Here is a 57,671-nt window from a genome sequence, read left to right on the forward strand (position 1 = left end):
GCCATATGTGTGGCCTCCTTTCTGAGAAATAATTTCCCAGATTCAATTCAACCACAAATGACGTATCAAAGTAAATCCCATTTTAAATCCCACTGTGGCACTTACTTTGGGAATTTACACGCTACAAAAAATTTATTCTTCTTAAGAAAAAGGCCTTGACATTTTCCGCAATCCATGGTAAATTATTAAACGTCAGTTTTTTAGTGCCCAGATAGCTCAGTCGGTAGAGCAGAGGACTGAAAATCCTCGTGTCGGCGGTTCGATTCCACCTTTGGGCATTATGGGCCGCTAGCTCAGTCGGTAGAGCACTGGACTTTTAATCCAGGTGTCTCGAGTTCGAACCTCGAGCGGCTCATGAATGACAAAATCCGTTTGAATCATGGTGATGTTTCAGACGGATTTTTTCTATGCGAAGAGGCGGAGGCGTACATATGCGGATACGATATCTCAAAAATACAGATGAGATCCTTGGCAATTCATCGGTGGTTGTTCATGATGCAGAGACGCTGAAGGGGCAATGGAAGGAGTACTTTCGGGGAGACAGGACGCCCGATTATCCAAAGGCCCTTTACTTAGAGTTTGGCTGCGGAAAAGGAAAGTTTCTGCGCCAGATGGCACAGAGGTACCCTGAGAATGCGTACATTGGCGTCGAGAAGATTTCCACCATTTTAGCGAGGGCGGCCATGGGAGCGGATGTGGAAGATTACCCCAACCTTCGGCTTATGCGGGCAGACGTTCTGGAATTAGACCACGTTTTCGCCCCGGGAGAGGCAGATGGAATCTTTTTGAATTTCAGCGACCCTTGGCCAAAAGAACGGCACAGCAAGCGGCGGCTGACATCCTCCCGCTTTCTGGCGCTGTACGAGCGGCTATTAAAGCCGGAGGGAGAGCTGGAGTTCAAGACGGACAATGACGCGCTCTTTGAATTTTCCATAGAGAGTCTGCGGCAGAACGGATGGGAAATCCTTTACGCCGTCGAGGACCTGCACAGCACCCCCTTGGGCCAGGACAACAGTATGACGGAGTATGAGGAAGCCTTTGCAGCCGCAGGAAAGGCCATCCACAAATTGTGTGCTAGAAAAAAGCCAACCTCCATTTTATAGGGAAAGTTTATTTTGAAAATTCCGTCAGGATACACATGACGATGAAGATGACAACGGCAAAATAGTACGGTTTCATGCTGCCGCGGAGCGCAGAAATAGGGGGGGCCTCTACGGGAGAGGGGGACAGAGGATCCTTGCGAAAGGCGGGAATATTGTCCTCTCGTTTTCCGTGGAGGAGTCCTAGCCGGCCGTTTAGGGAAAAGATTCCGCGCAGACATGCCAACGCCAAGGGTAAAGTGATAACGGTGAGGAATACCGATGATAGGACGGACGCCGAGTTCTGGGAAGTGGATACGCTGACGGAGAGGGACGATTGGAGATGGGCCGTAAAGTAGGCTAAGGTTACCTGCACGCCATTAATAATAAAATGGGCCAGCACCGATGCCCAGATGGAGTCAGCGCCGATTACCAGGAGAGAACAGAGAAATCCGAACACGAAGGCGTACACAAATTGCTGCATATTCATGTGCAGCATGCCAAAGTATAGGCCGTTTAGAAGGGCCGCCGTGTAGAGATTCACTCCGCGGTAGCCGGACAAAAAGATACCGCGGCAGGTAATTTCCTCGAAGAGGGCTGGGAAGACAGCCATCGTCAGAAGCAAAATCAAGTATGGAGTCTGTAATGTCGTGCTGAGAGAGTCATCCAAAAAATTATGAAAAGCTAAGCTGGACAGATAGGAGAGAAACATTAGAAACGGCTGAATCAAGAGAGAAAAAGCGATGATCAATAGAATTTGCCTGCAACGGATCGGGTGAAGTCTAAGGGTATGGCGGACCGGCTGCTTTGTATACTGGAAATAAAATAGGATGGGGACGCCAAAGAGCAAGATATACCGCAGAAGGCTGACAAGGGTGCTGTCAATAGAGAAAGGGAGCAGACTGAGGATAAAGGATAAGGCAAAGCTTCCCAAAATAAAAATGATCATGATCCAGAGAGCAAATGTATTTGCCCTATGTACAGATTTCATAAAATCCTCCATTCTGGCGCGGCAGCGCCAATTGATCCCGTGCGGCGCAGCCAAATCTGCGTCCAGCGATCAATTCTAATCTATCATAACAAATTAAATGGAAAAAAGCAATCAAAATTGACAATACCTTGAATGTTCCATTGCTTTTGTGATATAATATTCGTAAAGAGCAGCTTAAAATGCCGGAGGCCATTGACAGTTGAGAATGAGTCCATTGGGATGATAAAGGAGGAATGTAATATGGCACTTGCTTTTAATGATTCTAATTTTCAAGATGAGGTTTTGAATTCGGAGATTCCTGTGTTGGTAGATTTCTACGCGGATTGGTGTGGCCCCTGCAAAATGATGAGCCCTGTCGTAGACGAGCTGAGCAGAGAGTATGAAGGGCGGCTCAAAGTCGGAAAGGTAAACGTAGATGAGAATACAAACGTGGCGCAACAGTACCGGGTCATGAGCATACCTACCATATTGCTGATCAAGAATGGACAGGTAGTCGACCAAGTGGTGGGAGCAGTCCCCAAAGCCCAGCTGACGGGCAAGATCGACAGCATTTTATAGCCACCCAGGCAGACGACAGTAAAAGGCCCAGCCACACATACCCAGAGTGTGGCTGGGCCAGCGATTTTCATTCCCTCTCGCGCTGTTCACTCTGTTCCCGTAACAACCGTTCCTGCTCCAAGGCATCTAGATCGTTCGAGGATTGGATGCCTTTTTTGTGGAGCCTCGACAATATAAACCGGTTGACGAGAGTATACAGAACCGTAAAGATTGGAACGCCCAGCAGCATCCCCACAACACCGAACATCCCGCCGCCGATGATCACGGCAAAGATAATCCAGAAGGGCTTTAAGCCTAAGGAGCCGCCGAGTATAGCTGGCCCCAGGACATTGCCGTCGAACTGTTGCAAGATCACGATCATGACGGCAAACCCGATGGCCGCCATAGGCGATGTCATAAAGATGATAAGGGCTGAAGGAATGGCGCCGATAAAGGGGCCAAAGTACGGGATCATATTGGTGATTCCCACAATAAAACTGATTAATTCAGCGTAGGGCATACGGAAAATACGCATGAAGATAAAGCAGAGGAGGCCGATGATGAGAGAGTCAACCGCTTTTCCGATGAAGAAACGGCGAAAGATCTCCATGGATTCGCTGGAGATGCTGATGATTCGCTGTGCAGCACTTTTTTTGAAGATGGCGTAGGTCATGCGCTTCAGAGAGCGGATGGCGCTCTCCCGGTTGTAAATCAGATAGATGGAGATGATGACGCCGACGACAAAATTGATGAATCCGTTGGCAAACCGAAAGGCAACTTGATAAAGCAGGGGCACGAAGTTTCGGATCATGTCCTGTACAACGTTCAGCGCCGTGGACAACTGCGTCGTGGCATAGTTAGCAATGTCTTCTGCCTTGATATAACTGCTGAGGGGCGTAGAATCCCAGTTTTCCGCGGTTTCTTTGATCCATTTGACGAGGTCGGTCACGGAGTTGGACAGCAATACAAACAAACTATTGATGCTCGCGCCCAGCTGCGGAATTACATAGACAAGGATTAGGACGAGAAGACCGAAAATGACGATATAGGTGATGGTCATGGACAGGACGCGAAACAGCCCTCGATGAGTCTTATTGGACTGTACAAATCTGGCGGGAAGGCGAAGCTTCTTCTGTCGTTTCAGCCAAGCGAGGAGTTTTGCGAATCCAGTTTCCAAAAGTCGGACGGCTGGCGTCAGGAAGAAGGTGATGGCCAGCCCGATGATAAATGGACTTAACAACTTCAAAATAGTGCCAGCATAGTTTGTGGCCGCGTGGGTTTCGTGTACAAACTTATTGAAAATGATCGCAAAGGCGATACAGATCAAAACTAAAATAAACAATGGCAGATAGCGCAGGCTTTTACGCCTGAATTCCTGCTTATTCATGTATGCCTCCGTTCTGCCGCCACATGGGCAATCTCATCTCAGAACCATGTGCGGCGTTTGCGCTCCGTATTCCGTTCTTCCTGGACATGTTTGTACAGTTTCATCTTTTCATAGGTTTTGATGAATTTGCGGATCATCTCGCTAATCTCGTCTGCCTGATCCGCCGGTACCTTTAGCATGTAAAAAGTCTGTTTAAAAATTTCACCCTGCTCTTTCTTGATGGTAAGGACGATAAAGGTCTTTTTCTTTTTCTTTTGAATGCCGGTGGTGATAATCTGGCTCCAGGGCAAAAATTTATTGCTGTTGTAAACAAAGATCCCTTTATCGCTCATTGTCCAGAGAGCGGTGGAGTAGGGAAAGAAAGCAAAAAATGCCAGTCCGACGCATAGGCACAAGGGCAAGCTGATCTCGGGGAAGAGAACCAGGCCCCCCAGAACCACCACATCATAGACGATGGCGGCGATCATAGCTAGGAGCAGCACGCCTGCCACGATGCGGCCGGCCAAAATCCACTTGCTATGTTCCTGAAAAACAAATAGTGCGTCTTTCTTCTGCGTTTTGTATTCCATCTTGGCCGCCACATTGCGCAGCGTCATGAAGAGAAAGAGAAAGAAGGCAATCAGGTTAAGCCACATGGCGACTATCCCTCCATCCCCAGATCCGTCAATTCCACAGCGGGCTCCTCCGGCACGCCCGGAAGCGGCGGGAGCTCCTCCTTGTCAGTGCCGAGTTTGGCCAAAAGAGCGTCCAGGTGATCAAAAATCTCCACCATATCCGTACAGCGAACAGCGACCAGATACTGCTGCAAGATCCGGTTATAATCCTGTTGGAATGCGATCAACTTTTGCCGGAGAGCAGTCGCCTTTTGCTTCACGTCCTCCAGCTCAGCAGCGGCGTCCTGTTTCAACTTCTCCGCCTCGTCGTTGGCGGTCTTAATGACGGTGGCGGCCGTCAGCTGCGCATCCACCACGGCTTTCGTGATGGCATTTTCCTTTTTCTGATAGTCTGCCAGCTGTTGATCTTTTTTGCTGAGCGTCGCTTCGAGTTCACGGATGTATTGTTCGACCTCGGCGGGGTCGAGCCCTCGCCGCACGGTAGTAAATGATTTCATGGATGGAACCTCCTTCAAGTCAGTGTGTTCTACAGTGAAACTAGCCTATACGGATATTATATCATACAAAGGGAGAGATTTTAATAGACTTTTTGTAAATTTCATAAATTTTCTCTCTATAACTTGAAATACGGGGAAAAAACAGATACAATAAGGATATTCTACGAAAGGGGCGGGCAGGAAGATATGGAACAGGATAATTTCTCAAGATGGCGCAATAAAAAAGTAATGGTGTCGGGCAAAAAACGCACGGCCCTTGGGAGAATGGAGATCTTCCTGCCTCGCGGGGGACAGCCGGGGCGTTGTTATTACTCTGATGAGACGGAGCACGGGCTGGGGCCGGGACCGGTCCGCTTAAGCTTTGCTTTCGGGGATGCGTTTGCCTACCAAAATGGTCCTCTGGAATCGGAACAGCTGTTGTTTGGATCGCTGAATGTGTTTGAAGAATCAGAGTATATACCGGGCATGCCGCCGGTGGATATCGGCGCGATTTTGTTCCAGGACAGGGGAACCTTTAAGGTGGGAATCCGGCTGGCCTCGTCCATCCCACAAAAGCAGATCGTCATATACTGGTGGGCGGAGACACTGGAGGAGCTAGAGCCGGAGGAAAAGGACACGCCAACGGAGGCGGCCACAGAAGAGTTTTTCATTGAGAATGCGCCTAAATTTTTGCGCAAAGGTATGAAATATCAGTTTCAGTGTGCACTGCCAAAGGGGTATGATGGTCCTGTGCACTGGAAAGTGCTGGGGCAGGGCGGCGGCTCCATCGACCACAACGGGATGTATACGGCGCCAAATGTGCAGGGGGTGTTTCAGATTGAGGCATCGCTGGACGATCAGGAGAAGAAGACGACGGTGTATATCATGATTAAAGAATGAAGGGGGCGGCGGTTTGGTACGGTATTTTTCCGCCATTGGTATGAGCGATTACGTGGACCAGCGCAAGCTCGATGTATTCGTTCGCAACGTTTTGCAGGAACAGTCGAACCCCATATACCGGTATCGCGAACCAGGAACGGATACCGTCTATGTGGAAGTGAAAAAATATATGGGGGATTTCGCAGTCGCCCTTAGGGGAAAGAAAGAGGAGGATGGAAAGGTGAATATGAGCGTCATCCTTCCGACGGTTCAGGAGAGAACCTATTCCGTCCTGCTGGATTGGGAGATTGAGATGGATGACCCTCTTATAGCGTTTCTAATCGGGGAGGAAGAGGGGACAGGCGCCCAGCTTGAGATTTCACTTTTGGATTTGGTTGAGTGCTTGATGGAAAAGCCAGCAGACGCAGGGGATTCCCTTATTGCCGCCTTTTATGCCCTCTCAACCGAGGGAAAAATCCTGCTCAATGTGGAGAGATCCCAGGAGGACGAGGAGGCGTACCGAAGCGAGGAGGAATGGCGCCGGCAGATGTTGAAGCGGGCGCGGGAAGGGGACGAGGAGGCTCTCGAAGAGCTAAAGGCAGATTCCCTCGCCATGGAGGAGGATATCCTTGAACGCCTGGAGGAGGAGGACATCTACAGCATTCTGGAGGGCATCTTCCTGCCGGCCAGCGAGGAGCTGCTAGGAGTCTATACCATCATGGGAACGATCCTTGAAAGCGAAAAGGTCTTGAATCCTTATACGGAGGAATGGGTGTATCGGCTGCTGCTGAACGTGATGGGGTTGAATCTCACGCTCTTCATCAATCCCAAAGATTTAGTTGGCGAGCCGCTTCAGGGAATGCGGTTCCTGGGCACAGGTCTACTGCAGGGGGCGGTCAGCTGGGGCCTAACCCAATTTCGGCAGAAGGCGCAAGATATGTTCTCAGAGGATTCCAATGAATAACGAGACAACATTGCGGATTAAGTTTGCAATCTTACAGGTTGCCTATTGGTGCGCTTACGCATCCTTTACCTCATTTGCGACGTCCCTGCTGCTATATGGGGGAACCCCTGTCACCATCATCGGAACGGCCGTGGCCTTTCAGACCGGCGGCGCGTTTTTAGGGCAGATGGTCCTGAGCGTCCTGTGTGACCGGCGGAAAACCAATAAGTGGATTTTTGTCATCGCAAGCGCTGTGACAATGCTTGCGTATGGCCTTGTGTATACCTTTCGGACGACCTCATGGGTGATTCTGTGTTTTGCCCTGCTAGGCTTTGTTCAGCAGCCGTCTACGTCGGTGCTGGATACCTGGATTCTGAAGCGCTGTCAGAATCCGAACCAAGTGTATGGACCCATCCGGTCGACTGGCTCCTTTGCCTTTGCCCTCTTTACTGGCGTGTATGGAGGAATTCTGAACAGCCGGGGGTATGGAATCATGCCTGCGGTGGCGGGCATCTTTTTAGCGCTGGCGGTGACAGTGGCCTGTATCACACCTGATGCCCCGAGGGAAAGCTATCAAACGCGACAAAAAAAGGAGGGGCCGAGTGGAAAGGAAAGTATCCAGATGCTCCTCCGAAATCGGGCTGTCCTTTTTTTGCTGGCGACAGTCTTTTTGGTAGGCATTGGAATCACCTGTCTGATCAATCTGATGCCAGTGATTTTAGAATCCGTGGGAGGCAACGTGTCCCATCAGGGAATCGCACTCCTGGTCAGCGCCATGCTTGAGGTGCCGTTTTTATTCCTCTCGGTGAAGATGACACGCCTCGATCCCATCAAGCGGATTTTGCTCTCCACACTGATCGCCAGCCTGTCAATGATAGGGATTCATTTAGCCAGGGCGAGCTGGATGGTGATCGTCTGTGCAGGTCTTCGGGGAGCGCATTATGGACTCTTTCTGCCGAGTATGCGCCAGGCATTTTATGATTGCTCCCCGGCGGAATTGCAGACGACAACCCAGAGTGCCGGCGATGCGCTGTACAGCTGCCTGGCCGGTGTCATCGGCAATAATGGGGCAAGCCTGCTCATCGCGGCCAGAGGGGTTCCCTTTATGGGGCTGTGCATGGCGGGATTTGAAATCGTGGCGGCGGCGCTGATCGGAATCTATCTGTGGTGCAAGCGGCGGAGCTTTCGGAGGTAATCCCTAAAGTCTACCTACATAAAATTTTGCTTTGCAGCGTGCCCGTCGGGAAGTTTTCGTTGCCATATGATACATCAGTTCGGAATTTGGAAGTTGTAGTCACGCCCTATTCCCGATACTCATCTCGAATGAAGGGCGTATCAATTTTTGTGTCAAGTAGAAGCCCATATTTTTTTGGATGCCGGTATGCGTTGCCGTGTACTTCGGTTTCACGGTAATTGCGAAGCTGATCCAAATCGAGTTCAGCAACATAAATTCCTTCTTTTCCATCCCCTTGCAAAATGCAAGTATCCCGGGAACCGTCCAATCCGGGAATGTAAGCCACACCGTCAAAAACGCTTGAGCCGCCATTACAGTCCGGGACAGTTTCGGGATAGTTGCAGGTGGCAATCGCTACCATATTTTCATAAGCTCTGGCGCGAAGTTGGGAAAGACGGTTTATTTCCATAGGGCAGGCATTGGGAACGAGGATAAGTTCTGCGCCTTTAAGCATTAGAACTCTTGCACTTTCAGGAAATTCTCTGTCAAAACAAATCATTGCACCGACGGTTACTTCGCCGCAGGCTGTATCGAGGGTCGTGACATAAAAATCATCACCGGGCGTTAAATTTCGCTCTACATCAAAGTCACAGGTGTGAACCTTTGCATAGGTCAATTTTTTTTCTCCAAATCTGTCGAAAAGAATGAGTGAATTGCGGGGACCTTTTTCATACGTTTCAAGCAAAGTCATGCCGATGGCCATACGGAGCTCTTTGGCGAGATTCCCAAATGCTGTGCTAAAATCACTGTCGGCAGGAATGGCTTCCGCTTTCCATTGGTCAACAGGTCGATGGTAGATATTGTATCCGTTGCTCCACATTTCGGGAAATAATGCAATATCAGCACCCATCTCCTTCGCTTTTTTGCAATACGCAATCCCTTTTTCAAGATTTCCGTTTAAAGTATCGCGAGGTGCAATCTGTAACAGGGCTATTTTTAGCAAATTCATTATTTCGTATCCTTTCTCCGACGGCGTGCTCTATTCTAACACGGTGAAGATTGCGCCCAGGATGACTTGCAGACTGTCATACTCCATGGTCGTGCTCGTCACCTCGGATTGATCGAAGACGCGGTCCTGCCATATGCCCCGGATTCGATTCTTAATCTGTTTCTTCTCCGGCACGGAGTAGTATTGCTTCAAGATGTGGCAGCGCATCATCAACGCTGCCAAGACCAAGATGTCGTCTGTGACAGGGGCGTTCGCCGTAAGCTCCTTTTTTATGGCGCTGATTTTGCTTGAGAGAAAATCGGCGTCCGCCACATAGACCTGATTTTCATTCACACACAGCAGCTTACGCCTCTGTAAATCCCGGACTACGCAGTCCATGATCTCGGTGACGGCGGAGGAGGAAGCGGCGCTGTTGTGGAAAGAATTGATCCAGTGCTGCAAAGAGCGCGGGCGTATGGAGGCGCTGACTCGCTTATAAATTGAGTTTTGATACTCCGGCAAGTCGATCCCAGGCCGTTTGACCATAACTTGGTTTTTGCGATTGATGTCAAAAATGCCGTTGATGAACAATTCAAAAAAGATGGATAGGATGACGCAGTTAGGCTTCACTCCAAACGATAAACTCGTGTTGTCGGTCTTTTGCCGGTCCAGCAGTATTAGGGCGAATGCCTGCGTTAGCGATGCATCCATATAAAAATCACTCCTTTTCTGGTTAAATGAAAAAAACGGACATAATCGAATGCTTTTATTATACTACATATATGGAAAAAGATTTGTGAATTTTTCATGAATTTTGAAGTCGCTTGTACTCCCGGGGGGAAAGGCCCGTAGTTTTTTTGAATAAGCGGCTAAAATACAGAGGATTGTCATATCCCACCATGGCAGCGATCTCGCTGATATTGTAGGAGGAGGCGCTAAGCAGCTCCCGCGCCTTGATCATGCGAGTCCGGATAATATACTGCTGAGGGGAGAGACCGGTGTACTGCTTAAAGATCCGGATAAACCAGCAGATACTCATATTTAAATTTTGTGCATATTGGGCAATGCTGATATGGGAGCTGTAGTCCTCGTGGATCGCCGCCATAGCCTGCTGGATCTGGAGATTGCGGCGGCTGTCCTGCAAAAGATTGCGGGACATGAGGGAGAGCAGCTCCTGGGCCAGAAGATTCGCCATCTCCACGTAGTTCAGCTCACAGAGCTGGAGCTCCCGGATGATCCGGTGAAATAAGGTCTGGTAATCGCTCTGGCAGGAGACATGGAAATGATATCCTTGGTCCAGCTTCCAATCGCGGAGCAGAGTTTCCACCTGAGTTCCTGAGAAGTGTAGCCAAAATACTTCCGGATGATCCGACGCCATATAGACATAGTCCTGGGATTGCCTTGGATGATAGAGCACTGCGTCGCCCTGGGTCGCTTTATGTTCGCCGTCAGGAAGCTGAAAATAAGCCACCCCGTCGGCCACATATAACAATTGATAATCATGGCGGCCGCTGGGGCGGAATGTGTGCGATACCTCATCCCCGACTAATTTGTAGCGGCCGCAGCTGTAGACAGAGAAGGGGTGCTCCAGGTCCACCTGATCAAAAGAATCTGGATAGTAATAGCCGGAGGACTGCTCCATGTTCCGTCACCTTTCCTTTGTGCAAGACGAGATTTCTTTCATTGTATAGGATCCGCGCTTGTTTGTCCAGCCATATTGAGAAGGAGTGTATCATTTTGTGCATGTTTACGACAAAAGAAGGAATGGAAGAAATGGTGGAAGTCTAGTATAATGGACTTACTTGGGTTAACCGAGATATGATTGTGAAGGAGGCAATGCAAACGATGGAAAAATATTATGAGAATCCAGCGATTTTACATGTGGGGACCATGGACAATCGCGCTTACTATATTCCCTTTGCCAGCCGCAAAGCGGCATTGGAGGGCAATGGGGACCAATCAGAGCGCAGACTGCTTTTGAGCGGAACATGGCAGTTTCGGTATTACAGTTCCGTCTTGGATGTTCCGGAGACGTTTTGGCTCCAGGACGGCCTATGCCAGGATGTGATCCCCGTGCCCTCTGTATGGCAGAACTATGGATATGACCGTCACCAGTATACGAATGTGAATTATCCGTTTCCCTATGATCCGCCCTATGTGCCTCTGGAAAATCCTTGCGGCGTGTATCGCAGGAATTTTTGCCTGGATAAACAGGAGTCCATGCGGTACTATTTAAATTATGAGGGTGTGGATTCCTGTTTTTATGTGTGGATCAACGGTTCCTTTGTGGGCTACAGCCAGGTGAGCCACTCGACAAGCGAATTTGATATCACCGACTTTGTAAAACAAGGGGAAAACGTCATTGTCACTGCGGTGTTGAAGTGGTGCGACGGCAGTTACCTGGAAGACCAGGATAAACTGCGGATGTCGGGAATTTTCCGGGATGTCTATATTCTGGTGCGACCCTCTCATCATATCCGAGATTTTTTCCTTCACACAGATCTGGATGCGGAATATAGGAATGCCGTGATCAGAGCGGATCTGTCCTATTTCGATACGCCGGTTCCGGTGAGGGCGACGCTCCTCGACCCCATGGGCTGTGTCATCGGTGAGACGGCAGTGGAGGGCGATACCGTCTCCTTCTCCGTGGAGGGGGCGATGCTCTGGAATGCGGAGAATCCAGTGCAGTATACGCTTCTGTTGGAGAGCGAGGGGGAGACCATTGCGCAGAAAGTTGGCGTGCGGAAATTGGAGATTCGCCATCAAAATTGCATCTGTCTCAATGGACAGCCCATTAAGTTTCGTGGCGTGAACCGCCATGACAGCGACCCTGTCACAGGATACACCATCAGCCGGGAGCAGGCATTGAAGGATCTGGCGCTGATGAAACAGCACAATATCAACGCCATTCGGACTAGCCACTATCCCAACGCACCGTGGTTCCCGCAGCTTTGCTCGGAATATGGATTTTACATGATCGCGGAATCCGACCAGGAATCCCACGGTTCAGTGTCTTTGATCGGGGGAGATTTTGAGGACAACTACTGTGCTCTGGCCCGCGATCCGCGGTTTATGAGCGCAATATTGGACCGCGTGCAGCGCAATGTCATGCGTGATAAAAACTGTGCGGCTGTGTTGATCTGGTCTCTTGGCAACGAATCGGGCTACGGAGAGAATATGGAAAATGCCGGTCGCTGGGTGAAGTCCTATGATCCGGACCGCCTCGTCCACTATGAGGGGTACCACCCGCAGGCGAAGGACCACGTGAATGACTGCTCTATGTTGGACGTATACAGCAGAATGTATCCCGCCTGCGCGGATTTGGAAAAAGAACTGCGGGATGGAATGGATAAACCGTACATCCTCTGCGAGTATATCCATGCCATGGGAAATGGGCCTGGAGATGCGGAGGATTACCAGCGCTTGATCGACCAGTATGACGGCTTCGCGGGAGGTTTTGTCTGGGAATGGTGCGACCACAGTGTGTACATGGGGAAGACAGAGGATGGCAAAAGGAAATATTTCTATGGGGGAGACTTCGGAGAATTCCCCCACGACGGCAATTTCTGCATGGACGGTTTGGTATTTCCAGACCGCACTCCCCACAATGGACTGAAAGAATATAAAAATGTCATTCGCCCAATCCGCGCCCGACTGTTGGAGGATGGATGGATCGAATTTGAGAACAAGCTGGATTTTACACGGCTTGAGGAGTACGCGCAGATCGCCTACACGGTGACGAGGGATGGAGTCCCTGTCAGTGAGGGAATTTTCGACGGAGTTGAAGCCGCACCCCACGGGAAGGCCAAAGTGCTTTTCGACCCTAAGGTGAGCGGCGGCGGAACCTGGTACTTAAATCTCACCTATCGGGCTGCGAAGGCATGGCCTTTCTGCGGTGCGGGCCATGAGCTGGGATTTGACCAGTTGTTGCTGGCGGACGAACCGGTGGCGGTGGAGGCTTTGAAGGGGTCCGCGGCTATGGCGGTTGCGGAGACGAAACGGCAGATTATCGTTGCCACCCCCACATTCCGGTATATCTTTGACAAAGTGGCGGGCCAGTTTTCTGCCCTTGTCTTTCAGAATCAGGCTTTGATCTCGAAACCGGTGGAGTTCAATATCTGGAGAGCGCCGACAGACAATGACCGCACTGTGCGCCAAGAGTGGGAGCGGGCTGGCTATGACCGGGCGACGGTGAGAGTCTACGAGACCGAAGCGCGGGTGGAGGACGGGCTGGCTGTGATTGAGTGCCATTTATCCCTGGCACCCCTTGTTCTGCAAAAGATTCTGGATATCCGTATGCGGTGCGTCATCGATGGCGAGGGGCGTGTGGAGATGTCGATGCATTGTCAGAAGGAGATGGCCATGCCGTACCTTCCGAGATTCGGCGTCCGCCTGTTCTTGCCAAAGGGCATGGATACAGCGAAGTATTTGGGTTACGGCCCTCTGGAGAGTTATGTGGATAAGCATCGCGCTTCCTACTGGGGATGTTTTACCACCACCGCGGCGCAGAATCACGTAGACTATATCAAGCCTCAGGAAAATGGAAGCCATTGGGGGTGTGCATCTGTTGAAGTCTGGGATGGAAGCGGTGCAGGATTTAAGGCGGTATCCTCGAAGCCCATCAGCTTTTCCATTTCACCCTATACGCAGGAAGAGCTGACGCAAAAGGCGCATAACTTTGAGTTGGAGGAAGATGAGAATACAGTGTTGTGTCTGGATTATGGGGTCAGCGGCATCGGCTCCAACAGCTGTGGGCCGCGTCTCATGGAGCAGTATCAGTTAAACGAAGAGACCTTTGCTTTCACACTGCGCCTCATCCCCCGGGATCTGTAGTTGCAGTTTTTCAGACCTTTACAGCGGCCAGGAACGGCCGCTTTTTTTTCGCCTGAACGGCCGCAAATTTTTTGCGATAAGAGATTGCAAGGTTTATACGTCGACATATCCTAGAGAATATGGTACACTAATTTTATCTAGAGGAAAGGAAATGTGGGGCATGGCTTCGAACCAAACTGATTTTTCTGTGGGGAGTGTCAGCCGACGGATTTTAGAGCTGGCGCTTCCCATGACGGCGGCGCAGATTATCAATTTGCTGTACAATATGGTAGACCGAATGTATATAGGGAGGATTCCCGGGACGGGAACCTTAGCGTTGACAGGGCTGGGGTTATGTTTCCCGGTGATTTCCATCGTATCTGCCTTTGCCAACCTATTTGGTATGGGTGGCGCCCCGCTGTGCTCCATTGCGCGCGGCAAGGGAAATGTCCAGGAAGCAGAGAAGATCATGGGGACATCCTTTGCGATGCTGCTTTTGTCGGGGGCGGTGCTGACGATTGTTGGAATCGCAGTGCATAAACCGATCCTCTATGCATTTGGGGCTAGCGATGCCACCTACCCCTATGCCGGCGCGTATTGTGTCATCTATTTGGCTGGCACGATCTTTGTTATGATCAGTCTTGGGATGAATAGTTTTATCAACAGTCAAGGGTTTGGGAGGATCGGAATGATGACCGTTCTCCTGGGGGCGGTTCTCAACATTGCGCTCGACCCTGTCTTTATCTTCATATTGGACATGGGAGTCCGTGGGGCGGCGCTCGCAACGGTTCTGTCCCAATTGGTGTCGGCACTTTGGGTGTTCCATTTTTTGACCGGCAAAAAAGCAATTCTTCATCTCCGCTGGGGAAAGGGACAGATTGAATGGCGGCGGCTCAAGGAGATCGTGACACTGGGGCTTTCCGGCTTTGTAATGTCCATTACCAATAGCGCCACACAGATTGTTTGCAATGCAAGTCTTCAAAAATACGGAGGGGATCTGTATGTCGGGGTGATGACCATTATCAATTCTGTCCGCGAGATTCTGACCATGCCGGTGACAGGGCTCACCAATGGGGCTACGCCTGTTTTAGGTTATAATTATGGCGCCAAGGAATATGGCCGTGTGAAAAAGGCGATTCGATTTGTCTCCATCGGTTGTATCCTCTATACAGTGGCAGCGTGGCTTCTGTTGATCTGTTTTCCTAAACTTTTTATCCAAATCTTTAACGATGATTCGCAGATGATAGCGGCCAGCGTGCCAGCGATCAAGCTCTATTTTTTCGGCTTCTTTATGATGGCGCTGCAGTTTGCGGGGCAGAGTGTCTTCGTCGCCCTGGGCAAGGCAAAGCTGGCCGTCTTCTTCTCCATCTTTCGCAAGGTGATCATAGTGATCCCCCTCACCCTTATTCTGCCGAATCTTTTTGGACTGGGGACCGATGGCGTCTTTTTGGCAGAGCCGATTTCCAATTTTATCGGCGGAGCGGCCAGCTTTATCACGATGTTGTGCGTTGTCTGGCCAGAGTTGAAGACGGAAAGGCCGGGATAAAAAAGCCATTTTTCACCGCTAAGGGGGGGAAGGATTCAGCGACAGACAACCTGTGGAATTGTCCCCTGGGTATGCAACAATAAAGGAGAGTGGAGAACAAATGTTGTTTTCAAGAAAGGATTTGCGCAAGCTTATCATACCGCTGGTGATTGAGCAGATTTTGGCGGTTACCATCGGTATGGCCGACACGGTTATGGTATCCTCGGTGGGGGAGGCGGCGGTGTCCGGTATCTCGCTGGTGGATACCATCAATGTATTGCTCATCAATATCTTCTCGGCCTTAGCGACCGGCGGCGCTGTGGTGGCGGCCCAGTATATGGGCCGAAAGGACCATGACAACGCCAACACAGCGGCGAAGCAACTGATTCTGTCCACGACGGCGGTTTCCTTTCTCATCATGGCAGTTTCCCTTTTGCTCAAAAAACCGCTTCTGCGCTTGATCTTCGGCTCCATCGAGCCGGATGTCATGAGCAATGCACAGATCTATTTTCTCCTGTCTGCGCTGTCCTATCCATTTTTAGCAGCGTACAATTCAGGCGCCGCCTTATTCCGGTCCATGGGGAATTCCAAAGTCTCCATGTTCACGTCCCTTATCATGAATCTCGTCAATGTCTGTGGCAACGCCGTCCTGATATACATCTTCAACATGGGCGTCGCGGGTGCGGGCATCGCATCGCTGGCATCCCGCGCTCTGGGCGCGATCGTGATGCTTCTGTTGCTTCGCAATCGAAACAACCCGATCTCTGTGCGGCAGCTACATAGAATTCGTTTCCAGCCAGCCATGATCAAGAATATTATGCGAATCGGTGTGCCCAACGGGTTAGAAAATAGCATGTTTCAGATCGGCAAAATTCTGACTTCCAGCCTCATCGCTTCATTCGGAACCGTGGCGATTGCGGCCAATGCGGTGGCCAATACGGTGGCCTCCATGGAATGTATCCCGGGAAGCGCCATTGGACTCGGAATGGTGACCGTGGTGGGCCAATGTGTGGGGGCTGGAGAGTATGAGCAGGCCAAAAAATACACGCAGAAACTGATGCTGCTGACCTATATAACCATGGCCATTTTAAACATCGGAGTTCTGCTTGCGCGACAGCCGATTGTTGAATTCTATCATCTCTCGCCGCAGACCATGGAACTGGCCCGATGGCTATTAGTCTATCATAGCCTTTTGTGTATGATCATCTGGCCTCTATCCTTTACCTTGCCCAACGCCCTTCGGGCGGCCAACGATGTGAGGTTTCCCATGGCCATCTCCATCATCTCCATGTGGGTTTGCCGCATCGGCATGAGCTATCTTCTGGGACAAGGTTTCAACATGGGAGTCAAGGGAGTGTGGATTGCCATGACGTGTGATTGGCTTGTCCGGGCATCCATCTTTGCGTGGCGGTTTCTCAGCGGAAGGTGGAAAAATAAAAAGGGAGTATAAAAGGACAGTCGATTATCGAGAATTTCGAGCTTGGATCTGATAGTCCCGGGGAGGGGAACCGACGTATTTTTTAAAGATCCGGCTGAAATACAGGGGGTTGTTATAGCCTACCACTGCCGCCACTTCCGAGATATTCAGGGTGCTATCCGCCAGCAGTTCCTGGGCCTTTTGCAGGCGGAGAAGAGTCTGGTACGCATGGGGGGAGCTGCCGGTCAAGGCGGTGAACTGCCGGATAAAATGGTATTTACTCATTTGGCAGAGGGCCGCGCAGTCCTCCAGCGGGATCGCGGACTGATAGTGGTCGTGGATATAGTCTACAGCCGGAGCCACCCGTTCCAGTGGATCCTCTGGCCCTTCGGCAAGCCGCTGTTTTCTTCCCAGGAGGGCGATTAGCTCCGCCAGGAGAGCGGCGCACATCAGCTGGTATCCGTCGGGCTGACGCTGGATCTCCCGCATGACGCGGCGAAAGAGTTCCAAGACGGCGGCATCCACGCCCACGGAGATGACAGATCCTTGCAAGCCCGCGGCCTGGAGCAACTGCCCGGCCCCAACGCCGGTGAAGTGAATCCAGAAAGCTTCATGGGGGCAATCTGTGCGGTACTCGTAGATCTGGGGTTCCCCGGGGAGGTAGAGGACGATATTGCCAGCGTCTACCTGCCGGAAACAGCCGCCCAGGTGATAAAATCCGCTGCCTTTGGACAAATAGATAATTTGATAGTCCTTCCTTCCGGCCGGCCGGCGGATGGCCAAGCTATCACCATTCCCGCCCTGGAAGCCGCAATTGTTGACCCACAGGAATTCTTTTGAGACACCATCTGTATTGTATGTGGTTCCGTCGATGAGATACATGGCGAACCTCCTGCATTTTCTGCCTTTAGTATACTGCCATGACCACAAAAATTCAAGACAAACCGCAATTTTGTGCATGAAAAAGGCAACAATGGGCATTGGAAAAGGGAGGGCCGCCCGATATAATGGGAGACAAAAAGGAGGTACGAGAGAGTGAATAAATTTGCTTTCATTGGGGCAGGGAGCTTTATCTTTACCCGCAACCTAGTGCGGGATCTGTTGACCTTCCCGGCCTTTCAGGACTGTGAACTGGCGCTGATGGATATTAATCCAGAGCGGTTGGACAAGATCACCCAGGTGGTCAAGAAAATCGTCAAGGCCATGAACGTCCCCGCGAAGATTGTGCCCACCCTCAGCCGAGCGGAGGCACTGGAGGGGGCAGACGGCGTGGTCTGCACTGTATTTAATGGGGATATCGACATCTGGCGCTATGACATTGAGGTGCCAAAGGAGTTCGGCGTGGATATCAACGTGGGGGACACCCGCAGCATTTCCGGTATTTTTCGGGCAATCCGGAACATCCCGCTGATGCTGGACATCTGCCGTGATATTGAGAAGTATTGCCCCAAGGCAGTGTTCCTCAACTACACCAACCCCATGGCGATGCTCTGCAAAGCCATGCAGACCTACTCAAAGGTGGAAGTCACCGGCCTGTGCCACAGCGTCCAGGGGACGGCTGCGATGCTGGCCGAATGGATCGGCGCGCCGGAGGAGGAGATCACCTACCTCTGCGCAGGCGTCAACCATCAAGCCTTCTATCTCAAGTTCCAGTGGAACGGAGAGGACGCCTACCCGCGCCTGCGGAAGGTTTTGGAGAATTCGGAATACTATCAGAAGGAAATCGTCCGCAACGAGATGTTTACGCATTTAGACTACTATGTGACCGAGTCCAGTGGGCACAACTCGGAATACAACCAGTGGTTTCGCAAACGCCCGGATCTAATAGAGAAGTACTGTACCCACGGCACCAACTGGAACCCCGGCGAGTACGCCTTCTCTCTGAATTTTCGCCTGGAGCGAGAAAAAACCTGGCGTGACGATTTTAATAAGTGGATACGGGAGGAAGAAGTGGATACCAAGCGAAGTAACGAGTATGCTGCCAATATCTTCAACGCTCGGATTGGCGACGGCGTCCCCTTTCTATTCAATGGCAATGTGCTGAATCATGGGGCTATCTCGAATCTGCCCTATGAAGCCTGTGTCGAGGTGCCTGTGGTGGCCTCCCGGCAAGGAATCCAGACAACAACCGTAGGAGCGCTGCCCGCCCATCTGGCAATTCTGGTCAACACCACTGCTTCCCTGGAGAACTTAGTGGTGGAAGCCGCCATGGAGGGGGATAGGCGGAAGGTGTTTCAGGCTGTCTGCATGGACCCATTAACTTCCGCTGTCTGCAGTTTGCAGGAAATAAAGGAGATGACGGACCGGCTATTTGAGATTAACAGAGACTACTTGCCAGATTTTAAGTGGTAAATGGATTTAAACCATATCCTGTAAATCCTGATAAATTTGTATGTGAATCTTTTCATCCTGGGCGATGCGTATGAGGATTGCGGATACATGTTCATCCTGTACGCTCTCCGCCTGGGACATATAGGTGTCGAATGCGGTCTGCTCCATGAATGCGTTATAGGAGAGGATTTTTCTCACATCCTTTGTATAATTGATCATATTGCCGTTCCATGCGGACCGATACACGTTTGGCCGCGCCTGGCAGCGGGGATCGCCGCCTAACAGGGACACAAGCTGACCGAAAATGTCCAGGTGATGCATCTCCACTTTGGCAATTCGCTTTAATATAGCGGCAATATCCGGGTGGAGGGCACTTAAAATCCAATCTTGGTACATGTATTGATAGATAGCGGTCATCTCCCCCTGTGGACCTGACAGATTTTGTGATATCAAAAGGGCGTGCTGAGGATTCTGACAGTCCACGGTTATGGCGGGGTAGGGGGCGGAGGATGCCACCGCCGGTCCTGAGTTGAGAGAAGTATGCATCGGTAGATACCCTCTTTCATTTTTTATCCAATATATGACGGGTGGGATTCGTTTATGCCGGAGGAATACGTCTCCGACTGAAAGGGTTGAATTGCTGTGCCTGCAAAAAGTTCGCGAAGGCGAACTTTTTTTGAATGGCGGAATCCGACCGCCATTTTGCAATTTCCGTTCTTGTTTATAAAAGTTAATGAATATGTCTTGCAATCTATAAATGGGGAAGCTATAATGTGCGTGTAAAAATGAGAGAGATACAATCCTCTATTTTGCGGTTGTCGGTTGGATCCGCCGGTGACCGCGGTATGGGGAAAGCCGGCGTGCTGATCATGGCAAAACGAGTCATGCAAACATACATAAAAAGGAGTGCAGTTGATGATCAAATTAGGCGTTAACACTGTATTGTTCAAGGCCTTTTCCTTCCGGGAAGCGGCGCAGGCCATCAAGCTGGCGGGATACGATGGACTGGAGATATCGGCGATTCAAGGGATGTGCGAGCATCTGAACCTGGACGACTGGAAGGCGCAGAAGGCAGACCTTTTGGATGTGATGGCGGAGGTGGGACTCACCTTTTTGTCCACAGAGGTAGCATCCCTCGACAAAGAACGGCTGAAAAAGGCATTTGAGGCCTGCGCGGAAATTGGAATTCCCGTCATCAATGTAGGTCCAGGAGGAAAATCCGGCGACGAGGAGACATTGAGAGCCAGCGTGGAGACGCTGGCGGACTTGGCCGCAATGGCAGAGACCTACGGTGTAACCTTATGTGTGAAAGCCCATGTGGGCGCCGCCATCTACAATACCCCCACCACACTCCGCGCCATGGACGCCATCACCAGTCCAGCGTTTGGAATCGATATGGACCCCAGCCATATCTACCGTGCGGGAGAGCTACCCGAAATGGCGCTTCCCGCGGTCTTATCCCGGGTTAAGCATGTTCACATTCGGGATTGTAAGGGTGCGGGGCCGTCACCCGGAGTTCCCAGCTTACAGGCATGTGGCCGTGGAGATATCAATCTATTTGAGTATTTCAAGGCTATGGTGGATGGCCATTACGATGGTCCTGTCTGTCTGGAAGTAATTGGACCGGAGTTGACAATGGTGGAGGCTTCCACCATTGCGGCGGAAAGTTATGGATACATGAACGCCTGTCTGAAACAATTGCAGGCGCGAGGTTAAAACAGGAGGCGATTAGTCATGAATAAAAAACCAAATCTTGTATTGTTTGGAATCGACAGCTTACGGGCAGACCATATGAGTCTGTATGGATACAAGCATCAGACGACCCCCAATATCACAAAATATGCTCAGGATGCGTTGGTATTCAACCACTGCTATAGCCCTCATATTCCGACTACATCCGGCTACTCCTCCATGCTGACAGGGATGGACTGCTTTGGCACCAATGTGGTTGCCCTGCGGCACAAAGGGCAGATCGCGGAGCCGGTGAGCACGCTGGCGGAGGTCCTGCGGGACAATGGATACAACACTACATGCGTGGGATTTGAGGGGAATCCCGCAGCCAGAGGCTTTGATACATACATTAATTTTGAGGGGTGGGGCGCAGAGCAAGGGGATGGACGCGCCCATAAGGCGGAAAATCTCAACGAGGTATCCATTCCGGAGCTCTGCCGGCTGGCGGAGGCGGAGAAGCCCTTCTTTCTCTTTATGCGCCATATGGATCCACATTCGCCCTATCTGCCGCCGGCTCCCTTCCAGCATATGTTTTATCAGGCGGACGCTTTTGACAAAAATAACCATTCTCTGGATTGTGTGTATAACTTTAAACCTTTCTGCGACTACTTTTACACTTGGTTTCCGGAAGGCTGTACGGATAAGGATTACATTATTGCACAGTATGATGGGGCTATTGCGTACATGGATGCCTGCATCCAGGTGATGTTGGAGAAGCTGAGGACACTTGGCATCGAGGATGATACTATTGTTGTATTCGTATCGGATCACGGGGAAACTCTGTACGATCACGACTGCTATTTTGACCATCACGGGCTGTATGACTGCACACTCACAGTTCCGCTGATCATCCGGTATGGCAGGAAGATCAAAAAAGGCTGCCGTTTTGACAACACCTGCTATTTGAAGGATGTAATGCCCACACTTCTGTCCCTGATGGAGATTGAGACGGAGGTGCAATATGACGGGCGCAACCTGCTCCCGTTGATGGAGGGGCAGCCGGTTAAGGAGGAGCCAGAGTTTTATATCACGGAATGCACCTGGGAGCGCAAGCATGGGTGGCGTACGCCCGAGTGGAAGTTGATTGTAGCCTTAGAGCCAGATTTCCATTTTCGTGAGATGTTGGAACTCTATAATCTGGTGGAAGATCCGGAGGAGTACCACAATGTGGCAGATGAAAACCCGGAAGTGGTGCAATGCCTGAAGGCTAGGATGGAGGCATTCATTGCGAAGCGGGAGAAAGAAGTGGGACGTGACAATCCTATGTATACGAATCTAGATTGGCACGGTTTGGGGGGAGGCCCTTTCAAATCCTCCGAGGAGGCATACAATCGGCTTCATATTGGAGACCCGGAGACAGCCCGCAAGATCCAGGCGCGGCTGGCGGAAAATTAGGCTAGAGGGTGAGTCTTATGCAGAGAGCCTGTGTTATTGGCATGGGTCCTATCGGCAATAACCATGCCACCGTATACGCGTCCCTACCCAATGCGGAATTGGTTGGGGTCTGCGACCGGCAGCCGGACCGCGCGGATGCGGCTGCCAAGAAATATGGCGTGCCGGCGTTTTACAGCGCCCAGGAGATGCTGGACGCCTTGAAGCCTGATATTTGTAGCGTGGCGACAGGCGGCTACGAGTATTCCAGTGACCACTTTGAGCCGACGATTCAAGCTTTGGAAGCGGGAGCTCATGTGCTGTGCGAGAAGCCCATTTCCAATGATCTGGGGAATGCGCGAAAGATGGTGGACACGGCAAAGCGGCTAAAGCGATGCTTTGGGATCGACCTAAATCATCGCTTTACGCCGGCGGCCAGGACGGCGAAACAGTGGCAGAGGGATGGCAAGATTGGCGATCTACTCTTCGTCAATATGGCATTGTGGATCGGCAAATTTATGCCGCTGGATTCGGTATATTATCACTTAAAGGCGCTCAATCCCCATAGCGTGGATATTATGCGGTATTTCTGCGGCGATGTGGAGGAAGTCCACTGTTACGCCATGAAAGCGCCGGGACGGGATATCTGGTCTACGGCCTCCATCAATATGCGGTTTGAGAATGGGGCGGTGGGCCATTTGACTAGCTCCTATGACATCGAGAGAGGGCATCCCATGGAGCGCTGCGAGGTCGCGGGAACAAAAGGCCGGCTAGTTTTTGAGGATATGTGGCGGGAGGCGACGCTCTATCCGGCCGGTAATCTGATCAAGGAAGTCTATACCAACCCGGTTTTTGGAGGATTCCGTGAATTTTTTGATACGTTTGCGGACCGGATCGCCACCTTTGTCAATCAGGTGGACGCAGGGTGCCGCCCTGATGAGATTGATGGATCCGGGGAGGATGGATATCGCGCCAGCCAGGTCATCCATGCGGCCATTGAATCTCTCAAGACAGGGATGCCCGTCCAAGTCAAATCGATCACCCAATAATTCTCCGCAGAAAGGAATGGGAGCCTATGCGGGATACGCCGTTGACCATCATGTCCATGATGGGCGAGGAGGTGATTCCCATCACCGTGACGACGAATTTGCACCATGGAAAGGGCTCGATGCACAGCCATACATTTTTTGAGTTTGTGTATATCGATCACGGATTTGCACTCCATACCTGTAATAAAGTCACCTCCATTGTATCGGAGGGAGACTGGTTTTTGATTCGGCCCAATGAACCGCACAATTACATCAGTGCGTATAATACACTGCTGTACAACTGTTTATTTGAGGCGGAAGCGCTGCAGGATAGCATGGATATGTTCCTATCTCTTCCCGGAATGGAGGAAGTGTTGCTTAGCCAGTCCCCCTTCGAGAAGTTGAACTTAGATTATACCCAGCGACTCAAGCTCAAGACTTGTCTGAACAAGATGATGGCGGAAAGGCAGGAGCGAAAACTGGGGTGGGAGTTGAAGCTGAAAAGCCTGCTGGAGGACTTTCTCGTCTTTTACGCGCGGGTCTATCATGAGTCCAGCAACATTTTGCCGGAGAACAACGCAAATTTTTCTAAGATCTATAATGTACTGAAATATGTGGAAGAGCATTGTACGGCCAATATGACCGTCAAGGACATGGCGCAGGTGGCACAGCTATCCCCGGATTATATGGCGAAGCTCTTTAAGGCTTCCATGGGACTGACGCCAGCGGAGTATGCCCGGAATTTTCGAATCGCCAAATCCATGGAGCTCTTGGAAAACACGGACCGGCCGGTGGCACAAATTGCGGCAGAACTGGGTTTTTCCGACAGTTCCGTATTTTCAAGACTTTTTAAGCAGGTAGCCGGCATCTCGCCGACGGCCTTCAAACGAATATCCGACGAAGAAAGAGCAAAGGAGAATTGATATGGCATTAAAAGTAGCAGTCGTTGGTATGGGCGGCATCGGAAATACCCATGCCGATTGTTATCAGAAGGATGAATTGGCAGAGCTCATCGCCGTATGCGATGTCAAGAAGGATAAGGCAGACGCAGCAGCGGAAAAATTCGGCGTGCCTGCATATTATAGCCTAAAGGAAATGCTGGCAGCCCACCCGGAGATTGAATCCGTCTCGGTGACCACCTCCGGCTATGAAAATGGGAGCTGGCACTACGTGCCCGCGATGGAGGCTCTCGATGCGGGAAAGCACGTTCTTGTGGAAAAGCCGATTTCCAATGATGTGCGGGAAGCGCGGGAGATGGTTCGCTTTGCGGCGGAGAAGGACCTATACCTTGGCTGTAATCTAAATCACTATTTCACAACGCCCGCCTATGAGGCCGATGCACTGATTCAAGAGGGTAAGATCGGAGAACCTGTGTATATTCTGCATAAGATGGGATTTGACGGGAGTTCCGCCACCTATGGCGGCGTATCCAGCCCTCGTTGGCAGAGGCCATACTCCCATGTAAAGGCGTTCTTGGCGCATCCTTTCTCCGTTATGCGGCATTATGGCGGCAATATCACCCACGTTCAGTGCTTTATGGATAAGCCAGGTGTCCGCAAAGAGGCAGATGATCTCATGTTTTCAATCAATGGGGTGCATGTCCGCTTTGAGAATGGCAGCATGGGCTACTTGCTTTCCCAGAGAGGGGACGCGCGTTTTGGCCTTGGCGGCTGGTGGAGCTTTGAGATGGCGGGGACGAAGGGCACGTTCTGCATTGAGAACTGTGTTGAGAAATTGACCTATTGGCCGGGCAAAGAAAAAGATCAGGACCTACAGGATCCTATCGTGACCAACACCGGCATTACAGACTTTGGTTCTACATTTCCGACCCGTATCCACGCATACCTAGAAGATGTACTCAATGGGGTTCCCAAGGAACACTTACGTGCCTCAGGACGCGATGCCCTGGCAACGCTGGAGTATACCTTTGCGGCCATTCGCTCCTTCGAGGAGGGCGGCGCACTTGTGATCCCAGAAGCGCTCCCGAATTTGCACGGGGATCCCTCCTATGTGTGGTAAAAGGCCAAATCTTCTATTTATCATGGCGGATCAGCTCCGCTATGACGCTCTAGGGTGTGCGGGACGGTTTTCGATATCAACTCCGAATCTTGACCGTCTGGCCTCGGAGGGGGCTTTCTTTTCCAAGGCCTATACCCCGATTCCTGTGTGCGCTCCGGCCCGGCAATCCTTGCTGTCAGGCCGCAGCGCGGATAGTTTTGGTGCGCTGTGGAATTATGATTTTATTCCGACCAACACGGTCCGGGGAAACGATCCATCCTGGCTCCATGCGCTGGCGGAGAGGGGGTATCGGACCTCCCTGGTGGGGCAGTGGCACGCTTCCTCTGAGGAAGCGCCCGCGGCCTTTGGGTACGAGACGTATAGTCCCTTCAAAGAATACGAGGAGTATATCCGCAAGACCTACCCCCATATCCGATATTCAGGCGGCTGGATGGGAGAGGCAAATCCTATTCCTTTAGAGGATTCCCGGACCCACTATATGGCCAGGCGAGCCATGGAGCGATTGGATGAATACGCCGCGGCGGGTGATCCGTTTCTGCTCATGTGGGATTTTGCGGACCCCCATCTTCCCTGCCGGCCAAGCGAACCCTTTGCCTCCATGTATACTGGCTCGGATATAGAGCCATGGGACAGCTTTGGCGATCCTATGGACAATAAACCGTATATCCAACGGCAGCAGCTGGTGAACTGGGATCTGACACAGACCTCCCGGGAGGCATACGTGGATTGTATGGCCCGGTATTATGGCATGGTGAGCCAACTTGACGACTCCATAGGCCGGGTTCTCACCCATCTGGAGGAGCTGGGACTGGCACAGAATACGCTGGTCATCTTTACCTCAGATCATGGGGATACCTGCGGCGGACATGGCATGTTAGACAAACATTATATCCTGTATGAGGATGTGGTACACATTCCACTAATCATGCGGCTGCCCGGCGTCATTCCTAAAGGAACCCGAGTCCAGCGCTGTGTTTCGAACTGCCTGGATTTGCCGCCGACGATTGAGGAAATCATGGAACTGTCGCCTTCTGGAGCCCGTCACGGGCTATCCCTTCTGCCGCTGCTAGCCGGGGAGGATCAGCCAGCCAGGCCGAATTATACTATCTTTACCTCCAACGGCCAGCAGTTTGGGCTGTTCACTCAGCGGGGGATTACGGATGGCCGCTGGAAATATATCTGGAATCTAACGGATATCGATGAATTCTATGACTTGGAGGCGGATCCGGGAGAATTCCACAATCTGATGGCGTATCCAATGGAACTGGATACAGAACTTCTGGCCAGCATGCGAAAAAATCTGTACACCGCTTTGATACGGCAGGGCGATCCTTTTGCCAAATCGCCCTGGTTAAAAAAGCAGCTGGTCGAAGGCAAGAAACTATAAGGAGACGTAGAAGACAATGAAAAAGTTCGTATCGATGGGATTAGTGCTTGTGTTGCTCTTATCCTGCGGGGCAGCTGTGACAGGCTGCCAAAAGGAGAATGAGGTAAGCGCCCCGGCTAACGGAGAGAGTACTTCTGGAGAAAAAGACAAAACCTTGACTTTGGTGCGCCTTGGCAATGATCAAGGGGAAGGGGAGTATTGGAAAGCGCTCATTACAAAGTTTGAGGACGCCAATCCAGGTGTAAAAATTCAGTATGACGAGGCGGCTATAGGGGATGCCATGGACACGAAGCTGAATACCATGTTCAGCTCTGGGATGGGGCCGGACCTAATCGGGAACGGCATATTATCAGTTCCCAACCGCGTGGAGATGGGGCATTACCAGCCGATTACAGACTACTTTAATGCCTGGGATGAAAAGGATGACATCATGCCGAGCGTTTTGGCGAACGGAACGTACAAGGACGAAATATACGGGATCGCCTATTCCACCACGCCTTTTATCTTTGCCTATCGAAAGGATCTCTTTGAAAAGGCTGGTTTAGACCCAGAGGCGCCGCCGAAGACATGGGATGAGTTAAAGGAGTACGCCTACAAACTTACGGAAAAAGAGGGGGATACAATCACCACGGCCGGATTTGCGTTTCCCATGAGTTCCGGAAACTTTGTCGAGTATGATGTCTTTGTATTCGGAAATGGCGGTATGTTTTATGACAGTGATGGGAATCCCACCCTGGATACACCTGAGAAAGCGGAGGCGTTTACCTTCCTGAAGAGTTTCATTGATGATGTCAATATCCCGTACAACAGCAATGAAACCCACCCGTTTATCAGTGGAAATGCCGCTATGACGTTGATCAATAATGTGGCACTGGCGCCTATTTTGGCGGATGAGCAGTATGAGGGAAAAGTTGGCATTGCATTCCCTCCGTACAACACAGCAAAAAAAACTTTCTGCGGTTGTAACATGCTGTTTGTGGGGCGCGATTGTAAAGAGAAGGAGACGGCCTTTGATTTTATCAAGATGGCGCTCAGCAAGGAGGAAGTGATGAAGCGGGCGGAGGATCTTGCCATCCCGGTGACTCGAACCTCCTGTGTCCAGGACTTTATTACGCTAGATCCTATGAATGCCGTGCGCGCTGAATGTGTAGAAAATGGAATTGGGATGCCAAGAACAACCTGGGCGCCTATGTTCCAAAAAGTTCGCAACGATATGGTACAAAAGGTGCTGTACTCCAAGGAGTCTCCGGAAGAGGCCCTGGCCAACGCGGCAAAGCAGTTGGATGAGGAGATTGCCGCTGCGGCGAAGTAGGAATTGTCAATAATCCTAGAGAAAGAGGTGCCGGGCATGCCAAAAGGGCCCAAGGGAACACGCATTTTTACAAGGGGCGATCGGGAGGCGTACGCGATGATCGCTCCCTTTTTCTTATTCTTTATCGTTTTTGTATTGATTCCTATAGGAGTCAATATTGTCAATAGTTTTACAAATTATAATTTGGACACAAAGAAATGGGTCGGACTTCGAAATTATGCGAGGCTTTTTCAAGATGCGTATTTTTTGCGGTCCTTGCGGAATACAGCGGTATATGCCATATTCAGCGTGATTCCATTGGTGATCATCGGATTTGTGGCGGCGATGGTAGTGAAACGGCAAACCCGCGCTATGTTTGCGGCCCGAGCGCTGTTGATGTTTCCCTATGTGTCGTCCATGGTGGCCGTTTCTATGGTATGGCTCTATCTTTTGGAACCCACCAACGGCATATTGAACAAATTGTTGGGGGCAATGGGTATCCCCGGAAAAAAGTGGCTGTTTGATGAGAATCTGGCGCTCCCCTGTCTTATTGTGGTTAATATATGGAAAAATATCGGATACGTCATGATTATTTTTCTTGCAGGGTTGGCAGCAATACCCAAGGAACTGTACGAGGCCGGTCGTGTGGATGGCGCCGGCGACTTTCGAATGCTGTTCTCTATCACGATTCCCTGTGTCCGGCCTGTGACGGTTTTTGTTGTGACGACTATGTGCATCGAGGCATTTAAAACTTTCGACCAGGTCAACATCATGACAAATGGGGGACCCTTGAACTCCACGACTACAGTCGTGCATCAAATCTATGTCCGGGCCTTTACAGAGTTCCAGATGGGCTACGCATCGGCAATGTCGGTGATGCTGCTGATTCTTGTTTTTTTGATTACATGCGTTAACTTGCGTATGGGAAGCGGAGGGGAAGTAGAATGAAGCCTTCCATTGGTCTACGTGCACTTAGCACGGCAGTGCTTCTATTTTTTGTTTTTGTGACGGGCTTTCCTTTTTTGATCATGGTATCGGTCTCGCTTCAATCCATGAGCCAGGTGTACTCACGGGAGCTGATTTTATTTCCTTCCAATCCCCAGTTCATCAACTATAAAACGGCCATGTCCAACGGCAACTGGGCGCGGTATTTGTGGAATAGTCTGTATGTTACGGGAATGGCGACGATTTTGAGCTTGTTTATTAATGCGCTGACGGGCTATACTTTTGCCAGGATGCGCTTTAAAGGGCGGCGTTTCCTTTTCTTTCTTCTGCTTATTGGAATGATGATTCCGCCTCAGGTCACAATGGTGCCCTTGTTCAGTATGATGCGACACTTTCCCCTGGCGGGGGGAAATACCATTTTTGGACAGGGAGGCACGGGCTTAGTCAATACATATACGGGCTTGATTCTGCCCTATATCGCTGGGTCTTTTGGTGTCTTCCTGTGCCGGCAGTTTTATGTGTCTTTTCCACGAGAGCTAGACGAGGCGGCGACCATTGATGGCTGCTCTCGCTTTGGAACCTTTGTGCGCGTATACCTGCCCTTATCAGGATCGATTTTGGCGTCGCTGACGATCCTTAAGGTGACGGGAATGTGGAACGAGTATACGTGGCCGCTGATTATGACCGTCGCGAGTTCGGATCGGGTTAAGACGGTGCAGATTGCGCTGACCAGTTTTCGAAACGAAGGGGAAATTTTTTGGAATCAGTTAATGGCGGCCACGCTCGTGGTAACAGCGGTGGTGGGAGTGATCTTTCTATGCCTACAAAAATATTTTGTGGCCGGGATTATGGCTGGCGGTGTGAAGGAGTAGGGAGAAAATTGAAATTCATCTATCTTTAGAAGCGAAGGGGAAAGACTGCCGCTAAAAATGAAAGACGAAAGGGCAATGCGAAGGAAAGAGAAAAGTGAGAGGCGAATCGGGTGACACGGGAAAGACAGCCGCTAAAAATGCCGGCGTCAAGGCGAAAGACGAAAGGGGAATGCGAGGGAAAGGAGAAAAGTGAGAGGTGAATCGAGTGAAAGGGGAAAGACAGCCGCTAAAAATGCCGGCGTCAAGGCGAAAGTCAAAAGGGCAATGCGGTGAACCGGGTGACAAGTGAAAGACAGCCGCTAAAAATGCCGGCGTCAAGACGAAAGACGAAAGGGCAATGTGAAGGAAAGAGAAAAGTGAGAGGCGAATCGGGTGGCAAGAGAAAGACAGCCGCTAAAAATGTTGGCGTCAAGGAGAAAGTCGAAAGGGCAATGTGAAGGAAAGAGAAAAGTGAGAGGTGAACCGGGTGACAAGAGAAAGACAGCCGCTAAAAATGTTAGCGTCAAGACGAAAGACGAAAGGGGAATGCGAAGGAAAGAGAAAAGTGAGAGGCGAATCGGGTGACACGGGAAAGACTGCCGCTAAAAATGTTAGCGTCAAGGAGAAAGTCGAAAGGGCAATGTGAAGGAAAGGAGAAAAGTGAGAGGTGAACCGGGTGACAAGAGAAAGACAGCCGCTAAAAATGCCGGCGTCAAGGTGAAAGACGAAAGGGCAATGCGAGGGAAAGGAGAAAAGTGAGAGGCGAATCGAGTGAAAGGGGAAAGACAGCCGCTAAAAATGCCGGCGTCAAGGTGAAAGACGAAAGGGCAATGCGAAGGAAAGGAGAAAAGTGAGAGGCGAATCGGGTGACAAGGGAAAGACAGCCGCTAAAAATGCCGGCGTCAAGGCGAAAGTCGAAAGGGCAATGCGAGGGAAAGGAGAAAAGTGAGAGGCGAATCGGGTGGCAAGGGAAAGACAGCCGCTAAAAATGTTAGCGTCAAGGAGAAAGTCGAAAGGGCAATGTGAAGGAAAGAGAAAAGTGAGAGGCGAATCGAGTGAAAGGGGAAAGACAGCCGCTAAAAATGCCGGCGTCAAGGTGAAAGACGAAAGGGGAATGCGAGGGAAAGGAGAAAAGTGAGAGGCGAATCGAGTGAAAGGGGAAAGACAGCCGCTAAAAATGCCGGCGTCAAGGTGAAAGACGAAAGGGGAATGCGAGGGAAAGGAGAAAAGTGAGAGGAGAATCGGGTGGCAAGGGAAAGACAGCCGCTAAAAATGCCGGCGTCAAGGCGAAAGTCGAAAGGGCAATGCGAGGGAAAGAGAAAAGTAAGGGGCAAATCGACAGAAAAGAGTAAAATTTAGACGTACAACGCAGTCACCCCATGAGATAGCTAATAAACTATTTACGGTATGTGTTCCACTTTTAAAAATATATAGGCAAGGTCTTGCTATTTTTATCAGAATTTTGTATACTAAGATATACAATACAGAAGGGATGGGGACGGATATGGTGGAACGACTGCAAGAGCGGGAGGACTGCCTGGCGCGTCTGTGTCAGGACTACCTTCTCACCTTCCTCAAAATCCAGCGGCTGACCGAGAGTTTGGCAAATGCCATCCGCGGGACCTTAGTCAAGAAGAAGGTGGGCAAATACTCGTATTACGATCTCCAGGTCTGGGAGAAGGGCAAGCGTAAGCGCACCCATGTCCGGAAGAAACAGCTGGAGGAGATCCGCCGCCAGGTGGAGCTGCGACAGCATCAGGAACGACAGCTTCGCGGACTGAAAGACTATCTGGAGGAGCTTCGCAAGTGCCTGCGGCATTTCCGCGTGAAGGTGGAGACCATCGTGGAGACGTACCGAGAGGAAGGGAGATCGCGGGCGAGACAGGAGCGAGAGAAGAAGGTAGACCAGATGGCAGCACGGCAGATGCCATATGGAAGCAACCTGAAATACCGGACCTTGCGTGGGGAACTGGTGAGGTCAAAGTCGGAGCTGACGCTGGCGAACCTGTTTTACACCATGGGGATCCCGTACGAATACGGGCCCAAGGTGAGGCTGGGGGAGATGGAAGTGGAAGCGGACTTCAAGGTGGGATCGAAGCTGGACCCGAGGCTGTGGTACTACTGGGAACACTGCGGGAGAATGGACGACCGAGAGTATGTGGAGAGGTTCGGGAAGAAGATGGCGCAGTACCGCACCAACGGGTACCGGGAAGGGAAGAATCTGATTGCGACGTATGAAGATTCGGAGAGCGGATTGGACACGCAGGAGATTCTGAACATATTGAAGGTGAACCGAATCCTATAGGGGACGGAGTAAAAGGGTTTGGGGGAGTGTTTTTTTAATTTTTTGCGGAGAAGTGTCACGGCGTCATGGACGGCGTTTTTTTATTGCCTATGATAATCCAGTAGCCATGATGTATAGTAGAAAAAATAAACCGCCTCATTGCATAGAATAAAAAAATGAGGTATGATTATTCGCAAGGAGGTGTTGAGACATGGCAAACGAACAGAATAAGGATTTTAACGCCATGATGCGAGATGCTAAAGGAATGCCAAAAATTCAGATCATCACAGACCCGAAGAGCATTGAAAAATATGGTGGTGACAGAATGTACTTTGCGCCGCCGCTTGAGTACGATCGCGTGATGAAGTCCATACCTATTGGGAAGGTTATTACCATTGGGAAGATTCGGGAATACTTCGCCCGATTAGGGAACGCCGATTTCACGGATCCCTTAACCGCTGGGATCTTTGTTTCCATTGTGGCGTGGGCGAGTGAGCAACGACAGGAGGACAAGACACCATACTGGCGGACATTAAAAGCCGATGGAGAGTTAAACCCTAAATATCCAGGAGGTATCCAGGCGCAAAAAGAAAAACTGGAGGCAGAAGGGCACATCATCATTCAACGGGGACGGACAAATATCCGATACTATGTAGAGTCGTTTGAAAACACTTTATATTCGTTATAAGTGGGGGTGAGTATTATGCCGCTGGCGGAACGCAGTAGGAGGGGCACCGTGTGACTTCGAAAAGACGGCAGTGAAATAGTTCGGATCCTGATAGCCAACGCGGCGGGCAATTTGCTGAATCGAAAGCTCGGAGTTCTGTAGAAGAGCCCGGGCTTTTTCCATGCGAAGTGCTTCTAGATAGGCAGTGATAGTCGTACCATATTGCTTCCGAAACAGATGTTGAAGATGAGACTTGGAGTATTTACAGAATTGAGCAAGATCATCCATTGTAATGCTGCGCATATACCGAGTGTGGAGATACTCCATGGCGCGTTGCAATATGATTTGTTGCTGTGTCTGGCCGCTGCTTAATTCCAAAACGCCAAGCTGAACATCATCCAAAAGGCACGATAACAATAGTGCCAGCGTATCCACGGCGGCCAGCAGCGCATTTGGCGGATCCTTCGGACAAACATGTTGGGAGTAGGAGGAACGCAGGCGCTCTTCCGAAAAGCCATACCGCCGTGAGATGGAGCGAAAGCGGCGCTCCAGTTTGTCAGAATCCGGTGGAAAACAGCCAATGCTGACGTATCCCACTACTTGATCATGGCAATAGATAGGAGACACATACTCCCCAACACCGCAGTGGCAGACACCATAAAAGGGTTCCTTACGCGCTTCTAATTTACGGAGCATCTGGCGCTTGAGATAGATGCATTCCCGCCAGAGGCTGGGATTCGTCTTGACATATAGGCAGTAGGGATTTTCATGGACAATATAATCGGATAGCAGACGGAGAAGCGGGCTGTCGCAATCCGCATATTCAAAGAACCCTCCAATGTGAAGTTCAACGCCATTCTGTGCGGTGAGCGCGGTGAGGGTATCCCGAAGAGCCTGAAACTGATACTCCCGTGGTTGCATGGTACCGACTCCTTATCAGTAAGAACAGAAAATTGCAGAATATCGAAGAGGAAAGACACCATTTTCGATACAAGGGCCTATTGCGATATGGTATGATATAAGTATATCACAGCAGCGCCACAGGACGCAATCTTGCTGTGTAAAAACAGGAGGGATACGACATGAGTTTATTTCCTGCTATTTACCATAGAGTCGAATTTTGTGTCGTGGGGGGCGGGCTCTCTGGCCTTTGTGCTGCCGTAGCGGCGGCGCGCCATGGCCGTAAAACGGCACTGCTTCAAGAGCGTCCCATGTTGGGAGGCAACACATCATCGGAAATCCGCATGTGGGTGTGCGGCGCTCACGGAAAAAATAATAGGGAGACGGGGCTGGTTGAGGAGCTAATGCTAGAAAATTACTGGCGCAATCCATACAAAAATTATTCCATCTGGGATAGCGTGATGTTGGAGATGGCGAAAAAAGAGCCAAATTTAGAGGTATATCTCAACTGTACCTGTATGGATGGGGAAATGGACGAAGACCGGCTGGCCCGGATTACCGGCTGGCAGATGACGACGCAGCAATATCATGTATTTGAGGCAGGAATTTTCGCTGACTGCTCCGGGGACAGCATTCTCGCACCGATTACGGGTGCGCTATACCGCATGGGGCGGGAGGGCTATGAGGAGTATGGGGAAGATATTGCGCCTACTCAGGCCGATTCCCATACGATGGGCATGAGCTGCATGATCCAGGCAAGAGAATACCCGGAAGAGCGGACTTTCATCGCCCCCACCTGGGCCCGCAAATTTACAAAGGAAGATCTTCCGCATCGTCATCCGAATCTTGAGAGCGATGGAGACAACTTTTGGTATCTGGAATTGGGCGGGATGCAGGATACCATACGCGATACAGAAGAGATTCGAGATGAGCTGCTGCGGGTGGCCTATGGCATCTGGGATTTTCTGAAAAATGATCCGGAAAATCAGGAAAGGAATAAGTGTTTTGATATTGACTGGATTGGGATTCTTCCCGGCAAGCGAGAATCTCGCCGCTATGTAGGGGATTACGTCATGACCCAATCTGATGTGCGGGCAGGCGGACATTTCGACGATCTGGTCGCTTACGGGGGATGGTCAATGGACGACCATCACCCAGGTGGCATCGATGTGAAGGAGCCACCGACGATTTATCACCCTGCCCCGTCGCCCTACGGCATCCCGTACCGCTGCCTCTATTCTCAGAATGTAAAGAATCTTATGTTTGCCGGTCGTAATATCAGTGTCTCCCATGTGGCGATGAGTTCCACCCGCGTCATGGCAACCTGTGCATTGCTGGGACAGGCGGTGGGAACTGCAGCGGCCATCGCATTGAGGGAAGGGATTACCCCACGAGGCATCTATGAGAAGGGTTTCGTGCCGGAATTACAGCAGACGCTGATGGAGGATGATTGTTATCTACCCTACCACCGCAGGGCCCTATCCCCCTTGACAAGAGAGGCACGGCTAGAATCCAACCTGCAGGATGCGGAAAATTTGCGCAACGGCTATGATCGTCCCATAGGGGATGCGGACAATGGTGCGCGGGGCCCCAAGGGCAGCTTTGTTACGTATACCTTAGACACACCACAATGGGTGGAAGCTGTCCGGTTGGTTTTGGATAGCGATCTAAACCGGGAGACACTGCCGGAACGGGAGATGAAACTCAATCGGGGGATGCGGCATAACATCCGTCTGTGTTGGGAAAAGTCCCATATGCCCACCACGGTTGTGAAAGACTTAGACGTGATGTGGACGCTGGAGGACGGATCACAGGAGATGCAATCCCTGCGCGGCAATCACCAACGGTTGGTCTGGATTCCATGCAGGCAAAAGGTGGCAGCAGTCACAATTCGACTGCTGGATACCTGGGGCAGTGAGGAATGCCATCTCTTTGCGGTAGATTTGATGGAATAAAGAATCACCCTCGAATCAAAGGGGATTTTATCCGATAGGAAAGTCCGCCGTGAGGCGGACTTAGATTCGAAGGACCGAAGGTACTTCCAAAGTTCGCGAAAGCGAACTTTTTTATCCCATAGGAAAGTCCGCCGAAAGGCGGACCTAGAATCGAAGGACCGAAGGTACTTCCAAAGTTCGCGAAAGCGAACTTTTTTAGAAGCGGTTCCAATTGCCAAGATAATTCTCTGCGCGTGCGGGACGTATCCCTGCCTGTACGCCTCTGGCCTCGACGGTAAAGCGCTCCGCTCCGTGAATGTCACCCACTGTGATATGAATTTCTTCATGCGGTGCCAGCTGAAAAGAAACAGTGCGCTGCGTCAACTGAATTTGTGGATTTCCAGAGTATAGCTGGATATCGCCGCTCACTGGAGCGTCCTCCATATTGCGAATGCCGAGGGTCAGAGGCTGCGACTCACCTTTATAGGGATAGGTGAGGCAGGTCAAAATCCGCGGAGGATTGTCTGTGCGCTCTTGCGGGAGCAAGCCGATGGAATCAAATTCCTCCGGATCCCACTCGAAGCCGTACTCCATTGCGCGGCACTCAGGGCGAAGGCCGATTAGCCCCCATTCCGCATCTTCAAAATCTTTCGGGGCGGCGGTATAGTTTCGGGCAAAACGCCAGTCTCCCTTACCTGGTGACCAGTTGGATTTAACGTCGTGGCGGGTGTCAAAGATGCAGCTCAGCTCCTCCTCCGATAGGGAGACCAGCTCGCCGCAGTCATAAAATTTTTCTGCGTTTGCGTCCCGACGATCCCAATAATATCGGAACAAGGGTTTGGAGCAAAAGACATTTTGCACGATGTCCGCGGTGGCCGCCAACTGCCGCCCATCGTCATACAGCTGGACTAGATAGGCGAGTTCTGGATATCTGTCGATGTACGGGCTCTTGGTACAGTCCAGCGTTACGCTTGGATCGTTGGGGTGCAGGAAGGACTGCACGCCGTTGTAGAGCTTACGGCGCTGCTCCTCGTAGCAGGCGGTCCAGAAAAATTCCGTGTGCGCTGCACGGCAGTCCATATGCACAGCGGGGTAACATTTGACGAATACATTATTTTTGACCACGTAGTCCACGCCGCCGCCCAGCATCACAGCGCGCCCCACTTCGTAGAAATAGTTGTGCTCCATAATGGTTCCGGAGAGCACATCATCGTTGTAAATTCCCATGGTGCCCAGCCCGACGCCACCCAGATGATGAATGTAGTTATGGCTGATGTGATTGCCGCGGAAGGTTACATCCCGGCCAGAATAGATGGCACCTGCATCCCCCGTTTCCATACACACGGAATAGATTTCATTATATTCAATTTGCATGTCATTACCGCTGTAGAGAATGGCGATGTGAGGAAGATCATGGATTAGGTTGTGAGCGATGGTGATGCCGACGCCTTTTGGAAGGATCGCCGGACGGTAACAGCGGCTCCAGCTCGCAATATGATAGATGTGATTGTTGATGATTTCTGATCCAGATGGTTCCAGTGTCATCCGGTCGCCGCCAGTTATCTCAATACCACCGTCGCCGCAGTCATGAATCGTGCAGTTTAAGATACGATTGCGGAGGCCGCCTTTGCAATCGATGGCGTGGTTGCCGATATTGCGGAAATGGCAGCCGTCGATGGTCAGGTCGGAGACACCGTTAGCGGCAAGCGCGATTCCGCGAATGCACTCCATGGTTACGCCCGCGATGGTAACCCCCTGGGCATCCTGGAGGTCAAAAAAAGGTGTTTCCAGTACGGAAAAGAGAAGCTCCGTGTTCTCATCCATCTGGGAGGGCGGATAGAAGTACAACAGCCCCTTTTCTCGATCCACATAGTAATCCCCCGGCGTATTGACTTCCTCCAGGATATTCAGAAAACAAAACCGCTGCCCTGGTTTATAGCCACGAATTCGATTCTCCGGGACTTCTTTCAGCGACACCGTCATGGCATCGGGGTCAAGTTCTGTCACGTGCTCGTACGAATTGGCCCAATCCCAACACCAATATCCGTGAACCCACAGATCTGAATTTGCGGCCCATTTAGAGGGGCGAGGATCATCAAATCGGTAAAAAGAATCTGGATGGCCGATTTTTTCCTCGCATTCATTGATAATCTCTTTCTCATAGCCCGTGATTGGCAAATAGTTCCCTTTCTTTGGATACTGCGATAGATTCATGGGAATCCCGTCAAAAAACAGTTCGCCATGGGAGGGAATCTGATCCCCGCTGAAGCCGCGCCTTCCAAGGTGGCCATAGTCGGACACGCCATTTTCCTGAAGATCAAGGACTCGCACAGCGTCTCGTACAGACTCATCCAATCGCTCCCGCACCGAAGGATCCGACACAGGTTTCCAGCCGTACAGCCGTTTACCGCCGACGAGGCGAACGTCGCCTTCTCCCCGGATTTCCACGTTGGATTGCGGTGCTCCCAGCTGGATCGTCTCATCCACATAGTACAGTCCCGGCGCAAGGAGGATCTGCACCTTGTCTCCCGCGCATTGGGAGAGAGCCTTCCGCAGACCCTGCGATCCGTCAGCCGCGCTGATACGAATCTGCGTTGGTTTGTTTATCATAACATCACATCCTCACTGGTAAAATTGAGAGTGGTTACTCTTCTTCGGTATTATACTAAAAAGTCGTACAGAAGTATAGAGGGAATAACACAAGATTTTCTGAATTTTTACATTTGTCTAAAGTCAGTAACTTGTCAAGGCACAGAAAATACAGTAAAATAATTGCAGAAGCGATTATATGTGCCGCCCGAAAAGCGGCGGGGCTCTCCGCCATACATGACGCAGGACTCTTGCTATGCGGGTGAATAGAAATAGGTTGTATATTGTATTAAACTTCGCTATAATGAAGTCGTTGTACTAAAAGGTGGGGGGGATAGAGGCGAATCGAAAGCCGCTATCAAACCCTGAACGGCACTACGCTTTAGAATGGAGGAGTAAGATGGATACTGCACTTCGCGGCCGTGTGATGGTCAATGGAGACTGTGGCAGCTTTTTTTACAATCCAGAACTGTGGCAGCCTGAAGGCGGCCGCTATAGCAGGAAGGCGATTCACCGTTTGATTCACAGCCTAGGGGTAGCGGGGGTTGACACCTTTCTCATCAATCCCAATGGCCAACTTCCGTGTTATCCCAGCAAACGGATGCGGTATCAGTATCAGGACTACCGTCGGGATGACCGGGACTATGCGCGGGTCCACTGGCGGGACTGTGAGGGCTGGAGTGGAGAGGCGCTGGAAGAGCTGCTTACCCGACAAGCTGCTACCAACAATCTATATCTGGATTTGATTGAGGAGGGGACCGATTGGCTGGCGGAAACGGCAGTCGCATGCCGGGAAGAGGGAATCTCGCCCTGGATCAGTGTTCGAATGAACGACTCCCATGGCGGACGCAGCCCGGAGAAGAGTTATATGAATAACGACCTGCTCCGCAATCGGCCGGATTTGCGGCTGGATAAGCCTTGCATCAACCCGGATCAGAAGTTTCACCGCTACAGTCTGGACTACAGCAAACCAGAATGCCGGGCCTATATGTTAGAGATGATCGAGGACATGCTGACCTATGATTTTGAGGGCATGGAGCTGGACTTTGGCCGAGATCCGGTGATCGCAGCGCCCGTTGCCAGTGATACAGTGCGGGACCAGATCTGCACATGGATGCGGGATATCCGAGCTCGAACCAATGCGAAGGCGGCGGAGACTGGGAAACCATTTTATTTAGGCCTCAAGGCGTCCTGTAACATCGGGCTGCTCTATGACTTCGGGTTGGATGTGGACCGGTGTGTGGAGGAAGGAATTTTCGATTTTGTCTCCTTCAGCAACTACTACCAAACTTGCTGGGAGGCTCCCATTGACGAGCAAAAGCGGCGGTACGGAGATAAAGTCGCTGTGTTTGGATATATTGAAGGTACAGTCAACTGGTACTCTGTTCAGGCGGGAGAAAATTCCGGGCGTGGGAAAGATCAGCGGACCAAGCGGGGACGGGAAATGACCTACAGCGGCGAAATGATTCTTGGCAACGCTGCCGGAAAACACGTTCTCGGCGCTGACAGCATTGTTTTCTTCAACAATTTCTTTAGCTTTGACAAGAATTCCCATACGCCTGCGGCCCACTGGGCGATCCAGGAAGTAGGATCTTTGGAAAAGCTTAGGGGGCAGCCGAAAGCGTACTCTCTGAACACGGCCTTTTTCTATCCCCTAGGGACCGTTGCCCTAGAACGGCCGGCTGCCCTCCCGGAGTTTATCTGGCCTAGCGCCTCCCGGACCTGGAGATTGCCGATGATGGCTGAACCTGGCGGGGATCTGGTCCTGAGGATTCAGGCCGCGGTAGAGCGAAAGGCGGGAGTAACGCCGCAGCTGGCGGTGACCATCAATCATCACTGGCCTCAAGCGGAGTGTGTGTGCACGAATAAATTGCTGTTCCCAGCGGGGGACTATGATGAGCTACTGGAGGGGCATATGGGCTTTACCTTCACCCTTCCAGCTGGGCTGATCCAGGAAGGGTGGAATGAAATCACAGTGTTTAACCTGGCCAGTGAGAGCGCAGAACGTGAGGAGAATGAAAAGAATACCTTTCGCCTGATGAATTTGGATCTAGCAATTCAAAGACGATGAAAAATACGGATGGGAGTTGCCACGGAATCCCATGGCATGGTATAATAATCTTATATGCGCCGGCGGCAACCCACTAACAGTAAATATTGAAATGCAGAGAAAGGACGTTGAACATGCCTATTGTTGATAAACCGATACAGGAACTGCTGCAATATCAAGGGAGCACACCAAGGCCAGCGGATTTTGACGAGTTCTGGGGTGCCCGGTTGACGCAGCTGGACGGGATTGACCCGAGACCAGAGCTTGTGGAAAGTTCATTTCAGACCTCCTATGCGGAGTGTTTTGATCTCTATTTTACGTCGACCAAGGGTGCAAGAATTCATGCTAAGTATGCCAGGCCTAGAAACAGCAACGCCAAGTGCCCGGCCATCCTATTTTTTCACGGCTACACAGGGGACAGTGGAGATTGGCTGGGGTATCTGCCCTATGTGGCGGAGGGTTTTTGCATAGCGGCCATGGATTGCCGGGGACAGGCAGGGCTGTCTCAAGATGCGGGCGGTACGCTGGGGATGACCTGTTCAGGCCAATTTATTCGGGGATTGGACGGCCCAGCGGAGGATATGCTGTTTGTACAGATCTACTTAGATACGGCACTGTTGGCGCGAATCGTCATGAAGATGGATCAGGTGGATGAGACCCGTGTCGGCGTTCGCGGAGGCTCCCAGGGAGGCGGTCTGACGTTGGCCTGCGCCTCGTTGGTGCCGCAGATCCGGAAAGCAGCACCGGACTACCCGTTTTTATCGGACTATAAGCGGGTATGGGACATGGATTTGGCGGTTGGGGCCTACGCTGAGTTGAAGACGTATTTCCGCGCCGCGGATCCGCGGCATGAACAGGAACAAGCCATATTCGAAAAACTAGGTTATATCGATATTCAAAATCTGACGAAACGAATCCGGGCGGAGGTTCTCATGGGGGTGGGCCTCATGGATACCGTCTGTCCACCATCCACGCAGTTTGCCGCCTACAATAAAATCACAAGCCCCAAGCGGTACATTCTGTACCCGGATTATGGGCATGAGGATTTGCGCGGCCATAAAGAGATTATATTTCAGTTTTTTCAGAGCTTAAAGGACTAGGAGGACGGGAATGAAAGTCGAAGTGACATTTCAGACGGCGGATAGGGCATTGCAAAAACTCTACAACGCGGCAGAAGAAAAGGAAAAACATAATATTCGCTATTTTGGGGATCGGAAGGTTCTGGTGGAAGGCGGAGGATACAATAATATCTGGCTGGAGACGCAGCCCATGGGCGGCGGTATGTATGCCAAGCGTGACATGGAGGCCGCGCTGAACAATCAGCTGCTTTTTATGGAATATCAAAAGGAAAATGGGCGGATTCCGGGAATGATCGTGAATCGCGACGGCGTGCTGGATCCGAAGTACGACTGGTTTCAGGGATTTTGCTTTCCAGACCCGGCCTTCAGCCTGTATTTTTGGAACGGCGAGAATAGGGACTATCTGCTCAAGCTGTACCATACACTCAAAGCCATAGATGAATACTGGTGGACCTACAGGGATTCCGATCATGATGGCTGTCTGGAGACCTGGTGTATTTGTGACACAGGGGAAGACAACTGCACTCGCTTTTTTGACGCGCCCGGATTTTGGGGCGGGGAGGAGCCGCCGACAGGCGTTGCCAAGCTACCCTATGAATCCATGGATTATATGGCTTACTCCTACGAGGCTCGAAAGACGCTGGCCGCCATCTCTGCGATTCTGGACAATGGCGAGGAGGCGGACTGGGAGCAAAAGGCAGAGGCGGTTCGCAAAAAGCTGCGGGAGTATCTCTGGATCGAGGATAAGAACGCATGCTATGATCGGGATTGCCAGAATGAGTTTATGGATATCTTGCTTCATAATAACATACGGGTTATGCATCACGGCGCCTTTGATCAGGAGATGGCGGATCGGTTCATTGCCCATCACATGTTGAATCCCAAGGAGTTCTGGACGCCCATGCCGCTGCCGTCCATCGCTGTCAACGATGCATTTTTCCGAAACAATGAGGATAATGATTGGAGCGGTCAGCCGGAGGGCTTGACATACCAGCGGGCGATACGTGCCATGGAGAATTACGGGCATTACGCGGAGTTGACCATGATTGGGAAAAAACTCATGGAAGCTGCAGGGGAAGAAGGCCTCTTCACACAGCAGTACGATCCCTTTACCGGCCGGCCATCCACACCGCATAAAAACGACTACGGGCCAACGATCTTAGCTATTTTGGAGTATATCGAAAGGTTCTATGGCGTACACGTGGATAAAACAGAACTCTACTGGGGCTGCCTGCCAGGCGGTGGACAGTCCCGTGTGTACCGCCAGCAATGGGGGGAACATCTCTATGCCATGGTCCATGAGGGAGAATGGAACACGGCGTACCTGGATGGAGAAGAACTCTTTTCCGTATCGGACGGGGTTCGCGTTGTGACGGATCGGGAAGGGCGCATCGGCCGAATTGCAGGTATCGATGTGGAGGCCCATAAGGTGACGGTCCGGACGGCGCAGGGCGCTACAGCTTCGGCGGTAATCGGCCCTAATGAAGTGTTTGCCTGGAGGGATGGATCCCTATGTCTTGAGGCGAAGATCCCCTTTGCCGCAGATGAGGCGCTGCTGAAGGAGTGGAGAAAGCCGCTGCCGCGACAATAGAGTAAAGGAGACCGAGTCAGTGTTCTATTTAGCCGGATCGAATCAAAGGGACATCAAACAGCTCAACCGGAATGTGGTGATGAAACTCTTATTTACATCACCACTTTTGTCCCGCAGTGACCTGACACGCCTGACAGGGTTAACCGCCATGACCATAACCAATATCGTCTCGGAGTTGATGGATGCAGGCTTAGTTGTCGAATACAAAGAATCGAACCCGAAGGAGCCATCCGGCGTAGGTAGGCGGCCGGTCTTGCTGGAGCTAGCCCCGAAGAGCCCCGTTCTGTGCGGCGTCTATATATCCCGTCACCGTTTCAGCATGATCATCAGCGATCTGAAAGCGCGTCAACTTTTCTGGGAAGAACAGGCTTATCCGGAGACGTTGACGGTGGAATGGCTATACCAAAAACTTATGGACAGCTATCGCCGCCTTGAGCAGCGATGCTTGACAAGCCAGAGAAGAATCCTCTGTGTGGGAATCGTATCGATCGGTCCTGTGGATACTCAGCAGGGGATCATTTTAAATCCGCCTAATTTTCAGGGACTGCGGGATCTTCCAGTCTGCCGGTGGATGGAAGAGATCGCAGGGGTTGACGCGTATCTCCTCAGCGATTCCAGCGCCTGTGCCCTGGCGGAGTCTCTGTATGGGAAGGGGGCCGGAATCGATAACTTCCTGTATGTCTACATCCATGAGGGGATTGGAGCAGGAATGGTCCTCGGCGGTGAATTGTACCAGGGAATCCACGGCTACAGCCCAGAGCTGGGGCATACCACCATTGATTTTCATGGCCCTCTATGCCCTTGTGGGAGCCGTGGCTGTCTAGAACTATATGCGGATGAGAGGAAGACGGTTCAAAAGGCGGCGGGGGCTTCCACGCGGGATATCCAATCCTTCGCCGATGTTATGGCCGGCGCGCAGGAGGGAGACCAGGCCTGCGCAGCTGCGGCCCGGGAATTTGTCACATACCTCGGCTATGCGCTTCGCAACGCGCTGAATCTATACGAGTTTTCCACGGTGATCTTAGGGTATGAAACCATAGACGGAGCGTATATCCTGGAATCCCTGTTGGCAGAGGATTTAGGGGCCTATTTACGCGGCTACGGAGGGCGAAGGGCCGAATTCATCCATACGAAATTCCTCCGCGGTGCGCCATTGACAGGCGCTATCGCTCTGGGCGCGAGCAAAGTGTTCACTGGAAGTTTGCCGATGCTGAAATAGAGAGGATGGAGACGGTATGACGTTGGCAGAAAGGGTTATGAAGGAAGTCGCAAAGGTATTTGTCGGAAAGAATGATATCATTCGAAAGGTGATGCTGGCGCTCCTGGCGCAGGGACACGTGCTGTTGGAGGATCGACCGGGAGTGGGGAAGACGACGTTAGCTCTTGCCATGTCCAAAGCGATTCGTGCAGAATACCGACGAATTCAGTTTACGCCGGATGTAATGCCATCGGATATCACCGGTTTTTCCATGTATGATAAAGAGCGAGGAGAATGGAACTATGAGAGGGGCGCGATTCTCTGCAATCTTTTCCTTGCGGATGAAATCAACCGGGCGTCCAGCCGGACCCAAGCGGCGCTTTTGGAGGCTATGGAGGAGGGGAGAGTGACGGTGGATGGGATCGCCCATGAGATCCCTAAACCCTTTATGGTCATCGCAACCCAGAATCCGGTGGGCTCTGCTGGAACGCAGCTTTTGCCGGAGTCGCAGATGGACCGATTTATGGTATGTCTATCCATCGGATATCCTTCCCCTGCTGACGAGGTGGACATGCTACAGCGCAAGAGGGGCCGGAATCCCATGGACTCCGTGGAGGCGGTTGCAAGTGGGGAGGATGTATTGGCAATGCGGTTGGATGTAGAAACGATCTATGTACATCAGGAGATTGATGAGTATATCGTCCGGCTCGTATCGGCCACAAGGGACAATAGCTTTATACGGCTGGGGGCCAGTCCAAGGGCTTCCGTTGCAGTGGCGAGATTGGCGCAGGCCTCCGCGTTTTTGAGAGGGCGCGACTATGTTTTGCCGGACGATGTTCTGGAAGTGTTTCCCGACTGTATAACACATCGGTTACTGTTAAGCCCAAAGGCAAAAGCTGAACACTGTTCACCGGAAGACGTGATCCGGACCATTCTGGAAAATACTCGGCCGCCACGGTTGCATTGAGGGCGGAGGCATGATCAGACGATGGGTTGTGTATCTGCTGATTTTGGCATTGGCGGTGGTCTTTTATATCCTTTTTATCGGTTATTTTTCGTATTTTACGCTGATATTCGTAGCCGTATTTCCTCTCTTTTCTTTGCTGCTTAGCTTGCCAGCCATGTGGAGTGTCCAAGTCGCGCTGGAGGCGGAGAGACTACAGCAAGAGCGGGGAACGATGGTGGCTGTGGCTGTCGGACTGCATAGCACTTTACGGCTACCTGTATATCGGGGACGCCTTGTCCTCCAGATGAAGAATCGAATGACAGGCGAAACGGAGCAGAGGGTGCTGCGAATGCCAGTTTATGGCCGTGGCATTCGCAGCAAGCAGGTATTTCAACTCACCCACTGCGGCGTGGTCCAATGGACGGTCAAAAGAATGTGGGTCTATGACGCATTGGGACTTTTTGCCATTCCAAGGTGGACAAAGAGTATAGCGTCTGTTGTCTCCACGCCAAAGTCCTATGAGACGGCGGTGGATCCGGAACTGTTGGAGAGTGTGCGGCGGGAAGGGAATGGTTGGGAGGAGGATAGCGCCAATATGGAAATCCGCCAATACCGGCCACCGGATTCGCCGAGGCTTGTCCATTGGAAGCTATCTGCGAGATTTGATGACTTGATGGTGCGGGCGGATGACAGCGGTGAGGGACAAGGAATGCCCCGGCTTTATCCGGTATGGGACCAGGATGCGGAGGTAACAGACCGGATGCTGGACCGCTTGACATCGCTGTCCAATTTCCTATCAGACCGACAGCTACCCCATGAAATTTGCTGGGAGGACGGGCAGGAGGTCTGCCGGGTAAGGATACGGGCGGATGAGGACCTGCCGTCCGCACTGCCGCAATTACTTTCGATTCCCCTTCCGGAGAGACGGAATGATTTGATCGCGGGCGTGGAGGCGCAAGGGATCGCGGTCGATGCACAGAGTATCCGAAGGATGGAGGATGGGAGTCTTTTGGAGGAGTCTCGCCAATGAAGCGTATGGTCAAGTGGATGCTCATCTGGAGCTCCTATTTTCTTTTGAGTTGGCTTGGATCGGCCGGTTCAATCGTCAGCTTTGGGTCCGCACTTTCCATACCGGCTGATTATCCAGCAATCACCTATGGGTGTGCAGCAGTGTCCGCCGTGATGGCAGCGCTGTACGGGATTCCCAGGAAGGGGATTCGCTGGATATTTGCAGGCACGTCTGCTGTGCTTCTCGCGTTTTGCCTGTACGCGGTTCGGCAGGACCTTATACGGGGAGCCGCCTATGTGGGAAGCCTGGTCAGCATAGAGTATTCCAAAGAGATTGAGGGAATCGAGTATCTTGTGCCGCTGGAAAATTTGCCGCAAGGGCAAATCCGAGATGTCATCACCATTTTTTTCGCAGGGTGCGGAGCTCTTCTATCCTGGTTTTTGGCATGGGCTGTGGCGCGGAAGTATCGCAGTTATCTGGGCGTTGTCTTGACCCTTCCCTTTTTGGCGGCGGTGCTTGTTATTACACGGGAGCCCAACTGGGCGGGGATTTTGTTTTTGTTCCCCTTTTGGGCCGCGCTGATTCTATCCGGGAGGCGGCAGGGAAAGGACGAAGTCGATAGGGCGAAACTGGTTTTGCTGGCACTACCGGTGTCGGCTGCGCTCTCGGCCGTATTGTTTTTCACGCTGGGAAGGGATACGTATTCAAGGCCGGATGCGGTTGACCACCTCCGTTTGCGGATCATGGGTGAATTGGCGGAAGGCGATAGCTCTGTGGCCCCTGGCGGTACCCGTTCGGCCTCCCAGGACATTGATTTGCAGGGGCGGGGGGATTTGCGGTTTACTGGCGAGGTCGTGCTGGATGTTTTCTCGGGGAATCCGGGACGGCTATATCTCCGGGGACGTTCTGGAGCCAGGTATACCGGCTCGGCGTGGACAGCCTTTGCGGATGAGGTTTACGAGGGCATGGATTTTTCCATGTATCCCATGAACATTGCGCCCCAGTTCTTCGGATGGTATCCCACAAATTTGATCGTGATAGAGCCTCGGCACTTGGCCGCCGACTTCGTGCTTACACCGTACAACCTAGATATGGAGGATATGCCTGCGTTAGTCCCAGTTCGGGATCTGTATTATGAATCGAAAGATTCAGGGCCTTACACTTTTACCTATATGGATATGATGGGAGAGCCGCTTTATGACTTCGACATGGAGCTGGAGGAGGGATTCCAGGCCTATGATCAGTTTGTTATGGATCAATACCTTCAGGTCCCAGAGGAGCTTCGGACAAGGCTGGAAACCTTGGTGGATAATGATATCCTTCGGGGCTGGGGTGTTGTAGAGTCTGAAAGCGACTTGATTCAGCAGGTTGTCTCCTTTTTGTCTTCCTATCAATACACACTGACACCTGGCGCTGTGCCGCCAGGTGAGGACTTTGTGGAGTACTTTTTATTTCAAAGCCAGCAGGGGTACTGCGTTCACTTTGCCAGCGCGGCTACGTTACTGTTGCGAACCTTGGGCATTCCGGCCAGGTACGCGGAAGGGTATGCAGTGGCGGCTGAGGATTTTGGGGGCGATGGCTGGGCACAAGTCAGGGATAGAAGGGGTCATGCCTGGGTGGAGGTTTATTATCGGGGGTTGGGTTGGCAACCGCTGGAGGTCACACCTGGCGGGATGGAAGCGGCAGATCAGGTGTTGGAAGTAGAGTCTAGCGCTCCCGCAGAGTCTTCTGGGGAGAGTTCGGTCCCAGCGGAATCCTCCTTGGAGGTGTCTGAGCCCAGGGAGGACTCATCGTCATCGGAGCCAGCGGTGGAGAGGCCACAGTCCGGTGTAAGGTCTAATTTTTGGCCTCTGTGGGCGTGTATTGTACTGTTAGCGCTGGGGATGTGTGCTATTTTGCGCCGGCGATGGCGCGCTGCCATGCGCCGGAGGGAGTTCTATGAAAGCGAAAGAAATCAGGCGGTGGTTTCCATGTATGGATACCTTGTGCAGTTGCGCCCATATGGCGCTGTTGTCAGCGCTGAGATAAAAGAGCTGGCGTTGAAGGCGAAATACAGCCAGCAGGGGGTTACGGAGGAAGAGGCGCAGACAATGCGGCGCTATACCCAAGAGCAAGTGATACAGGTGAAGAATAGCCTGCCCTTTTGGCGCCGTATGGTATTTTGCTATGTGCGGGCACTGGGTTAATTATTTACAAGATCGTCTTAGAAATATCCATGTTCTTTTTGCGAGACCTATGCTATTATGGGAGAGATAAAAAAGTAAAGGATGGGATCAAGCAATGGAAAAGAACTGGTTTTCACAGGACCGATTTGGATTTATGATGCACTGGGGCTTGTATTCTCTGCCAGCAGGTGAGTGGAAGGGCCAGCAGTGCGAGTATATCGGGGAGTGGCTACAGTCCCGATTTCGAATTCCTAATGCGGAGTATAGCCGTCTGGCGGAATGCTTTAACCCTGTACTCTTTGACGCGGATTCCATTGTGAAGCATGCCCGGGATTGCGGAATGCGGTATCTGGTATTGACGAGCAAGCACCACGAAGGGTTTGCCATGTACCGCTCCGAGGTGGACCCCTATAATATTTATGACGCGACGCCTTTTAAGCGGGACCCTATCCTGGAGTTCGCGGAAGCCTGCTATAAATATGATTTGAAGCTTGGCCTCTATTATTCACAAGACTTGGATTGGAAGGACCCGGATGGCGGTGGCTATACCGCAGACCATACCAACGTCGGCGGCATGAGCTGGACCAACGATTGGGACTATCCCAACAACGATGGAAAGGAGTATGCCCGCTGTTTTGAGAGAAAGATCAAGCCCCAGGTCAAAGAAATTTTGACACGGTTCGGAGATTTATGCCTCATCTGGTTTGATACCCCACTCACCTTGTCAGTGGCGCAGAGCCAGGAACTGTGCCATATGGTCCGGATGTATCAGCCCAATTGTCTTGTCAATTCTCGAATCGGCAATGGCCTGGGAGATTATTCGTCTTTAGGGGACAATCAGATTCCAGCGGGGCGCAAATCCGGCGGACTATTTGAGACGGCGGCTACACTCAACGATACCTGGGGATACAAGAGCTTCGACCAAAATTGGAAATCTTCCCGCGAGATGGTGACATTGCTGGGACGTCTGGCCTCCCGCAACGTGAATTACTTGCTAAATGTGGGACCGGATCCTTTGGGGCGGATTCCGGCCAAGGCGTGGCAGATCATGGATGAGGTGGGCCGATGGATGGAGACGTGCGGCGAGGCGATCTATGGGACGAAGCCCTCACCTTTTGCCGGGGATCTGCCGAGTGGCCCTGTTACAGAGGGTGAAGATTCCTTGTACTTTATGCTCAGCGAACCGGCTAGGCAGAGGGAGCTGGCGGTCAACGGGATCAAAAGCCGTGTGGCCAAGGCAGAGCTTTTGGGAGAGGGAGAAGTCTCTTTTCGCCAGACGATACTGGACGGGCAGGGAAGAAGTCAGGTTTCCATAGTCATTCCAGAGTCCTGCCCCGATTTGCCAGTTGTGAAGATCACCATGGCAGACGGAGTACAGGTCGATCATCAGGTGGTACAGCAGCCGGAAGGGAGTCTTGTCTTTCCCGCGTCCGCGTCTATCCTGGAGGGAAATGCCAAGCTGGGGATGGGCGGCGACATAGAAGACTGGATGGATGAGGGCGTTTGCGTTACCTGGCCTTTTACAATCTTTGAGGCCGGTTGGTACGAGGTGGAGATAACATGCGGCAGCGCCTATGGGCAGGAATGGATTGGTGGTCACCGGCTGCGGTTTGCCGCTGGGGATGCGCAGCTGGAAGGCGAGCTTGTCTATAAAAGAGAACTGGATCCGCTGACGAAACGGAATTATCGCGGGGCTGTGGGTTCTATAGGCCGTATCTATATTGAAAAACCAGGAGAGTATACAGCCACGCTCCAAGCAATCGCGCTGAACCCCCAGGCGTCCAACGGATTTTTGTTTCGGAGTGTGCGGTTGCAAAGCAGAGGATTTGAACTGCCTTCGAGTTGAGTTGCACGGACTGCGCGAGAAAGGGCTATCTAAGGCAAATATTAAGCACTGGCATCTCTTTTGGGAGGCGCCAGTGTTGTTTTAGTTGGATTTTTCATCGCTATAGAAGTGGAGGCAATTGTTTGTGTGGTCGATACATTTGGTCTTGCTGTTGTGTATCTATGCAGCAATGGGGAGGTAGAAGGCAGTCGGATCTGCCGCAAAAAAGAAAAAGCCGCCGAAGAGAAAGAAAAGGGGAACTCCGCCGCTAAAAAGGAAGGCGAGCGGGAGAGGGGAGTGAGAAGTAAAGAAAAAATGCCGTCAAAAAAGAAGGAACCGCCAAAGAGCAGAAGGCGAAGAGAAAGAAAAAGAGCACTCCGCCGCTAAAAAGGAAAGGCGAGCGGGAGAAGGGAGTGAGAAGTCAGGGAAAAACGCCGCTAAAAAAAGGAGGAACTGCCGAAGAGTAGGAGGCGAAGAGAAAGAAAAGGAGCACTTCGCCGCTAAAAAGGAAGGCGAGCGGGAGAGGGGAGTGAGAAGTCAGGAAAAAACGCCGCCAAAAAAAGAAGGAACCGCCGAGGAGTAGGAGGCGAAGAGAAAGAAAAGGAGCGCTTTGCCGCTAAAAAAGGAAGGCGAGCGGGAGAAGGGAATGAGAAGTCAGAAAAAAACGCCGCCAAAAAAAGAAGGAACCGCCGAGGAGTAGGAGGCGAAGAGAAAGAAAAGGAGCGCTTTGCCGCTAAAAAAGAAGGCGAGCGGGAGAAGGGAGTGAGAAGTCAGGAAGAAACGCCGCCAAATAAAGGAGGAACCGCCGAGGAGCAGGAGGCGAAGAAAGAGAAAAGGGGAACTCCGCTGCTAAAAAGGAAAGGCGAGCGGGAGAGGGGAGTGAGAAGTAAAGAAAAAATGCCGCCAAAAAAGAAGGAACTGCCGAAGAGTAGGAGGCGAAGAGAAAGAAAAAAAGCACTTCGCCGCTAAAAAAGAAGGCGAGCGGGAGAAGGGAGTGAGAAGTCAGGAAGAAACGCCGCCAAATAAAGGAGGAACCGCCGAGGAGCAGGAGGCGAAGAAAGAGAAAAGGGGAACTCCGCCGCTAAAAAGGAAAGGCGAGCGGGAGGGGGGAGTGAGAAGTAAAGAAAAAATGCCGCCAAAAAAGAAGGAACTGCCGAAGAGTAGGAGGCGAAGAGAAAGAAAAAAAGCACTTCGCCGCTAAAAAGGAAGGCGAGCGGGAGAAGGGAATGAGAAGTCAAGAAAAAACGCCGCTAAAAAAAGAAGGAACCGCCAAAGAGTAGGAGGCAAAGAGAGAGAAAAGGAGCACCTCGCCGCTAAAAAGGAAGGCGAGCGGGAGAAGGGAATGAGAAGTCAAGAAAAAACGCCGCTAAAAAAAGAAGGAACCGCCGAGGAGTAGGAGGCGAAGAGAAAGAAAAGGAGCGCTTTGCCGCTAAAAAAGAAGGCGAGCGGGAGAAGGGAGTGAGAAGTCAGGAAAAAACGCCGCCAAAAAAAGAAGGAACCGCCAAAGAGCAGGAGGCGAAGAGAAAGAAAAGGAGCACTCCGCCGCTAAAAAAGGAAGGCGAGCGGGAGAGGAAAGTAAAAAGTCAAGAAAAAACGCCGCCAAAACGGTTTCGTATGAAAGAAGTAAAGCCATATCTATGGTCAATAGTTGTTAAAAGCGGACAGGTCGACTTGTGTTCTCACCCAAAGCATTCCGCAAATTAGAAGGTAGCCAGATACGAAGACAATCCTGCTTGCAACGGAAATAAAAGAAGAAAATATCCGGGCTCCTCCTTCTATCCCTCCTCAAAGCGTAATCCTGTCATTTCCTGTATTTCATCGCTGGTGAACTTTAATGCCAGATCCCTGTATACGATTTTATTTCCAGCTTCATGATGAGGGTGAATTTTCCGGTATCGTCTGCATTCTGCACAGCTGCAGTCAACTCTGCCACGGAAAACGGGTCCAATGCAACGCGGTACTGTGCCGCATCAAGGGCGAGGCTCTTTAGCCGTTGGAAGTCGCCATCTGTGGATACATTCGTGACATAGGAGTCCGGCGTAACATTGATCAAGTTCTCGTTGTAATGCAGTGAATACCGGGCTTCAACCCCAAAATCCTGCTCTTTCAAGTAGTCGTGAAAGGCGCGTAGCTGGTACACGGCCCGATCAATATCCAGGCGAGTTTCATATACCCCCTCGACACAGTAAAATCCCGTATATTCTCGATTTTCTTCCTTTCCGGTCAGATCCACAGCCATGAGACCTTTTGCAAACTGCTCGAAATAATACTTCCCCAGTAAAAGGTCGAGCTCATATGGTATTCCGTCCATTCCAAGGGCCATTCGGAATTCAACGTCGGGCAGTTGTCTCAAGTGAGCCATCCATACATCACACATGCGGTGAAGAAACCCATAGCAGCGCCATCTGTCCAATGGATATGCCTGTGCGCATAGAAATCATCCTCTCGATATATTCACTGCATCTCAAAGAAGGGGCGATTTTCTTTTTCTGTAATGGATTGACTGTAAAATCCTAATAAATCTTTCTTCTCCCACCCCCTATTTTGCCAAAAGGCTTTGCCCTGTTCATTTGTCTCCAAAACATTTAGACAGACCCTTGTGATCCCCTCCCTTTGCAAGGCCGATATGGCGGCTTCGACCAACTGTGTTCCGATTCCCTGATTACGGTAAGGAACTTGAACAACGGTATGATAAATATACCCTCTCCGACCATCGTTGCCACATAAAATGGCGCCGATTATCTTGCCCGCATCAAGTGCGACAAAGCTCGTCCGGGGATTCCGTTTTAAAAAGGTCGCGATGCCCTCCCTTGAATCATCGAGACTCCGCAATCCCATTCCCTCTGTATTGACCCATAGATCCAATATTTCTTCGTAATCGGCGATGGTCATCTCTCGAATCATGGTATACCTCCATACATTTTTTTCATCCGCCTGGGGAACGCCTACCCTCATTATATTCAATTTGCCGGATAATATCAAGTGAGGGTTAAAGAATTTAGTATTGCATTTTCCTGCGAGTTTCAGTATACTGATCCCAATAGGGACAAAGGAGGACAGAAAATGGGCAAAACTTCGTGGACAGTGTATGACTTACAGGTAGAGGCGATGACAACACCTCTAGCTATCGATTGTGATATGCCAAGGTTTTCATGGAAGCTAGGGAGCAGAGCGCGGGGGACGATGCAAGCGGCCTATGAGATTCAAGTCTTTCTGGAGGACACAGGAGAGTTGGTGTGGGACAGTGGGCGTGTGGAAGAGGCGTGGACCTCGGAGATTTCGTATCAGGGCACAGCCTTGCGCCCTCGTTCATCGTACCGGTGGACTGTGACCGCCTGGAATATGGAGGGAGATGCCGCTCTCGCCGAAGACCGATTTGAGACAGGACTGATGGATGCGAGAGAATCGGCTTGGGAGCCAGCCGTCTGGATAGGCGCGCCGAGACCGGGCTTATGCGCAAATGTTAAGGGAATTTTTTGGATTGAGGCGAGATTGCGGATTCCGGAGGGAAGCTGTCAGGCGGGCATCGTATTTGGAGCCAAGGATTTCCGGCTCCTGGACCGCACAAAAAATACCAGCTGGATCCAGGGTGAAAACTACATCTCCTATGAATTGGACATTTCCAAAGTGCCAGCTAGGCTACATATTTACCGCGTGGGCTATCACCCGGATGATAGTGCCCAGGTGCCATTTGCCTCGGTTGAACTGCCCCAGGGCATCATGGATGAATCCAGACATCAGTTTCACACGCTGGCTGTGGAGGTCCGCGGCAATATAGCGCTGGCCTATGTGGACGGCACGCTGGTGGATTATGAGACAGCGAACGACGGAAGCTGTCGGGGCCGGCAGTTAAATCCGTTAGGGCAGAATGACGTTATAACCTTTCCGCGGTTAAATGAGATCGGATTCACCGCCGCGCCAGGCAGTGCCGGAATCTTTCAATCGTTGTTGGTACGAGATATTCGAACTCCAAAGGCGGTTTTGATCCAGGAGGATGCGGAGTGCGAAGACAGCATCTTTGCGAAAGCCATTGAGGAAGGACGGCTGGAAAGAACGGAGGAAGGATTCTTGCTCTGCGCGGAGAGAGGGAGGACACTGGTGACCGCGGATCCAAGCCATACTTCCGAACCCATGCTTCGCCGCGATTTTATGGTAAGGAACGGCGCGGCATTAAAAAGGGCGCGACTGTATGTAACCGCCAGGGGAATTTACGACGGGTACGTGAATGGAGCGCCGCTGACGGAGGATTGGTTTACTCCCGGCGCATCCCAGTATGATAAGCATATTCAATATCAGGTCTACGATATCACGAAACGGTTACAGCCAGGTGCCAACGCCATGGGCTTCTATCTTGCCTCGGGCTGGTGGAGTGATGCGCAGACCTACACCTTGATGAATTACAACTATTTTGGGGATCGCCCTTCCCTGCTAGCCATGTTGGAACTGCGCTATGAAGATGGGACTCAGGAGGTGATCGGAACGGACTGTGAGTCATGGCGATATTCCGGAGAGGGGCCAGTTCTGTACGCGTCCAACTTCCACGGAGAGCAGTATGATGCAAGGCGAGAAGCCGAAATTTCCGCCTTCTCAACGGCTGCCTATGCCCATGAGGCGTGGAGCGCGCCCGCCCGGATTCATCCAGTCCCGATACCGGAGGAGGAGCAGGCGCAGCCGTGGCCGGCGCCAAATCATACGGACCCGGAGATTACGGCACAGATTGGGCCCTCTGTGGGCGTCGTGGACATTCTGACAGCTAAATCCATGAGGCAGCCGCAGCCCGGTGTGTATATCTATGACCTGGAACAGAATATAGCTGGCGTTCCGAAGATCCGTCTTCACGGCAGGCCGGGACAGGTGATCCGGTTCCGATATGGGGAAATCGTATATCCTCCCCTAAACGACTATGGACCGCTGGCAGGGCTGATTCTGACAGAGAATCTACGGGATGCCAGCGCCATGGATCTCTATATCTGCAAGGGGGATCCCCAGGGGGAAGAGTTCTTTCCTAAGCTGACCTTCCATGGGTTCCGCTACGTGGAGATTACAGGGGTGGAGGAACCACCCGCCCTGGAGGATGTCACATGCGCGGCCCTCTCTTCCATCCGAACTCGGACTGGGGACATCCAAACCTCCGATCCCTTGGTCAATCGACTGTTTCGCAATATTTGCTGGTCCCAATCCGCCAATTTCATCAGCATTCCCACAGATTGTCCCCAGCGAAATGAGCGCCTTGGATGGATGGGAGATGCCCAGGTCTTTGCCAAAACAGCGGGATACAACGCCGATGTGCGCCATTTCTATTCCAGATTTCTACAGGCCGCCCGAGATTTACAGTCGCCGGAGGGCCAGTATCCCAATATCGCACCGGTGGGGGGAGGCTTCGGCGGCATTGCCTGGGAGAGTGCCGGCATCATCGTGACCTGGGAAACTTTTCAGCAGTACGGGGATCGACGGATTGTGGAAGAAAACTTTGACGCCTGTATGCGCTATATCAAGTATCTGAGAAGCAAAGGCGAGCCAGTGCTTCTTCGGAAGGTGGGGCCGCTGGGCGATTGGCTTGCTTCGGATATGAGCACGGACAATCTGCTGATTTGGAACGCGATCTACGCCTATGATGTAAAGATCTTGGCTAAGATGGCGCGGGCCATTGACAGACAGGAGGAGGCAAAGGTGCTGGAGAACCTATTCCAGCAAATTCAGGAGACTTGGAATGTGACATTTGTGGATAACACCACAGGTAAAACTAGGTCCTGGGATGGCCAGATCAATGACACACAGTGCTCCTATGCGTTGCCGCTCTCCTACGGGATCTTTACGCGTGAGAATGCAGGTAAGGCGGCGGAACACTTGGCCAGAAGGACGAGAGAAGTTGGCCATAAAGTAACTACGGGTTTTTTGGGGACGGCGCCGCTGAACCCCGTCCTATGTGACTATGGGTACTCTGAAGATGCCTATGCCCTGCTCTTCCAGACGGAATATCCATCGTGGCTGTACTCGGTGACACAGGGAGCGACCACCATATGGGAGCGCTGGAATTCCTACACGGTGGAAAAGGGATTTGGCGGAAATAATAGCATGAATTCTTTCAATCACTACTCATTAGGTGCCGTGGGAGCATGGCTATATGAATATGTTTTGGGGATCGCCAGGGATGAGGAAGCGCCAGGATTTTCGCGGTTTATTCTCAAGCCCTGCATACAGGGTCTTGCGTATGCCAACGGGTTTTATGAGAGTATTCACGGCCGGATTGAAAGCGGCTGGGAGCGGACAGAGGGGGAAATCCGATACTTCGCTGGGGTTCCGGCGGGCACGGAGGCAAGGCTCTATCTCCCGGCCGGGGATATTGTAGAGAACGGAGTTACAGCCAGTGAGGCAGAGGGAATACAATACCTGGGCCGCGAGGGGAACTGCTGTGTATATAGCCTAGGAAGCGGTGAATATTCTTTCACGATTCGATAAAAAAATCTTGAAAACTTTCGGCAAACCGTGTAAACTATGGCGTAAAGGAATCGATAGGAAAGGACATGCAAAAATATGGGAAAAGTATTGCCGGAGCTGGTCTCTTCCCCACTGGTGAAGCGGTATCAGAAGGGAGAGCCAATTTTATCTAAGAAAGATATCCCCTATGGGGCAGACTGCATCTTCAACGCAGGGGTATGCAAATTTGAGGGCCAGTATGTTATGGCCTTCCGGGATGACTATGACTATGTGCCGGAGAGAGGCTGCTTCAAACATTGTGTGATCGGTCTGGCCTTTAGCCGGGATGGAATGCACTGGGATGTTCAGAAGGAACCTTTTCTGACGGTGGAGGCTATGGACGATCCGGATATCACTCGTGTCTACGATCCTCGGCTGACTGTGATTGACGGCCGGGTGTACTTATGTTTTGCGGTGGATACGAACCATGGGCTTCGGGGCGGCATTGCGGTCACCGATGACTTCCAAAAGATAGAGGTTCTGTCCCTGACCGTGCCAGATAATCGAAACATGGTATTGTTTCCAGAAAAAATCGGCGGCCGGTATGTAAGGCTGGAGCGCCCCTTCCCTGTATACTCCAGAGGGGGAAGAGACCGGTTTGATACCTGGCTATCCTACTCGCCGGATCTCCGATATTGGGGTGACAGCAAGTTGGTGCTGCCGGTGGAGGCGGTCCCTTACGCCAACGATAAGACGGGACCTGGCGCACCCCCCATCAAGACGGATAAAGGCTGGCTGACCCTATTCCACGCGGTGGATATCGATCCCAACCGAGGAAAGAACGGGTGGGAACAGGCTTGGAGAAAGCGGTACTGTGCCGGTCTAATGCTGTTGGACCTGGAGGATCCCAGCAAGGTTATCGGATTATATAGAGAGCCACTTTTGGCGCCGGAGACAAGGTGGGAGGTTGACGACGGGTTTCGAACCAATGTCATTTTCCCAGGCGGTATGATCCTTGAGGAGAGCGGCGAAGTCAAGATCTACTACGGCGCATCGGACACCGTGGAATGTCTGGCGACAGCAGACGTTCGAGATCTGCTATCGCTGGTCATGGGATAAAGGAGAAACAGAATATAGGAGGATGGGTATGGACGCAAATTGGGAAGCACAATTCCAAAATCCGCCGTCAAAATTCCGCGGCGCTCCTTTTTGGGCATGGAACTGTAAGCTGGACAAGGAGC

General features: G+C 51.5%; 48 protein-coding genes and 2 tRNA genes (1 of these 50 running past the window's edge). 37 read left to right on the forward strand and 13 right to left on the reverse strand.

The window, feature by feature from the left end:
• The first annotated feature begins 205 nt into the window (after positions 1-205).
• From H8730_RS08070 to trmB, 3 genes are all read left to right on the forward strand, one after another.
• Positions 206-278: transfer RNA gene (locus H8730_RS08070), tRNA-Phe, on the forward strand.
• A gap of 4 nt (positions 279-282) precedes the next feature.
• A tRNA-Lys gene (locus H8730_RS08075) sits at positions 283-355 on the forward strand.
• Positions 356-431: 76 nt separating this feature from the next.
• Positions 432-1,103, forward strand: a complete 672-nt coding sequence (trmB, locus tag H8730_RS08080; protein WP_177714870.1) for a tRNA (guanosine(46)-N7)-methyltransferase TrmB — start codon at positions 432-434, stop codon at positions 1,101-1,103.
• A gap of 7 nt (positions 1,104-1,110) precedes the next feature.
• Here trmB and H8730_RS08085 read toward each other — a convergent pair whose 3' ends face one another.
• Positions 1,111-2,070, reverse strand: coding sequence for a CPBP family intramembrane glutamic endopeptidase (locus H8730_RS08085; protein WP_177714868.1), 960 nt, complete (start codon positions 2,068-2,070; stop codon positions 1,111-1,113).
• A 240-nt stretch (positions 2,071-2,310) separates the two neighbouring features.
• Here H8730_RS08085 and trxA point away from each other — a divergent pair, with 240 nt between their 5' ends.
• Positions 2,311-2,628 carry a thioredoxin gene (gene trxA, locus H8730_RS08090; protein ID WP_177714865.1) on the forward strand — a complete coding sequence of 106 codons (318 nt, stop codon included), beginning with the start codon at positions 2,311-2,313 and terminating at the stop codon, positions 2,626-2,628.
• A 67-nt stretch (positions 2,629-2,695) separates the two neighbouring features.
• Here the strand turns inward: trxA and H8730_RS08095 are convergent, their stop codons facing one another.
• Genes H8730_RS08095 through H8730_RS08105 form a run of 3 tightly spaced genes read right to left on the reverse strand, consistent with a single transcriptional unit; the run spans position 2,696 to position 5,105 of the window.
• Positions 2,696-3,994: an AI-2E family transporter gene (locus H8730_RS08095; protein ID WP_177720037.1), complete on the reverse strand. Its 1,299-nt coding sequence runs from the start codon at positions 3,992-3,994 to the stop codon at positions 2,696-2,698.
• 38 nt (positions 3,995-4,032) lie between these two features.
• Positions 4,033-4,629 carry a hypothetical protein gene (locus H8730_RS08100; protein WP_177720038.1) on the reverse strand — a complete coding sequence of 199 codons (597 nt, stop codon included), beginning with the start codon at positions 4,627-4,629 and terminating at the stop codon, positions 4,033-4,035.
• Between the two features lie 5 nt (positions 4,630-4,634).
• Positions 4,635-5,105 carry a DivIVA domain-containing protein gene (locus H8730_RS08105; RefSeq protein ID WP_177720039.1) on the reverse strand — a complete coding sequence of 157 codons (471 nt, stop codon included), beginning with the start codon at positions 5,103-5,105 and terminating at the stop codon, positions 4,635-4,637.
• A gap of 186 nt (positions 5,106-5,291) precedes the next feature.
• On the opposite strand from H8730_RS08105, the gene H8730_RS08110 reads away from it, so the two are divergent.
• From H8730_RS08110 to H8730_RS08120, 3 genes are read left to right on the forward strand one after another with little or no spacing between them, the layout of a single operon-like run.
• Positions 5,292-5,984, forward strand: a complete 693-nt coding sequence (locus H8730_RS08110) for a hypothetical protein (RefSeq protein WP_177720040.1) — start codon at positions 5,292-5,294, stop codon at positions 5,982-5,984.
• Between the two features lie 13 nt (positions 5,985-5,997).
• A complete protein-coding gene (locus tag H8730_RS08115) occupies positions 5,998-6,927 on the forward strand; it encodes a DUF3881 family protein (RefSeq protein WP_177720041.1) in 930 nt (309 codons plus the stop codon).
• Positions 6,920-8,101: an MFS transporter gene (locus tag H8730_RS08120; protein ID WP_177720042.1), complete on the forward strand. Its 1,182-nt coding sequence runs from the start codon at positions 6,920-6,922 to the stop codon at positions 8,099-8,101. Before H8730_RS08115 ends, H8730_RS08120 begins: the two co-directional genes overlap by 8 nt.
• Positions 8,102-8,207: 106 nt before the next feature.
• Here H8730_RS08120 and H8730_RS08125 read toward each other — a convergent pair whose 3' ends face one another.
• The 3 genes from H8730_RS08125 to H8730_RS08135 all read right to left on the reverse strand — a co-directional run bounded on the left by H8730_RS08125 (position 8,208) and on the right by H8730_RS08135 (position 10,710).
• On the reverse strand, positions 8,208-9,089 hold the full coding sequence (locus H8730_RS08125) for a carbon-nitrogen hydrolase family protein (protein WP_249289657.1): 882 nt from the start codon (positions 9,087-9,089) through the stop codon (positions 8,208-8,210).
• A gap of 30 nt (positions 9,090-9,119) precedes the next feature.
• Positions 9,120-9,779 (reverse strand): GPP34 family phosphoprotein, encoded by a 660-nt coding sequence (locus H8730_RS08130; RefSeq protein ID WP_249289658.1) that lies wholly within the window; start codon positions 9,777-9,779, stop codon positions 9,120-9,122.
• A gap of 94 nt (positions 9,780-9,873) precedes the next feature.
• On the reverse strand, positions 9,874-10,710 hold the full coding sequence (locus H8730_RS08135) for a helix-turn-helix domain-containing protein (protein WP_177720045.1): 837 nt from the start codon (positions 10,708-10,710) through the stop codon (positions 9,874-9,876).
• A 203-nt stretch (positions 10,711-10,913) separates the two neighbouring features.
• Here H8730_RS08135 and H8730_RS08140 point away from each other — a divergent pair, with 203 nt between their 5' ends.
• The 3 genes from H8730_RS08140 to H8730_RS08150 all read left to right on the forward strand — a co-directional run bounded on the left by H8730_RS08140 (position 10,914) and on the right by H8730_RS08150 (position 16,855).
• On the forward strand, positions 10,914-13,901 hold the full coding sequence (locus tag H8730_RS08140) for a glycoside hydrolase family 2 TIM barrel-domain containing protein (protein ID WP_249289659.1): 2,988 nt from the start codon (positions 10,914-10,916) through the stop codon (positions 13,899-13,901).
• Positions 13,902-14,061: 160 nt separating this feature from the next.
• Positions 14,062-15,426 carry an MATE family efflux transporter gene (locus tag H8730_RS08145; RefSeq protein ID WP_249289660.1) on the forward strand — a complete coding sequence of 455 codons (1,365 nt, stop codon included), beginning with the start codon at positions 14,062-14,064 and terminating at the stop codon, positions 15,424-15,426.
• A gap of 103 nt (positions 15,427-15,529) precedes the next feature.
• Positions 15,530-16,855 carry an MATE family efflux transporter gene (locus tag H8730_RS08150; RefSeq protein WP_430385381.1) on the forward strand — a complete coding sequence of 442 codons (1,326 nt, stop codon included), beginning with the start codon at positions 15,530-15,532 and terminating at the stop codon, positions 16,853-16,855.
• A 12-nt stretch (positions 16,856-16,867) separates the two neighbouring features.
• On the opposite strand, the gene H8730_RS08155 is transcribed toward H8730_RS08150, so the two are convergent.
• Complete coding sequence (locus H8730_RS08155; protein WP_177720048.1) at positions 16,868-17,704, reverse strand: AraC family transcriptional regulator; 837 nt, start codon at positions 17,702-17,704, stop codon at positions 16,868-16,870.
• Between the two features lie 153 nt (positions 17,705-17,857).
• On the opposite strand from H8730_RS08155, the gene melA reads away from it, so the two are divergent.
• Positions 17,858-19,174 carry an alpha-galactosidase gene (gene melA, locus H8730_RS08160; protein ID WP_249289662.1) on the forward strand — a complete coding sequence of 439 codons (1,317 nt, stop codon included), beginning with the start codon at positions 17,858-17,860 and terminating at the stop codon, positions 19,172-19,174.
• 6 nt (positions 19,175-19,180) lie between these two features.
• Here melA and H8730_RS08165 read toward each other — a convergent pair whose 3' ends face one another.
• Positions 19,181-19,699: a ferritin-like domain-containing protein gene (locus H8730_RS08165; protein WP_249289663.1), complete on the reverse strand. Its 519-nt coding sequence runs from the start codon at positions 19,697-19,699 to the stop codon at positions 19,181-19,183.
• 369 nt (positions 19,700-20,068) lie between these two features.
• Here H8730_RS08165 and H8730_RS08170 point away from each other — a divergent pair, with 369 nt between their 5' ends.
• From H8730_RS08170 to H8730_RS08220, 12 genes are all read left to right on the forward strand, one after another.
• On the forward strand, positions 20,069-20,869 hold the full coding sequence (locus H8730_RS08170; RefSeq protein WP_177713653.1) for a sugar phosphate isomerase/epimerase family protein: 801 nt from the start codon (positions 20,069-20,071) through the stop codon (positions 20,867-20,869).
• An 18-nt stretch (positions 20,870-20,887) separates the two neighbouring features.
• Positions 20,888-22,279 carry a sulfatase family protein gene (locus H8730_RS08175; RefSeq protein ID WP_249289664.1) on the forward strand — a complete coding sequence of 464 codons (1,392 nt, stop codon included), beginning with the start codon at positions 20,888-20,890 and terminating at the stop codon, positions 22,277-22,279.
• Between the two features lie 17 nt (positions 22,280-22,296).
• Positions 22,297-23,304, forward strand: a complete 1,008-nt coding sequence (locus H8730_RS08180) for a Gfo/Idh/MocA family protein (protein ID WP_177713655.1) — start codon at positions 22,297-22,299, stop codon at positions 23,302-23,304.
• A 26-nt stretch (positions 23,305-23,330) separates the two neighbouring features.
• A complete protein-coding gene (locus H8730_RS08185; RefSeq protein ID WP_249289665.1) occupies positions 23,331-24,206 on the forward strand; it encodes an AraC family transcriptional regulator in 876 nt (291 codons plus the stop codon).
• A 1-nt stretch (position 24,207) separates the two neighbouring features.
• Complete coding sequence (locus tag H8730_RS08190; protein WP_177713657.1) at positions 24,208-25,302, forward strand: Gfo/Idh/MocA family protein; 1,095 nt, start codon at positions 24,208-24,210, stop codon at positions 25,300-25,302.
• Positions 25,292-26,689 carry a sulfatase-like hydrolase/transferase gene (locus H8730_RS08195; protein WP_177713658.1) on the forward strand — a complete coding sequence of 466 codons (1,398 nt, stop codon included), beginning with the start codon at positions 25,292-25,294 and terminating at the stop codon, positions 26,687-26,689. The genes H8730_RS08190 and H8730_RS08195 overlap by 11 nt, the downstream gene beginning before the upstream one ends.
• Positions 26,690-26,705: 16 nt before the next feature.
• Positions 26,706-28,001 carry an ABC transporter substrate-binding protein gene (locus H8730_RS08200; RefSeq protein ID WP_177713659.1) on the forward strand — a complete coding sequence of 432 codons (1,296 nt, stop codon included), beginning with the start codon at positions 26,706-26,708 and terminating at the stop codon, positions 27,999-28,001.
• A 96-nt stretch (positions 28,002-28,097) separates the two neighbouring features.
• Entirely contained in the window at positions 28,098-28,928 is an 831-nt protein-coding gene (locus tag H8730_RS08205) for a carbohydrate ABC transporter permease (RefSeq protein WP_249289666.1), read from the forward strand.
• The gene (locus tag H8730_RS08210) at positions 28,925-29,797 is read left to right on the forward strand and encodes a carbohydrate ABC transporter permease (protein ID WP_249289667.1); all 873 of its coding nucleotides are present in this window, start codon (positions 28,925-28,927) and stop codon (positions 29,795-29,797) included. Before H8730_RS08205 ends, H8730_RS08210 begins: the two co-directional genes overlap by 4 nt.
• A 1,208-nt stretch (positions 29,798-31,005) precedes the next feature.
• A complete protein-coding gene (locus H8730_RS17600; protein WP_283243911.1) occupies positions 31,006-31,128 on the forward strand; it encodes a hypothetical protein in 123 nt (40 codons plus the stop codon).
• Positions 31,129-31,280: 152 nt separating this feature from the next.
• Positions 31,281-32,081, forward strand: a complete 801-nt coding sequence (locus H8730_RS08215; protein WP_249289668.1) for a hypothetical protein — start codon at positions 31,281-31,283, stop codon at positions 32,079-32,081.
• A 190-nt stretch (positions 32,082-32,271) separates the two neighbouring features.
• A complete protein-coding gene (locus H8730_RS08220) occupies positions 32,272-32,748 on the forward strand; it encodes an MGMT family protein (protein WP_249289669.1) in 477 nt (158 codons plus the stop codon).
• On the opposite strand, the gene H8730_RS08225 is transcribed toward H8730_RS08220, so the two are convergent.
• Positions 32,743-33,648, reverse strand: a complete 906-nt coding sequence (locus tag H8730_RS08225; protein WP_249289670.1) for a helix-turn-helix transcriptional regulator — start codon at positions 33,646-33,648, stop codon at positions 32,743-32,745. The genes H8730_RS08220 and H8730_RS08225 overlap by 6 nt on opposite strands.
• Before the next feature lie 161 nt (positions 33,649-33,809).
• Between H8730_RS08225 and H8730_RS08230 the strand changes: the two genes are divergently transcribed.
• Positions 33,810-35,582, forward strand: coding sequence for an FAD-dependent oxidoreductase (locus H8730_RS08230; protein ID WP_249289671.1), 1,773 nt, complete (start codon positions 33,810-33,812; stop codon positions 35,580-35,582).
• A 195-nt stretch (positions 35,583-35,777) separates the two neighbouring features.
• Here the strand turns inward: H8730_RS08230 and H8730_RS08235 are convergent, their stop codons facing one another.
• A complete protein-coding gene (locus H8730_RS08235; RefSeq protein ID WP_249289672.1) occupies positions 35,778-38,171 on the reverse strand; it encodes a right-handed parallel beta-helix repeat-containing protein in 2,394 nt (797 codons plus the stop codon).
• A 379-nt stretch (positions 38,172-38,550) separates the two neighbouring features.
• On the opposite strand from H8730_RS08235, the gene H8730_RS08240 reads away from it, so the two are divergent.
• The 10 genes from H8730_RS08240 to H8730_RS08285 all read left to right on the forward strand — a co-directional run bounded on the left by H8730_RS08240 (position 38,551) and on the right by H8730_RS08285 (position 51,214).
• The gene (locus H8730_RS08240; protein WP_249289673.1) at positions 38,551-40,221 is read left to right on the forward strand and encodes an alpha-amylase family protein; all 1,671 of its coding nucleotides are present in this window, start codon (positions 38,551-38,553) and stop codon (positions 40,219-40,221) included.
• A gap of 113 nt (positions 40,222-40,334) precedes the next feature.
• Positions 40,335-41,300, forward strand: coding sequence for an acetylxylan esterase (locus H8730_RS08245; protein WP_249289674.1), 966 nt, complete (start codon positions 40,335-40,337; stop codon positions 41,298-41,300).
• Between the two features lie 10 nt (positions 41,301-41,310).
• The gene (locus H8730_RS08250) at positions 41,311-42,870 is read left to right on the forward strand and encodes an MGH1-like glycoside hydrolase domain-containing protein (RefSeq protein WP_249289675.1); all 1,560 of its coding nucleotides are present in this window, start codon (positions 41,311-41,313) and stop codon (positions 42,868-42,870) included.
• A gap of 19 nt (positions 42,871-42,889) precedes the next feature.
• On the forward strand, positions 42,890-44,089 hold the full coding sequence (locus H8730_RS08255; RefSeq protein ID WP_177714273.1) for an ROK family protein: 1,200 nt from the start codon (positions 42,890-42,892) through the stop codon (positions 44,087-44,089).
• A gap of 16 nt (positions 44,090-44,105) precedes the next feature.
• On the forward strand, positions 44,106-45,035 hold the full coding sequence (locus H8730_RS08260; protein WP_249289676.1) for an AAA family ATPase: 930 nt from the start codon (positions 44,106-44,108) through the stop codon (positions 45,033-45,035).
• Between the two features lie 10 nt (positions 45,036-45,045).
• Complete coding sequence (locus tag H8730_RS08265) at positions 45,046-46,044, forward strand: DUF58 domain-containing protein (protein WP_249289677.1); 999 nt, start codon at positions 45,046-45,048, stop codon at positions 46,042-46,044.
• Positions 46,041-48,209, forward strand: a complete 2,169-nt coding sequence (locus tag H8730_RS08270; RefSeq protein WP_249289678.1) for a transglutaminase-like domain-containing protein — start codon at positions 46,041-46,043, stop codon at positions 48,207-48,209. Before H8730_RS08265 ends, H8730_RS08270 begins: the two co-directional genes overlap by 4 nt.
• A 94-nt stretch (positions 48,210-48,303) precedes the next feature.
• Positions 48,304-50,034, forward strand: coding sequence for an alpha-L-fucosidase (locus tag H8730_RS08275; protein ID WP_249289679.1), 1,731 nt, complete (start codon positions 48,304-48,306; stop codon positions 50,032-50,034).
• 741 nt (positions 50,035-50,775) lie between these two features.
• The gene (locus tag H8730_RS08280; RefSeq protein WP_249289680.1) at positions 50,776-50,982 is read left to right on the forward strand and encodes a hypothetical protein; all 207 of its coding nucleotides are present in this window, start codon (positions 50,776-50,778) and stop codon (positions 50,980-50,982) included.
• Between the two features lie 25 nt (positions 50,983-51,007).
• Positions 51,008-51,214, forward strand: coding sequence for a hypothetical protein (locus H8730_RS08285; RefSeq protein ID WP_249289681.1), 207 nt, complete (start codon positions 51,008-51,010; stop codon positions 51,212-51,214).
• A 630-nt stretch (positions 51,215-51,844) separates the two neighbouring features.
• Here the strand turns inward: H8730_RS08285 and H8730_RS08290 are convergent.
• Together H8730_RS08290 and H8730_RS08295 are read right to left on the reverse strand one after the other, a co-directional pair.
• The gene (locus tag H8730_RS08290; RefSeq protein ID WP_177720183.1) at positions 51,845-52,366 is read right to left on the reverse strand and encodes a hypothetical protein; all 522 of its coding nucleotides are present in this window, start codon (positions 52,364-52,366) and stop codon (positions 51,845-51,847) included.
• Positions 52,367-52,467: 101 nt separating this feature from the next.
• On the reverse strand, positions 52,468-52,917 hold the full coding sequence (locus tag H8730_RS08295; RefSeq protein ID WP_249289682.1) for a GNAT family N-acetyltransferase: 450 nt from the start codon (positions 52,915-52,917) through the stop codon (positions 52,468-52,470).
• A gap of 159 nt (positions 52,918-53,076) precedes the next feature.
• Between H8730_RS08295 and H8730_RS08300 the strand changes: the two genes are divergently transcribed.
• The 3 genes from H8730_RS08300 to H8730_RS08310 all read left to right on the forward strand — a co-directional run.
• On the forward strand, positions 53,077-56,472 hold the full coding sequence (locus H8730_RS08300) for an alpha-L-rhamnosidase (RefSeq protein WP_249289683.1): 3,396 nt from the start codon (positions 53,077-53,079) through the stop codon (positions 56,470-56,472).
• A 75-nt stretch (positions 56,473-56,547) separates the two neighbouring features.
• Entirely contained in the window at positions 56,548-57,549 is a 1,002-nt protein-coding gene (locus H8730_RS08305; protein WP_249289684.1) for a glycoside hydrolase family 130 protein, read from the forward strand.
• 28 nt (positions 57,550-57,577) lie between these two features.
• Positions 57,578-57,671, forward strand: the start of a protein-coding gene (locus H8730_RS08310) for a type 1 glutamine amidotransferase family protein (protein ID WP_249289685.1). Its footprint extends 2,993 nt past the window's final position; only the first 94 of its 3,087 coding nucleotides appear in the window; the start codon lies at positions 57,578-57,580; the stop codon falls past the right edge of the window.

This window comes from Bianquea renquensis (genome assembly GCF_014384895.1).
GTDB lineage: Bacteria > Bacillota > Clostridia > Lachnospirales > Bianqueaceae > Bianquea > Bianquea renquensis.

What these genes read in the sequence shown, in the direction of transcription:
- H8730_RS08095 (WP_177720037.1), bottom strand. Translation starts at nt 3,994, where the DNA reads ATGAATAAGCAGGAATTCAGGCGTAAAAGCCTGCGCTATCTGCCATTG.
- H8730_RS08250 (WP_249289675.1), top strand. Translation starts at nt 41,311, where the DNA reads ATGAAAGTCGAAGTGACATTTCAGACGGCGGATAGGGCATTGCAAAAA.
- H8730_RS08305 (WP_249289684.1), top strand. Translation starts at nt 56,548, where the DNA reads ATGGGAAAAGTATTGCCGGAGCTGGTCTCTTCCCCACTGGTGAAGCGG.
- H8730_RS08240 (WP_249289673.1), top strand. Translation starts at nt 38,551, where the DNA reads ATGGATACTGCACTTCGCGGCCGTGTGATGGTCAATGGAGACTGTGGC.
- H8730_RS08165 (WP_249289663.1), bottom strand. Translation starts at nt 19,699, where the DNA reads ATGCATACTTCTCTCAACTCAGGACCGGCGGTGGCATCCTCCGCCCCC.
- H8730_RS08170 (WP_177713653.1), top strand. Translation starts at nt 20,069, where the DNA reads ATGATCAAATTAGGCGTTAACACTGTATTGTTCAAGGCCTTTTCCTTC.
- H8730_RS08200 (WP_177713659.1), top strand. Translation starts at nt 26,706, where the DNA reads ATGAAAAAGTTCGTATCGATGGGATTAGTGCTTGTGTTGCTCTTATCC.
- trmB (WP_177714870.1), top strand. Translation starts at nt 432, where the DNA reads ATGCGGATACGATATCTCAAAAATACAGATGAGATCCTTGGCAATTCA.
- H8730_RS08145 (WP_249289660.1), top strand. Translation starts at nt 14,062, where the DNA reads ATGGCTTCGAACCAAACTGATTTTTCTGTGGGGAGTGTCAGCCGACGG.
- H8730_RS08225 (WP_249289670.1), bottom strand. Translation starts at nt 33,648, where the DNA reads ATGCAACCACGGGAGTATCAGTTTCAGGCTCTTCGGGATACCCTCACC.
- H8730_RS08175 (WP_249289664.1), top strand. Translation starts at nt 20,888, where the DNA reads ATGAATAAAAAACCAAATCTTGTATTGTTTGGAATCGACAGCTTACGG.
- H8730_RS08185 (WP_249289665.1), top strand. Translation starts at nt 23,331, where the DNA reads ATGCGGGATACGCCGTTGACCATCATGTCCATGATGGGCGAGGAGGTG.
- H8730_RS08100 (WP_177720038.1), bottom strand. Translation starts at nt 4,629, where the DNA reads ATGTGGCTTAACCTGATTGCCTTCTTTCTCTTTCTCTTCATGACGCTG.
- H8730_RS08275 (WP_249289679.1), top strand. Translation starts at nt 48,304, where the DNA reads ATGGAAAAGAACTGGTTTTCACAGGACCGATTTGGATTTATGATGCAC.
- H8730_RS08190 (WP_177713657.1), top strand. Translation starts at nt 24,208, where the DNA reads ATGGCATTAAAAGTAGCAGTCGTTGGTATGGGCGGCATCGGAAATACC.
- H8730_RS08180 (WP_177713655.1), top strand. Translation starts at nt 22,297, where the DNA reads ATGCAGAGAGCCTGTGTTATTGGCATGGGTCCTATCGGCAATAACCAT.
- H8730_RS08110 (WP_177720040.1), top strand. Translation starts at nt 5,292, where the DNA reads ATGGAACAGGATAATTTCTCAAGATGGCGCAATAAAAAAGTAATGGTG.
- H8730_RS08130 (WP_249289658.1), bottom strand. Translation starts at nt 9,779, where the DNA reads ATGGATGCATCGCTAACGCAGGCATTCGCCCTAATACTGCTGGACCGG.
- H8730_RS08215 (WP_249289668.1), top strand. Translation starts at nt 31,281, where the DNA reads ATGGTGGAACGACTGCAAGAGCGGGAGGACTGCCTGGCGCGTCTGTGT.
- H8730_RS08125 (WP_249289657.1), bottom strand. Translation starts at nt 9,089, where the DNA reads ATGAATTTGCTAAAAATAGCCCTGTTACAGATTGCACCTCGCGATACT.
- H8730_RS08120 (WP_177720042.1), top strand. Translation starts at nt 6,920, where the DNA reads ATGAATAACGAGACAACATTGCGGATTAAGTTTGCAATCTTACAGGTT.
- H8730_RS08155 (WP_177720048.1), bottom strand. Translation starts at nt 17,704, where the DNA reads ATGTATCTCATCGACGGAACCACATACAATACAGATGGTGTCTCAAAA.
- H8730_RS08085 (WP_177714868.1), bottom strand. Translation starts at nt 2,070, where the DNA reads ATGAAATCTGTACATAGGGCAAATACATTTGCTCTCTGGATCATGATC.
- H8730_RS08105 (WP_177720039.1), bottom strand. Translation starts at nt 5,105, where the DNA reads ATGAAATCATTTACTACCGTGCGGCGAGGGCTCGACCCCGCCGAGGTC.
- H8730_RS08220 (WP_249289669.1), top strand. Translation starts at nt 32,272, where the DNA reads ATGGCAAACGAACAGAATAAGGATTTTAACGCCATGATGCGAGATGCT.
- H8730_RS08265 (WP_249289677.1), top strand. Translation starts at nt 45,046, where the DNA reads ATGATCAGACGATGGGTTGTGTATCTGCTGATTTTGGCATTGGCGGTG.
- H8730_RS08295 (WP_249289682.1), bottom strand. Translation starts at nt 52,917, where the DNA reads ATGATTCGAGAGATGACCATCGCCGATTACGAAGAAATATTGGATCTA.
- H8730_RS08210 (WP_249289667.1), top strand. Translation starts at nt 28,925, where the DNA reads ATGAAGCCTTCCATTGGTCTACGTGCACTTAGCACGGCAGTGCTTCTA.
- H8730_RS08235 (WP_249289672.1), bottom strand. Translation starts at nt 38,171, where the DNA reads ATGATAAACAAACCAACGCAGATTCGTATCAGCGCGGCTGACGGATCG.
- trxA (WP_177714865.1), top strand. Translation starts at nt 2,311, where the DNA reads ATGGCACTTGCTTTTAATGATTCTAATTTTCAAGATGAGGTTTTGAAT.
- H8730_RS08205 (WP_249289666.1), top strand. Translation starts at nt 28,098, where the DNA reads ATGATCGCTCCCTTTTTCTTATTCTTTATCGTTTTTGTATTGATTCCT.
- H8730_RS08260 (WP_249289676.1), top strand. Translation starts at nt 44,106, where the DNA reads ATGACGTTGGCAGAAAGGGTTATGAAGGAAGTCGCAAAGGTATTTGTC.
- H8730_RS08230 (WP_249289671.1), top strand. Translation starts at nt 33,810, where the DNA reads ATGAGTTTATTTCCTGCTATTTACCATAGAGTCGAATTTTGTGTCGTG.
- H8730_RS08140 (WP_249289659.1), top strand. Translation starts at nt 10,914, where the DNA reads ATGGAAAAATATTATGAGAATCCAGCGATTTTACATGTGGGGACCATG.
- H8730_RS08195 (WP_177713658.1), top strand. Translation starts at nt 25,292, where the DNA reads ATGTGTGGTAAAAGGCCAAATCTTCTATTTATCATGGCGGATCAGCTC.
- H8730_RS08300 (WP_249289683.1), top strand. Translation starts at nt 53,077, where the DNA reads ATGGGCAAAACTTCGTGGACAGTGTATGACTTACAGGTAGAGGCGATG.
- H8730_RS08245 (WP_249289674.1), top strand. Translation starts at nt 40,335, where the DNA reads ATGCCTATTGTTGATAAACCGATACAGGAACTGCTGCAATATCAAGGG.
- H8730_RS08270 (WP_249289678.1), top strand. Translation starts at nt 46,041, where the DNA reads ATGAAGCGTATGGTCAAGTGGATGCTCATCTGGAGCTCCTATTTTCTT.
- H8730_RS08135 (WP_177720045.1), bottom strand. Translation starts at nt 10,710, where the DNA reads ATGGAGCAGTCCTCCGGCTATTACTATCCAGATTCTTTTGATCAGGTG.